The sequence below is a fragment of the Rhodanobacter sp. K2T2 genome (genome assembly GCF_013408815.1).
Lineage (GTDB): Bacteria > Pseudomonadota > Gammaproteobacteria > Xanthomonadales > Rhodanobacteraceae > Rhodanobacter.
In genome coordinates, this window is the sequence record NZ_JACCCA010000014.1 from 57672 (window position 1) to 113209 (window position 55538).

Below are 55538 nucleotides of genomic sequence, written 5' to 3' on the forward strand. Positions count from 1 at the left end.
ATGCGCTGTCCCTCGCATTGCAGGACTGGAGCGCTGGCCGCGATTGGCAGGAAAACGCCAAGCGCCAGGCGAACGAATGGCGCGACATCGTCAGCCAAGTCACCGGGCAACGCGAGTTGCCCAGCGGCACCCTGCCCTACGATGGCGAAATCATCGGCGCGGTGCAGCGCTCCGATCCGCAGTCGATGCAGAACGATATTGTGGTCTGCGCCGCCGGCACACTGCCTGCCGAGCTGGAAAAACTCTGGCGCACGTCTACGCCGGGCGGCTACCACATGGAATACGGCTACTCCTGCATGGGTTACGAGATTGCCGGCGGTTTGGGCGTCAAGATGGCCAAACCCGATCGCGACGTGATCGTGATGCTGGGCGACGGCAGCTATCTGATGCTCAACGCCGAGATTGCCACGTCGGTGATGCTGGGCCTGAAGCTGATCATCGTAGTGCTGGACAATCGCGGCTACGGGTGCATCAACCGATTGCAGCAGGCCTGCGGCGGCGCCCCGTTCAACAATATGTGGGACGACTGCCTGCAAGGTGCCGATGGCGCACCGGCCATCGACTTCGCCGCGCACGCGCGTGCGATGGGTGCCGAAGCGGAGCACGTCGGCAGCATCGCCGAGCTGGAGCAGGCGCTGACGCGCGCACGCGCGGCGAAGCGCACGTACCTGATTTCGATAGATACCGATCATCGCCGCACCACCGAGCAGGGCGGCACCTGGTGGGAAGTCGCGGTGCCCGAAGTCTCGACTCGCGCTAGCGTGCTTGACTCTCGACGCGATTACGAAACAGCCAAACAGCGGCAGCGGTCGACCACCGCGCCCGACCATTCAACGCAGGTGAAATCCGATGTCTAACCGTCTGGAAGTAAAGATCGGCATCAATCCGATCAGCTGGAGCAACGACGACCTGCCCTCGCTGGGCGGCGAAACTCCCTTGTCGACCGCCTTGAACGAAGGCCGCGAAATCGGCTATCAGGGTTTCGAGCTGGGCAACAAGTTTCCCAAGGACCCCGCCGCGCTGCGCGACCTGATGGCCGGCTACCAGCTCGACGTGGTGTCGGGCTGGTATTCCGGCCGACTGGCCACGCGATCGGTGGAAGAGGAAATCGCGTCGGTGGAATCGCACCTCGATCTGCTGGCAAAGAACGGCTGCAAGGTGATGGTCTACGGCGAAGTCGCCAACGCCATCCAGGGCGAACGCAGCGTGCCGCTGTACAAACGTCCACGCTTCGACGACGAGTCGTTCAAGCGCTACGGCGAACGGCTGACCGCTTTCGGCAAACATCTGCTGACGCGCGGCGTGCGGCTGGCCTACCACCACCACATGGGCGCCTATGTGGAATCGCCGGACGATATCGACCGCGTGATGGCCTACACCGGCGAGGATGTGGGGTTGCTGTTCGATTCCGGCCATGCGTATTTCGGCGGCGGCGACCCGCTGACGATTCTCGGCAAGCACATCGGCCGCGTCTGCCACGTGCACTGCAAAGATGTCAGGCCGTCGATCATTCGCCACGCGCGCAATCGCCAGTGGAGTTTTCTGGATTCGGTCTTGAACGGCGTGTTCACGGTGCCCGGCGACGGTGCGATCGATTTTGCTGGCATCGTCGAACTGCTCCGTGAGAACCATTACAAGGGCTGGCTGATCGTCGAAGCCGAGCAGGATCCGGCCGTCGCGCCCAGCTATGCCTACGCCAGCCTCGGCTACCGCACCTTGCGCGGACTGGTCGACAACGTGCGTACGAAGGAGGCCGCATGAGCCTGCTAGTCAAAGCTGCCCCTAAGGGACGCGCCATCGTCAAAGTGACGCCGGAGTCGGCCGGCTGGAAGCACGTCGGTTTTGAAGGCGTGCGGGTCGGCGCCGGCGAGTCGCTGCATCTCGACCTGCCGTCCGATCGCGAAGGCTGTCTGGTGGTGCTGACCGGCAACGTCGACGTCAGCGTCGGTGACGAATCCTGGAAAAGCCTCGGCGGCCGCGCCAGCGTGTTCGAGGATCGCTCGACCGACGCGGTGTACGCACCGCCGGGATCGACGTTCGTCATCCACGCGCATGATGAGGCAGAGCTCGCGCTGGCCAGCGCACCGGCCACCGGAAAATATCCCGCGCGGCTGATACCCGCCGCCAGCATGAAGCGCATGGTCCGCGGCCAGGGCAGCAACACGCGCTACGTCTGCGACGTGTTGCCAGAGACGGAAAACGCCGAGTCGCTGCTCGTGGTCGAAGTGGTCACGCCGGCGGCCAACTCCTCCAGCTATCCGCCGCACAAGCACGACACCAACAACCTGCCGGTCGAGAGCTCGCTGGAAGAAACCTATTACCACCGCATCGATCCGCCGCAGGGCTTTGCCTTCCAGCGCGTGTACACCGACGAGCGCGACCTCGATGAATCGATGGCCGTAGGCGACCACGACGTGGTGATGGTGCCGCGCGGCTATCACCCGGTGGTGATGCCGCACGGCTACCGCGGCTACTACCTCAACGTGATGGCCGGCCCGCATCGCGAATGGCATTTCAAGAACGATCCGGCACACGACTGGCTGATGCCGCGCTGAGCCATTCGCGCGTCGACGCCAGCCCCGATCCAACTTTTCGATTGATACGGAACCACCGACCATGTCTGCACAACTCTCTCGCTCCCCTGCTCCCGTCAATATCGGCCACTACATCGGCGGCCGCCATCAGGCCGGCAAAGGTTCCTCCGCGCCCAGCTACAACCCGGCCACGGGTGACGTGATCGGCGCCGTGGCGCTGGCCGACGCGAAAGAAGTCGACCTCGCCGTGCAGTCGGCACTGGCGGCATTTCCTGCCTGGTCACAGACGCCGCCGCTGAAGCGCGCACGCGTGATGTTCCGTTTCAAGGAGCTGCTCGAGCGCGACATGGACAAGCTCGCCGCCGCCATCACGCGCGAGCACGGCAAGGTCGTATCCGATGCCAAGGGCGAACTGGTGCGCGGCCTGGAAGTGGTGGAATACGCCTGCGGTATTCCCGAACTGCTCAAGGGCGACTACACCGAACAGATTGCCAACGGCATCGACGCCTGGACCATGCGCCAGGCGCTGGGCGTTTGCGCGGGGATCACGCCGTTCAATTTCCCCGCGATGGTGCCGATGTGGATGTTTCCGATGGCGATCGCCTGCGGCAATACCTTCGTACTGAAGCCTTCCGAGCGCGATCCCTCCACCGCGCTGCTGCTCGCCGAGTTGCTGACCGAAGCGGGCCTGCCCGACGGCGTATTCAATGTCGTGCAGGGCGACAAAGGCGCGGTCGACGCATTGCTCGATCATAAGGACGTTCGCGCCATCAGCTTTGTCGGCTCCACGCCGATCGCCGAATACATCTACGCGCGCGGCACCTCGCAGGGCAAGCGCGTGCAAGCGCTGGGCGGCGCGAAGAACCATATGATCGTGATGCCCGATGCGGATATGGACAAAACCGTCGACGCGCTGATGGGCGCGGGCTACGGCGCTGCCGGCGAACGCTGCATGGCGATCTCTGTCGTCGTTGCCGTGGGCGAAGCGACCGCCAACACGCTGGTGGAAAAGCTTGCACCGAAAGTGCGCGCCCTGCGCATCGGTGACGGCATGGACGACACCATCGAGATGGGCCCGGTCGTCACCAGCCAGCATCGCGACAAGATCACCGGCTATATCGACGACGGCGAAGCCGCCGGCGCCGAACTCATCGTCGATGGCCGCGGCCATCAGGTCGCCGGCTGCGAGCAGGGTTTCTTTCTCGGCGGCACACTGTTCGATCGCGTTACGCCTTCGATGCGCATCTACAAGGAAGAAATCTTCGGACCCGTGCTGTGCGTGGTGCGCGTGCCGGATTTCGCCAGTGCGCTCGCGCTGGTCGATTCGCATGAATACGGCAACGGCACGGCGATCTTCACGCGCGACGGCCACGTGGCGCGCGAGTTCGCGCATCGCGTGCAAGTCGGCATGATCGGCATCAACGTGCCCATTCCTGTACCGATGGCGTTCCACAGTTTCGGCGGTTGGAAAAAAAGTCTGATGGGCGATCACCACGCACACGGTCCCGAGGCAGTGCGCTTCTACACGCGTCAGAAGGCCGTAACTCAGCGCTGGTTGGCAGATAAAGAAAGTGCTGGCGCCGAATTCGCCATGCCCACGCACTGAAAGACGTTTGCTTCGCCGCAATAGATTGTTTTTACTTCATAGCAGCACGTTTTTTGCCCCGCAGCGCAACACGAAAAAACACAATAGGCCTCGGGTGTTAGTCAATTGAGCGTGATGAGCATCCGTCCGAAAATGCCGAGTAATAAAAAAAACATAAAAGATACGAAAAGAACTCGTATTCATTTTTCGCTTGAAAAATGCTGAACGTTTAACGAACGCACCAGTCGCTTCACCATTGGGAGAGAGGGAATCATGGCTTCAACATTTCGGAAAAAATCACTCGCTTGCGCGCTGACTATCGCAGGTCTCGGTTTCGGCATGGGCCTGGCGGCACCGCAGGCGCACGCAGCGGATGACCTGACCACCAGCCCTTATCTCTTCGGCGACTGGAACGGTGAGCGCACCCGTCTGGCCGACGAGGGCATCAAATTCGATTTCGGTTACGGTGGTGAAGCGGCGCATAACTTTACCGGCGGCACATCGCACCTGACTCGCTACACCGATCAGTGGAAAGGTGGCGTAGCGCTGGATCTGGACAAACTGTGGGGCTGGCACGGCGCCACCTTCCGCATGATGATCACCGATCGTAACGGTCGCAATCTCGGCGCCGATGCCCACATCGGCAACAACCAGCTGATCCAGGAAGTCTACGGTCGCGGCCAGACCTGGCATCTCACCGAATTCTCGCTCGAACAGAAATTCTTCGACGGCGCGTTGGTGGTCAAAGCCGGTCGTTTGCCCGTCGGTTCAGATTTCGCGGCGTTCTCCTGCGACTTCCAGAACCTGACCTTCTGCGGCTCGCAGCCGGGCAATATCGTCGGCGGTTACTGGGTCAACTGGCCGACCAGCCAGTGGGCGGCCAACATCAAACTCAACACCACGAAGGAAACCTACGTGATGTTGGGCGCCTACCAGGTCAATCCGAACTACGTCAACGACAGCTACGCGGCGCACAAAGGCCTGATTCCGGACTTCCCGGGTGGCACCACCGGTGCGCTGATTCCGTTGGAATTCGGCTGGACTCCTACCGCCAACGGCCTGCCCGGTGCGTATAAGTTCGGTGTTTGGTACAACACCTCCAAGGGCAAGGATCTGTACTACGACATCAACCACGATCCGGCAGGTGAAACCGGCCTGGCAGCGCTGAACCGCGACGGCCAGTACGGTGCGTACATCAATTTCATCCAGCAGGTAACCGGTGACGCCGGCGGCAAAGGATTATCGATTTTCCTGAACGCATCGCAGGCCGATCGCAACACCGCGGCCACCGATGGACAGGTCGCACTGGGTCTGGAATACAACGGTCCGTTCGCCCGTCCGAACGACATGATCGGTTTCGCCGTCGGCGAAACGAACTCCAACAGCCGCTATGCCGATTTCGTCAAGCAGAACAACGCGCGCACCGGTGAAAACGTCATCGTTGGCGACGGCAGCGAGTACGTGACCGAAGTGTTCTACAGCTGGTCGCCGATTCCGTCGATCTACTTGCGCCCGAACCTGCAGTACATCCTGCATCCGGGTGGCACCAGCCAGAACAGCAACGCGTTCGTGGCCGGCCTGAAGATGGGCTTCACGTTCTAATAGCGGTGCCGAGTTGCTGCGCTAACAACAGCAACACATCAAACATCCCGGCCCTTGTGCCGGGATGTTTTTTTATGATGGTCGATTCGTACATGAAGAATTCTTATCCAGCATTTTGGAGCATGGAACGAGTGATTTTCTTCCACGCTCGCACCTAGAGACGTTCGATTCCTCTCGCATCACATCGCATCCCTTATGCTTGCACTTCCCCTCCCCCAAGGCCGCGAATTTTCATGACGCGCATCGTTGTTGTCGGCAGCATCAATATGGATCTGGTTACTCTGGCGCCGCGCTTTCCCGCGCCCGGTGAAACCCTGATGGCCGAAAGTTTTCACACCATTCCCGGTGGCAAAGGCGCCAATCAGGCCGTAGCTGCCGCGCGTCTGGGCGCCGAGGTGTCCCTGATCGGAGCGCTCGGCAACGACATATTCGGCAGGCAGCTGCGCCAGGGGCTGATCGACGAAGGCGTCGATATCACCCACGTGCAGAGCCTCGATGATTGCGCCAGCGGTACCGCGTCCATCACCGTGGCGCAGGGCGACAATCACATCCTCGTCGTGCCCGCCGCGAATGCGCGCGTCACGTCCGAGCAGGTCGAACTCGCCAAAGATCTGATCGAACGCGCCGACGCCGTACTCGTGCAGATGGAGATTCCGCTGGCAACGGTCGAAGCCACGGTGCGACTGGCGCACAGGCTGGGTGTGCCGGTGATTCTGAATCCCGCGCCTGCGCAGCCGCTGCCGACCGATTGGCTCAAGCTCGTGCGTTACGTCACGCCCAACCAGCACGAGCTGGCGATCCTGCTCGATGCCGACGGGAACGACGATTTTCATGCGCTGATGCAGCGCGCACCCTGCCCCGTCGTGCTGACGCGCGGCGAGGAAGGCGCGTGGTATCGCGAAGACGGCAGCCCCATACATCAGTCCGGTTTTCATGTGGATGTCGTCGACACGACCGGTGCCGGCGATACCTTCAATGCCGCGCTTGCCGTGTTTCTGCACGAAGGCCTGCCGATCGCAGTAAAAAAGGCCTGCGCGGCGGCAGCACTTTCCGTCTCGCGCCTCGGGGCACAGGGCGGCATGCCGCGCCTGTCCGAAGTCAAGGCGCTGCTGGAGCGGCAGTCGTGAGGCGCGCCGGACTCCTGCACGCCGAACTCAGCCGCGTGATCGCCGCGATGGGGCATACCGACACGCTGGTGATTGCCGACGTCGGCCTGCCCGTGCCGCGCGGCGTGCCGTGCATCGATCTGGCCCTGCTACCCGGACTGCCCTCGTTCGCGCAGGTATTCGACGCCATCTGCGACGAACTCGCCGTGGAGTCGGCCACCTTTGCCGAAGAAATCCACCAAAAGAATCCCGCTCTGGTGGCGCTGGCCGATCGACTGAAGCATAGCGGTATGCCAGTGGACGAAATCAGCCACGCGAATTTCAAGCAGCAATGCGCTCATGCAGTCGCCATCGTGCGCACCGGCGAAACCTCGCCCTACGCCAACGTGATCCTGCACGCGGGGGTGACGTTTTGAGCGCGCCGCTGCAAGCTGTACCGTATGACCCAGCCACCGCCATGCCACTAGTCAGCATGCACGGTATCCAGAAGGCGTTCGGCCCGGTAAAGGTGCTGGAAGGCGTGGATTTCGAACTGCGGCCGGGCGAAGTCCATGCGCTGATGGGCGAAAACGGCGCGGGCAAATCCACTCTGATGAAAGTGCTGACCGGCGTACACAAGGCCGACGCCGGCGATATCAAGGTGGACGGCCAAACGGTATCGATTCATTCCACGACCGATGCCGAAAAGCACGGCATCGCCATCATCCATCAGGAACTCAACCTGATTCCCCATCTGAGCGTGACGGAGAATCTTTTTCTCGGTCGCGAATTGAGCACGCTCGGTGTACTGCATCGGCGCGCCATGCGCAAACGCGCGCGCGAATGGCTGGCCCAGGTCGGCATGCAGTCGATCGATCCGGATATGCCGGTGGCACGCCTGTCGGTAGGCCAGCAGCAGATGGTCGAGATCGCCAAGGCCTTGGGCCAGAACGCCCGCGTGCTGATCATGGACGAACCCACCGCGGCGCTGAGCGAGCGCGAGACGGACACGCTGTTCGCGCTCATCCGCGAACTGCGTCAGAAAGGCACGGGCATCGTCTACGTGTCTCATCGCATGGAAGAAATCTTCGTACTGTGCGATCGCATTTCCGTACTGCGCGACGGTCATTTCGTCGGCACGCGCCCGATTCCCGGGCTCAGCCTGGACGAGGTCGTGCAGATGATGGTGGGGCGCAGCCTGGAGGCGCGCTTCCCCACCCGCGACGTGACACCGGGCAAGGTGCTGCTCAAGGTCGAACATCTCGGCGACAAGCACGTGCACGACATCAGCTTCGAACTGCGCGCCGGCGAGGTGCTGGGCGTGGCCGGTCTGATGGGTGCCGGTCGCACCGAGCTGGCGCGCCTGCTGTTCGGACTGGACAAGGCCAGCGAAGGCCGTGTGCTGCTCGACGACGAGCCCATCCATACCCGCACGCCAGTGCAGGCGATCAAGGCCGGGCTCGGCTTTGTCACCGAAGACCGCAAGGCGCAGGGCCTGGTGCTGGATCTGAGCCTGCGCGAGAACATCAGTCTGCCGCGCGTGCCCGCGCATGCGGGTGTCATCGATCGCGCCGCGGAAAAGCGCCAGACCAAGGGCTTGATCGAGCAGTTGAAAATCCGTACGCGCGACATGGAACTGCCGGCCCGCGCGCTGTCCGGCGGCAACCAGCAGAAGGTGGTGCTGGCGAAATGGCTGGCGCTGAAGCCGCGCGTGCTGATTCTGGATGAGCCCACTCGCGGGGTGGACGTCGGCGGCAAGGCCGAGATCTATCAGATCATCAACCAGCTGGTGGCCAGCGGCGTGGCGATTCTGATGATTTCCTCCGAACTGCCCGAAGTGCTGGCGATGAGCGATCGCATCCTGGTGATGCACGAAGGGCGCGCCAGCGCCCTGCTGGATGCCGCCACGGCGACCCAGGAAACCGTAATGCTTGCCGCTACCGGCGGCCACTGACCATGACGAGTACGAATGCAATGACGAGCAGATTTTCTTTTGGCAACGGCGCCGCGCTGCTGCAGCGGCTGGGCTCGGTGATCGGACTGCTGCTGCTGATCATCGCCCTGAGCGTGCTGAGCCCCGACTTTCTCAATGCGGGCAACCTGCTCACCGTGCTGCGCCAGGTGTCGATCAACGCGTTGATCGCCTTCGGCATGACCTTCGTGATACTGGCCGGCGGCATCGATCTGTCGGTGGGCGCGATACTCGCCTTCACCGGCGCGATCACCGCAGGCGTGATGGCGGCAGGCCACGGCATGGCGTTGGCGATCGGCGTGGGCCTCGGGCTTGGTCTGCTGCTTGGCGTGATCAACGGCGTGCTGGTGTCGTGGGGTCGCGTCGCCCCGTTCATCGCCACGCTCGGCACCATGACACTGCTACGCGGACTCACCCTGTCGTACACGCAGGGCCAGCCGATCGGCGTCAGCAACAGCAGCTTCGCCCTGCTCGGCGACGGCTACATCGCGCACCTGATTCCCAATCCGGTGGTGTGGATGTTCCTCGTGTTTGTCATCTGCGCATTTCTGCTGCGTGGCACCGTGTTCGGTCGCCACGTGTTCGCGCTGGGCGGCAACGAGGAAGCGGCGCGACTGTCGGGCGTGCGCATCAACGCGATGAAGCTGGGCGTCTACGGTTTATCGGGCCTGCTGTCGGCGTTTGCCGGCATCGTGCTCACCTCACGCCTGTATTCCGCCCAAGCCACCGCCGGCAGCGGCTACGAACTCGACGCCATTGCAGCGGTGGTGCTAGGCGGCACCAGTCTGGCCGGTGGCCGCGGCTGGCTGTTCGGCACCCTGGTCGGCGCGCTGCTGATCGGATTTTTGAACAACGGCCTCAACCTGCTCGGCGTCTCATCGTTTTATCAGCAGGTGGTCAAGGGCGCGGTGATTCTGATCGCCGTGCTGCTGGATCGCCGTAAGTAATCGTACTGGCCCCTCGTTTCGTCAACGGCGCGCCTGTCGCGACCGCTGAAGTTCCATCCCGCTTTTTCTGACCACCCTCGGAGCACCTCCCATGAATAAACTCGGATTTCTTGCTGTATCCACCCTCACTCTGCTCGCCGCCGCCTGCAGCAACCAGGGCCCGACCGATGCAGCGTCGACGCCTGCCGCCGCGTCCACGAGCCCCGCGCCGGCTGCCAGCAACAAAACCATCGGCCTGGCGCTGTCGACGCAGAACAATCCGTTCTTCGTCGCGCTGAAAAACGGTGCGCAGAAAGAGGCGGCGGCAGATGGCTACACCCTGACCGTGGTCGACGCCCAGGACGATCCGGCCAAGCAGATCTCCAGCGTCGAAGACCTGATCCAGAAAAAGGTCTCGGTGATCCTGCTCAACCCCACCGACTCGTCGGCGCTTGCCGGCGCTGTGAAAGAAGCCAATGACGCGCACATTCCGGTGATCACCCTCGATCGCTCGGTCGACGGCGCCCAGGTGGTCGCTCATATCGCGTCCGACAATGTGGTCGGCGGCAGCGAGGCGGCCAAGTTCCTGATCAAGGCGCTCAACAACAAGGGCAACGTGATCGAACTGCAGGGCGTGCCGGGCACCTCCGCCGCGCGCGACCGCGGCCAGGGCTTCGATGACGAGATCAAGACCTCGGGCCTGAAAATCATCGCCCAGCAGCCGGCCAACTTCGACCGCGCCCAGGGCCTCAGCGTCACCGAAAATCTGCTGCAGGCTCACCCCGACGTGCAGGCTATCTTCGCGCAGAACGACGAAATGGCGCTTGGCGCCGTGCGCGCGCTCGACGGCGCCAAGCGCGCCAACGTGCTCGTGGTCGGCTTCGACGGCACGCCCGATGGCATCCAGGCGGTGAAGGACGGCAAGATCGCCGCCATCGTCGCGCAGCAGCCTGACATGATCGGCCAGCTCGGCGTCAAGAATGCCAAGAGCGTGATCGACGGCGAGAAAGTGGAAGCCAAAATCGCCGTGCCGCTGAAGCTGGTGACCAAGGACAACGCGCAGTAAGTTTCAGCTGATGGGCTTGTGAAATAAAAACGGCAGGCCCAAAAGCCTGCCGTTTTTTGTCTCTGGGATAACCACGACTTCTGACCAGGGCAACAGGCTGAACCACCACCGGTTGAGAGCCGCTTTGTCCCCTCGTTCGTGCGCCACGAAAGCTCGGAAACATCGGCATCGGAGCCGAGCGTCGCCTTGGCTCAGGCTCAGCCCCGATTCGAACCCGACAGCACATCGACCCACACGGCCAGCGCAAGAATCACGCCCTTGATGATCATCTGCCACGAGTTGTCGACATCCATCAGCTGCATGCCGCTGTCCAGGCTGGCCATGACCAGCGCGCCGATCAGCGCGCCGTAGACCGTGCCCGAACCGCCGCGCATGGACGTACCGCCGATGAAGCAGGCCGAGATCGCATCGAGCTCACCGCCGGTGCCCGCCGAGGGCGAACCCGAACCGGTACGCGCCACGGTGATGATGCCGGCGAACGCGCACATCAACCCCATCAGCGCAAACACCACCAGCTTGACGCGCGCCACGTTGACGCCCGACAGGCGCGTGGCTTCCATATTGCCGCCGACGGCGTAGATATGGCGGCCGAACACCGTCTGCGTCGATACGTAGGTGAACACCGCGAGCAGGCCGAGCAGAATCATCACCGGAATGGGAATGCCGTTGGCATCGTTGAGAATGCGTACGAAACCGAAGATCAGCAGGCCGATCGCCAGCACGCGCGCGATATCGATCCATAGCGCACCCTGCTGCAGCCCCAACTTCGCCCGACGCACGCGGCGACGGGCCGTCAGCACGGCCATGCCCAGGAAGATCAGCGCACCGATCCATCGCGAAATCGACGGTGGCACGAAGCCCTGTCCCAGCGAGATCAGATCATCCGGCGCCGGCGCGATGGTCGAGCTGCCGGTGATGTAGAGCACCACACCGCGAAATGCCAGCATGCCGCCCAGACCGACGATAAACGACGGCACGCGCATCTTGGTGACCACGAAACCGTTGAACGCACCGATCAGCAAGCCCAGCACCAGCACCGCACCGATGGCCGGCCAGGTGCCCCAGCCGTGGTTCACGGTAAGCAGGGCAACCACGCCGCCGAGCAGGCCGAGCTGCGACCCGACCGATAGATCGATCTCGCCCGCAATGATGACGAACACCATGCCGCAAGCGAGCATGCCGGTGATCGACATTTGCCGGAACAGGTTGGACAGGTTGCCCGGCGTGATGAACGCCGAATCCGTCTTGATGTGGAAAAAGATCCAGATGATCGCCACCGCGATAAGCAGCGCGAGAATCTTGTAGCGCACGAACAGTTGCTGGATTTGCTGCGACTGCATGGAAAACTTCCGTAATAACGTGGACGTGGAGGATAAACGGATCAGGCCGCGTGCGCGGGACTCTCGGCCGCATGCGAGATCGCCGCGGCGAGCACCTGCTCCTGAGTGAGGCCGACATTGGGGAAGTTGCCCTGCAACTTGCCCTCGCCCACGACGAGGACGCGATCGCTGACGCCCAGCACCTCGGGCATTTCCGAGGACACCATGATGATGGCGACGCCCTTGGCGGCCAGCTCGAACATCAGCTTGTAGATGTCGTACTTGGAGCCGACGTCGACGCCTCGGGTCGGCTCGTCGAGAATCAGCACCTTCGGCTGCGGCAGCAGCATCTTGATCAGCACGGCCTTCTGCTGGTTGCCGCCGGACAAACCGGCGATGGCCAATTCCGGGCCGGCCGTTTTCACGCGCAGGCGCTTGATCTCGGCGTCGACGGTCTGCAGTTCGGCCTGACGATCGATCTGCCCCGCATGCGCATACTGCGCGAGCGTGGCGAGCGTGATGTTGTCGCCCACGCCGAGCATCGGCACGATGCCCTGGCGCTTGCGATCTTCCGGCACCAGCGACAGCCCGGCCTTGATCGCCTGCTCGGGCGAGCGGATTTTCATCAGCTTGCCTTCGAGAACGACTTCCGCTTCGTAGCGGCCCGGGTAGGCGCCGAAGATGGCCGAGACCAGTTCGGTACGCCCGGCGCCGACCAGGCCGGCGATGCCGACGATCTCGCCGCGGCGCACCTCGAACGAAATATCGTCCACGCGCTTGCGGTTGGGATTGGACACATCCCAGCAGGTGACGTGCCTGGCTTCGAAGATCACCTCGCCGACGTCGTGCTCCATCTTCGGGAACAGGTTTTCGATTTCGCGGCCGACCATCGCGGTAATGATGCTGTGCGTGGTCATCTCGCTCATCGGCTTGGTGACGATGTGCTTGCCGTCGCGAATGACGGTGACCGTATCGCACACCCGAGCGACTTCTTCGAGCTTGTGCGAGATGTAGACGCAGGCCACGCCGTCCTTTTTCAGATCCTCGATGATCGACAGCAAGGTGTCGGTTTCGGACGAGGTCAGCGACGACGACGGCTCGTCGAGAATCAGCAGACGCGCATTCTTGGCCAGCGCCTTGGCGATCTCGAACAGCTGCTGATAGCCGCCACCGTAATTGGAAACGCGCGCGGCGACATTCACGTCTTTCAACTTCAGGCGGGCCAGCAGCGCCTCGGCCTTGGCGTACATGGCGTCGTAATCCATCACGCCGCCGAACTTGCGGATCTCGTTGCCGAGGAAGATGTTTTCGGCGACCGACAGCTGCGGCACCAGCATCAGCTCCTGATGAATGATGACGATGCCGGCGTCTTCGCTGTCGCGCACCGAGTGCGCGCGCAGCGGCTTGCCGTCGAACAGGATTTCACCTTCCCACGTGCCATACGGGTACACGCCGGAAAGGACTTTCATAAGGGTAGACTTGCCTGCGCCATTCTCGCCGCACAGGCCGACGCATTCGCCGGGCCGCACGGCCAGGTCGATGCCATTGAGCGCGCGCACGCCGGAAAATTCCTTGACGATCTGGCGCATCTCGAACAGGTATTCGCTCACGGTATTCCTTCAATCGCGGAACGGCGCCCCGCGGATGCAGGGCGCCGTTATCTTACGCGTAACGCGGCTTACTGGCCGACCTGGGCCTGGGTGTAGAAACCGTCCTTCACCACGAGATCGACGTTCTGCTTGGTCAGCAGGGTCGGGGTCAGCAGGATGGTGGGGATGTCGGCCTTGCCGTTGTTCATCTTCGAGGTGAAGCTAGGCGTTTTGCCCTGCGCCAGATCGACGGCGAGGTTGGCCGCATCGGTGGCGATCGTCTTGATCGGCTTGTACACCGTCATGGTCTGGGTGCCGGCCTCGATGCGCTTGATGGCGGCCAGATCGGCGTCCTGACCGGACACGGCCACCTTGCCGGCCAGCTTCTGGCCGGTCAGTGCGGCGATGGCGCCACCGGCGGTACCGTCGTTCGACGCCACGATGCCCTGGATATTGTTCTTGTTGGCGGTCAACGCGTTCTCGATGATCGACTGCGCATTGGAGGCCAGCCACTCGTTGGTCCATTGCTGGCCGACGATCTTGATGTCGCCCTTGGCCACCAGCGGCTTCAGCACCTTGTACTGGCCTTCGCGAAGAATCTTCGCGTTGTTGTCGGTCGGAGCGCCGCCGAGCAGGAAGTAGTTGCCCTTCGGTGCCGCGTTGACCACGCCCTGTGCCTGCATCTGGCCGACCTTGTCGTTGTCGAACGAGATATACGCGTCGACATCGGCGTTGAGGATCAAGCGGTCGTACGAGATGACCTTGATGCCGGCCTTCTTCGCTTCGGCCACCACGGTGGTGAGCGTCTTGGCGTTGAACGGCACGATCACGATCACGTCGACCTTGCGCGAGATCAGGTTTTCGATCTGCTGAATCTGCTTCTGTTCGTTCGCGTCAGCCGACTGCACCGAGACCGTCGCGCCCTTGGCTTCGGCAGCAGCCTTGAAATAGTCGCGATCCTTGGTCCAGCGCTCGACGCGCAAATCGTCGATCGAAAAACCGATGACCGGCTTTTCCTTGCTGGCGTGTGCCGGCATGGCGGCGAACGTGCCGGCCAGCGCCATCGCTGCAGAGAGCGTAAGCGTGCGGAGCGTCTTGCTTTTCATTGTTTTGGTTTTCATGAGTCCCCATCCTGTGTGACGTACAACGTTAGTTGACAGAATCAGCGCCGGTTTCAGCGCCAGCGAAAAGCGGGTGCAACTGCGGATACAACTTCTGGAACAACGGATACCTTTGTTCGCGATAAAACGCACGTCGCGACGCAACAGGAATGAAGTTCGCGACCAGCGACGGCGCGGGACAAACCTCGTCGAGCATGGCGCCCTGCTCCACGGCCAGATGAGCAAGCCGTGCCGCGCCCAGCGCGGGTCCCACGTCACCGCCGGAGCGCTGCTGCAGCGGCTTGCCGAGAATGTCGGCGAGCATCTGGATCCAGTACGCGCTGCGCGAGCCGCCGCCGATCACGGTGATCTCGTCGGAAACCAGACCCGCCGCCTCCACCGCCAGCAGACCATCGAGCAGCCCGAAGCCGACGCCCTCCAGCGTGGCATTGGCCAGGTCGGCGCGCTGCGTGCTGCCGCTCAATCCGACAAACGCGCCGCGGGCGTGACTGTCGTTGTGCGGCGTGCGTTCGCCGCTCAGATACGGCAAAAAGAACGGGCTGCTGCCATGGATAGCGTTCGATGCTTGCGCGTCGCCAAGCAGGGCCGGTACGTTCTCGTACGCGGTCAGCCGCGCGGTGAAGTCCAGGCAGCTGGCGGCGTTGAGCATCACGCTCATCAAATGCCAGGTATTCGGCAGCGCATGGCAGAAGCTGTGTACGGCCTGTGCGGGCCGCGACAGAAAACCGTCGGAAACGGCGAAGAACACACCCGACGTACCGAGCGACAACATCGCCTGCCCAGGCTTGACGATGCCGACACCGACCGCGCCGGCCGCATTATCGCCGCCGCCGGCTGCCACCGGCACGCGTGCGATGCCCCAGCGTTCGGCCAGTTCGCCGCGCAATCGGCCCGTGATCTGATTGCCTTCATGCAACGACGGCATCTGCTCGCGGTTCAGCCCGCACGCGTGCAGCATCTCGTCGCTCCACGCCCGCTTGCCGACATCGAGCCACAGCGTGCCGGCGGCATCGGACATGTCGCTGGCATAATCGCCGGTGAGCTTCAGCCGCAGGTAATCCTTCGGCAGCAATACCTTGGCGATACGCTCGAAAATGCGCGGCTCGTGCTTGCGCACCCACAGCAATTTGGGCGCCGTAAAACCCGGCATCGCCAGATTGCCGGTGATGGCGCGGAAGTTCGGCACCTGTTCGAGTTCGGCGCACTCGATATCGCAGCGGCCGTCGTTCCACAGAATCGCCGGCCGCAGCACGTTGTCGTCGGCGTCGAGCAAGGTCGCGCCATGCATCTGACCGGACAGCCCGATGCCGGCAATAGCGCTCGCGGCAAGGCCGAGTTTCTTGGCCTCGCCGAGCAAAGCGTCGACCGAATCCAGCGTGGCCTGCCACCAGGCTGCAGGGTCCTGCTCGGACCAGCGCGGCTGCGGCTGCGAAAGGGTCAGCGCGGCCGAGGCGCTGGCACGCACCTCGCCATTGCGGTCGACCAGCACGGCCTTGACCGACGATGTCCCCAGATCGATTCCGATAAACATGCGTCGGCTTACCCCGGCGACCGTGCGGACATCGACCGACGATCAACCGTAGACATAGCGATTGACCAGGTTCTCCAGCGCTTCCTGCTGGCCGGACACATGCTTCGGCTGCAGATCGCGTTTCGCTGCCTCGGCGGCCAGGGCCTCGAGGGTGAAGTTGCCGGTCAGCACCTGCTGGCCGAACTCGCCATCCCAGCCCGCGTAGCGCGCTGACTTCATCTTGGCCAGCGTGTCGCGTTCGATCATCTTGGCCGCACGCTCCAGCGCCAGCGCCAACACGTCGATCGCGCCGATATGGCCGTGGAAAAGATCGGCCGGATCGCTGCTCTGACGACGCACCTTGGTATCGAAATTGAAGCCGCCGTTGACGAAGCCGCCCGCACGCAGAATCTCGTAGACGACCAAGGTCATCTCTTCGACGCTATTGGGGAACTGGTCGGTATCCCAGCCGTTCTGCATGTCGCCGCGGTTGGCGTCGATGCTGCCGAATAAACCCAGCGCGATCGACGTGGCCACCTCGTGCTGGAACGAATGTCCGGCCAGCGTGGCGTGGTTGGCCTCGAGGTTGACCTTGACCTCGTGCTCCAGGCCGAAGTCTTTCAGGAAGCCGTACACGGTCGCCGTGTCGTAATCGTACTGATGCTTGGTCGGCTCCTGCGGCTTGGGCTCGATCAGGATGGTGCCGTCGAAGCCGATCTTGTGCTTGTGCTCGACCACCATCTGGAAAAACCGGCCCAGCTGCGCGCGCTCGCGTTTCAGATCGGTATTGAGCAGCGTGTCGTAACCTTCGCGGCCACCCCACAGCACGTAGTTGGCGCCGCCCAGGCGCTTGGTCGCGCCCATCGCGTGGAACACCTGCGTGGCGGCGTAAGCGAATACTTCCGGCTGCGGGTTGCTCGCTGCACCGGCGGCATAGCGCGGGTGGCTGAACACGTTGGCCGTGCCCCACAGCAGCTTCATGCCGGTTTGCGCCTGCTTGGCTTCCAGCACGTCGACCATGGCGGAAAAATTGTTGGCGTACTCTTTCAGGCTATTGCCTTCCGGCGCCACGTCGGTGTCGTGGAAGGTGTAGAACGGCACGCCCAGGCGGCTGAAAAAATCGAACGCCGCATCGGCCTTGGCCTTGGCTTGCTGCATCGGCTCACCCGGCGCATGCCACGGCCGTTCGAACGTGCCGGCACCGAAAACGTCGCTACCCGGCCAGACAAACGTATGCCAGTAGCAGGCGGCCAGACGCAGGTGCTCGGCCATGCTTTTGCCCAGAATCTGGCGCTTGGCGTCGTAGTGGTGAAAAGCCAGCGGATTATCACCAGAAGCCCCCTCGTAGCGGATCGGGGCGATGGCGTCGAAATAAGACATGGTGAACTCCACGGATGATGGCATTGAAAAAGATGTCAGCGCCGATCGGCAGCTGCTTGACCTAAAGAAAGGGCCAGCGATGGCCGCACACGCGACCACCGCAATCCTCGAATGCTGCCCATTCCCGACCCAAGGGGGCAATTGCGAAATCTGGTGCGGGACTGATCATTTTCCCTGTGGCGATGCCGCATGCCAGCAGGGCTGGCGCGTGATAGCGTCTGCACTCTGCCGAGTGATCATCGTCCTGCGCGCAAGCCGCCTGCTCATGTAGGGTGGGTTCCGCGCGGTACTCTGGTGATCCCGCCATACCGGATTAACGAAACGCCCATGGGACTCTCCCCGCCGCCGCACCGCATCGCGCTGCTGTTCAACGCCAACAAAGGCTATGACCGTGAGGTGATCGCGGGCATCGGTCAGTATCTCAATTCGACCCGCGTCGAATGGGATCTGTATCTGGAAGAGGATTTCCGCAGCCGCATTCAGGGCATCGAACGCTGGCACGGCGACGGCATCATTGCCGATTTCGACGACCCGGAAGTGGTGGCTGCATTGAGTCAGTCCGCCCTGCCGGTGGTGGCCGTGGGCGGTTCGTATGCCGATGCGTCGCTGTATCCCGAGCGTATTCCGTATATCGCGACCGACAATGCCAAGCTGGTGCAGTTGGGCTACCGGCACCTGATCGATCAGGGTCTGTCGCATTTCGCCTTCTACAGTTTGCCGCCGGCGCCAGGCAACGCGTGGGCGGCCGAACGCGAGGTCGCTTACGCGCAGCTTCTGCAGGCGGACGAACTGCCGGTCACCATTTTCCGCGGCCAGCCCACCAGCGCCGGCGGCTGGGATCACGCCTCGGAACAGCTGGTCGAATGGCTGCAGGAGCTGCCCAAACCGGTCGGCATTCTGTGCGTCACCGACGCGCGCGCGCGGCAGCTGGTGCAGGCGTGTCAGCTGGCCCGCATATCCGTGCCCGAACAGATTGCCGTGGTCGGTATCGACAACGATTCACTGACCCAGATGCTCACGCGCATTCCGCTGACGTCGGTGATTCAGGGCACCGAGGAAATGGGCCGCACCGCAGCGCATCTACTGCATCAAATGCTGCGCGGTGCCGACCATACGCAGACGCGCATCGTGGTGCCGCCGGTCGGTATCAACGTGCAGTCGTCGAGCAAGCATCAGCCGCTGCGCAGTCCGCTGGTGATGCGCGCGCGTCACTATATTCGCCAGTACGGCTGCCTCGGCGTCAAGACCGAACAAGTGGCCGATTACGTCGGCGTGTCGCGCACCGCACTGGAAGAACACTTCCGTCGCGAACTGAAGCAAACCGTGCATCAGGCTTTGCTGCAGCACAAGCTGGAGCACGCCGGCGAACTGCTGACCAGTTCGTCGCTGCCGCTGGCCGATATCGCGGTGCGCTGCGGCTTTACCTCCTTGCAATACATGTACGCCGTGTTCCGCCGCGAATACAACCTCACGCCCAAACAGTTTCAGGCGCAGCAGCGCGGCATCGACATCACCGAATCCACCGACAGCTCCGCATCATGAACTCCCTCACGTATCCCAATGCCGCCCACGTACCTCACGCCGTTCGCTGGGGAACGCTGGCCGATGGCCGCAAAGTGCACCGCTGGACGATGCGCAACGCGCAGGACATGCGCGTGGACATCAGCGATCTGGGTGGAAGCCTGCTGAGTTGGCACACACCCGATCGTCATGGCCGTATCGAAGGCGTGGTGCTCGGTCATGCCGACCCCATCGCCTACGCCAACGCCCTAGGCTATCTGGGCGCGCTCGTCGGGCGCTGGGGCAACCGTATTCGCAACGGACGTTTCGAACTGGACGGCGTGAGCTATCGGCTCGACCGCAACAACAATGGTCACCACCTGCACGGCGGCCACGAAGGTTTCCACCAGGCGGTCTGGAACGTCGACCGCGATGGCAACGGACTGCTGCTGACCCTGCACTCGCCCGACGGCGAAGGCGGGTTTCCGGGCAATCTCGACGTGCAGGTGCGCTACGAATTGCAAGACGACGGCACGCTACGCCTGGACTATCAGGCGCGCACCGACCAAGCTACGCCGATCAATCTCACCGCACATCCTTACTTCAACCTCGGCGGTGCGCGCGGGGATATTCGCGATCACCTGCTGTGGATCGACGCCGAAGATTTCCTCGCCGTCGATGCCGGCATGATTCCCGCCGGCAAGGAAAGCGTCGCCGGCAGCGCCTTCGATTTTCGTCACGCCGCACCGCTGGGCTCGCGTCTTACCTGGCCGCATCCGCAGCTGGCTGTCGCCAAAGGTTTCGATCACTGCTACTGCCTGCGTGAACCGCACGGCCAGCCGCGCAAGGTCGCCCAGGTGATCGATCCAGCCAGCGGGCGTCGACTTACCGTCATCACCGATCAGCCAGGCCTGCAGCTCTACACCGGGCAGTATCTGGGCGAGTCACCCAAACGCAGTGCGGGCTTCTACAAAGCGTTCGACGGCTTATGTCTGGAGGCGCAAGCCTTCCCGGATCAGATCAACAGCGCCACCGCCGAACGCGTCGTGCTTCGACCGGGTACCGTGTATCGCCAAAGCACCGCGTATCAGATCGATACGCTTTAAAAACGGCAAGCGCAGCATTTAGTCGTTGACGGGCTGGCTCGTCGTCTCCGATTCAGTCGAGCGGCGCTGGCGATCGCGCACGCATCGAACCAGCGCCAACAGCAGCGCCAGCGCCGGTACCAGCACGCCGGGGTTGCCGACTTTCGCCGTGGCGAATCCGCCAGCGCAGGCGCCGATGGCGAAGCTGCAGCACACCATCACGAACAGCCGCGCCTTGTGCAGTGCCAAGGCGTCACCGGGCGGGAAAAGCCCGGTGAACAGCAGCTCGGCGGTGCGCCGCAGGTTGCCGGTGGTCATCACCGAGCTGTAGGGCGAGCCCTCGACCTTGGCAAAGCTGGTGCTCTGCAGCGCCGCGAGAAACGCCACGCCCAGCACGATCGGCAGATCCGGAAAATCGCGCGGCAGTACCGCTACGACAAGCAGAAAAGCGATTTCAATCGCGAGGCTGAGCAAGGCCGTGCGCTGCATCGACCGTCGCGACTCGTGCAGGCGAAGTCGAAAGGCCACAAACACGCCGATGAAAAACGCCAGGATCGGCGGCACGTGACGCAGCGACTTTTCCCACTGCCCCGACGCTGCGTAGATGCCCAGCAGTACGACATTGCCGGTTTGCGCGTTGGCAAACACGCCGCCGTGGCCGAGCCAGGTAAACGCGTCCAGAAATCCGCCTGCGCCACTGAGCAGCATCGCCACCCCGACGGTTTCTTCGGGGCGCGCGGCCGCGTCCTTCCCATGACCTTTCAGCGTGCGAACAAGTGCCTGGATCGACGTTTTCAGAATCTGCTCCCGGCCGCGTCACACGAACCTAAAGACCGCGCGCCGAGCCTGACATACCTCGCGCATCCCGCTCAAGCCAAAGGCGGCCGCCCCGAAAATTCCTGCGGCCCTCACCGATGCGTGTTTCTCTGCGATCATGCGCGGGTTGCCGCTTCTGCCAGGCTGCCAGGGCGGTGTGGCACTTAGCATTCCCTCCATCGCCGTTTCGACTCTCCGCCGTGGTCTGCCACATGACTGACACCACCTCTGTTGATCGATTCCCGTTTATTGGCGGTGGCTCCGAGATGGCCGCGACGATTCGCGCCTTCGACTGGAGCCGCACCCCGTTGGGCGATATCGACGGCTGGCCGGACACGCTGAAGACGGCGACGGCGCTGATTCTGCGCTGCGACGCGCCGATGACCATTCTGTGGGGCGAACCGGGTTATCTGATCTACAACGACGGCTATGCCAGGCTTGCCGCGGCCCGTCACCCTGCTCTATTGGGTATGGGGGTGCGCGAAGGCTGGCCCGAAGCCGCCGATTTCAATAGCCACGTGATCGAACAGGTGCTTGCCGGCAACAGCCTGGTCTACCGCGACCGGCATATGGTGCTGCTGCAAACGGGCAAGCCGGAAGATGTATGGCTCGATCTCCTCTACAGCCCGCTGGTCGACCTCGACGGCGTCGCGCGAGGCGTGCTGGCCCTGGTGCGCGATACCACCCAACAGTTCCAGGTCGAGCAGCGCTTGCGCGTAGCCCAGGAAGCGGGTGGCGTAGGCACATTCGAGTGGTATCCGGACGAGGGCCGAATGGAAGTGTCCGACCAGTACCGGCGGGTGTGGGGGCTCGCACCGAACGAACCGATCAACGACGCGCTGCTGGTCGACATGGTGCATCCGGACGATCGGCATCTGGTCGGGCCCAATCGCTTGAGCTCGTCCAATCCAATCAGCTATTCCGAATTTCGCCTGGTCCATCCGAAGACCGGCGAAATCCGCTGGATTGCGCGACGGGGTGAAACGCTGGCACTCGATGGATCGGGCCGTGCGCCCCGCTACATCGGCATCGCGATGGACATTACCGATCGCAAAAAAGCCGAAGAGGCCGTGATCGAGAGTGAAGCCCGCTGGCGCAACCTGTTCGCGGATATGCAGGAGGGCTTTTTCATCGGCCGCGCTGTGCGCGACGACGCCGGACGCATGGTCGATTTTCTCATCACCGAGCTCAATCCGGCGTTCGGCAAGCAGACTGGCCTGAATGTGCGCGCGTCGATGGGTCGCTCCATTCGCACCTTGGTGCCCGATGTACCGCTATCGGTCATCGATGCCTATGCGCTGGTGCTCGATTCGGGCGAAGCCTCGCAGATGGAAGTGCATATTCCCACGCTGGAAAATCGCTGGTTCGAGGCGCGCGCACGAAAGATCGACAAAGAGCGCTTCGCCGTACTGTTCATGGATATCTCCGAACGCAAGGCGATCGAAGATGCCATGCGCGAGAGCGAGGCACATTTCCGCACCCTGGCGCAGTCGTTGCCGAACCACGTCTGGACCACCGACGGCGAGGGCAATATCGAGTGGTTCAACGATCGCCTCTATGCCTATGCTGGCGTCGAGCCCGGCTCGATGGAAGGCGACAAGTGGTTCGCCCTCGTGCACCCGGACGACGTACAGCCGACCGTCAAAGCCATGCGCAAGGCGCAGGAAACGGGCGATAACTACCAGACTGAACTGCGCCTGCGCCGGCATGACGGCGAGTACCGCTGGCACTTGGCGCGCGCCGTTCCCATCGCCGGTCGCGACGGCGAACCCATACGGTGGCTGGGTACCAGCACCGATATCGACGACCAAAAAGCGGCCGAGGCCGCGCTGAGCAATCTGGCCGCCACGCTTGAAGAGCGCGTCAGCGAGCGCACAGCCGAACTGATCAAGACGCAGGACGCGCTGCGCCAGAGCCAGAAAATGGAATCGATCGGCAACCTCACGGGGGGCATCGCGCATGACTTCAATAATCTGCTGCAGGTGGTCAGCGGCAACCTGCAGCTGCTGGGCAATGACGTGGCCGGCAACGAGCGCGCCGAGCGCCGCGTACAGAATGCGATGGCCGGCGTCACGCGGGGATCGAAGCTGGCTTCGCAGCTGCTGGCGTTCGGCCGACGTCAGCCGCTGGCACCGAAAGTGGTCAACGTGGCGCGCCTCATTCGCGATCTCGACGAACTGCTGCGCCGCTCGCTGGGCGAAGGGATCGAGCTGGAAACGGTGATCGCCGGCGGCCTCTGGAACACGCTGATCGATCCGGGCAATGTCGAGAACGCGCTGCTCAATCTGGCGCTTAACGCACGCGACGCTATGGACGGCCAGGGTCGGCTGACGATCGAAGCGGGCAACGCGACACTCGATCAGGATTACGCCTATCGGTATCCGGAAACGACGCCCGGCCAGTATGTGATGATCGCAGTCAGCGACACCGGCTGCGGCATGACGCCGGACATTATCGAGAAAGTCTTCGAGCCATTCTTTACCACCAAACCCGAGGGCCGCGGCACCGGCCTCGGCCTGTCGATGGTGTACGGCTTCGTCAAGCAGTCTGGCGGTCACGTCAAGATCTACAGCGAGCCCGGTCACGGCACGACGATCCGGATGTATCTCCCGCGTTCGACGCAGGCCGAAGATCCCTTGCTCGATACGGAATCCGGCCCGATCGTCGGCGGCGACGAAACGATTCTCGTGGCCGAGGATGACGACGCGGTGCGCGATACCGTCGTCGCCCTGCTCGCCGAGCTCGGCTATCGGGTACTCAAGGCCAAGGACGCGCAAGGCGCACTCACCATCATCGAAAGCGGCATCGCCATCGACCTGCTGTTTACCGATGTGGTGATGCCCGGCGATCTGAAAAGCCCCGAACTGGCCAGCCGGCTGCGCGAGCGCCTGCCGCAGCTGGCGATTCTCTTTACGTCTGGCTATGCGGAAAACTCCATCGTCCACGGTGGCCGCCTCGACGAAGGCGTGGAGCTGCTGAGCAAACCCTATACGCATGAGGCGCTGGCGCGGCGGCTGCGTCAGGTGCTTGATGGACGGCAGCCGCGCAACACAGCGGGCAGCGCTGCGCCCGCCCCGGCGCAGCGCACAAGCAACCGCCGACTGCCCGCGCAAGCCGCGCGGCCGCTGCATATTCTGCTGTGCGAAGACGACGATCTGATTCGCATGAGCGTGGCAGAAATGCTCGAATCTCGCGGCCACCTCGTGCTCGAAGCCGACAGCGCCGCGCGCGCGGTGCAAATCCACGGCAAACAGCACGTCGATCTTCTGCTGACAGACATCGGCCTGCCCGACGCGTCCGGCATCGAACTCGTTCAAGCACTGCGAACCCTCTCCCCCGACCTTCCCGTGCTGTTCGCCACCGGTCAACTCGACACCGGCGACATTCCCAAAGATGCGCGCACCGCATCGATACTCAAGCCTTATGGCGTCGAGGCGTTGCTGCAGGCGATCGACGGACTGCGTCTGGCGACCTGAGTCAGCGCCCGAAGATAATTTCCTTACCCTCGTGATCGCGATCCCAACCGCGCAGCTGGTCGCGGATATGGGCGATGCGCTGGCGACCGAGGGCGTTGCGCTCTTCGTCCAGCACATGACCATCCAGGAGCTCGGCCAGGCGCTGCGCGGTGGGCAGCATCGCGTCCCAGGCGTCGAGTGCGGAGAGCGGGCCCGGCAAGGTCATGAAGAAGCTGACGCCCGGCGTGCGCAGCGCGTCGAGGCGCACCAGATCGAAATTGCCCGGCTTGAGCATATTGGCGACGCTGAAGATCGGGCCGAGTTCGCGCTTGCCCTCCAGCAGGCGGTGATAGATGCCCATGTCGCCGAATTCGAGACCGGCCTTTTCGGCGGCCACCACCAGGTTCGGCCCGTTGAAGTGCTCGCCCTCGCGAGCCACTACGAACAGCGTGACGATCCGCTCGACCGCCAGCTGCGCCGGGCGTCGACCGAGGTCGGAGCGCGGCGGGATTTTGGGCGCGGGGGCCGGAGCCGGTGCGGGCGCAGCCGCGGGCACCGGTGCCACCGAGATCTCCGGCTGCGGTAGAGCACTGCCTTCGTCGGGAACGCTGGGTGCGCGCAACGCATCGACGATGGACGCGGCGTGACCGACCAGCTTCGACGGCATCGGCTTGCTGCTCGGACGCTCGCCGGACAAGGTGGCGCCCAGGCGCTCCAGTTCGGCGCGCATGCCGACGTCCAGCTCGCCCTGCTTCGGCTTGAGCGGCATGTCGAAGGCATCGTCGTAGGAGGCATCGCGCGCGCTGAAAGAGGGCGTGTCGTCGTCGATGTCGTCATCCCCAAGCCGGGGCTCGCGACGTTCGCCTGACGACGCGCTGGGTACGGCGCGGCGCTTGCCCTGCTCTTTCTTCGGCTGTCCGAACAGCCAGATCAACGCCAGGATGATGATGGCGACGATCAGCAGCGGAACACCGACGGCGGGGTTCCAGGCAAAAGCGAGCACGGGTTGCATGGTCATCGTAAATTCCTCAAGCGGCGCCTGCGAGTTTAGCCGCTTCCGCAAGATCCACCTGCACCAGTCGCGACACGCCCGGCTCGCGCATGGTCACGCCGCACAGCTGGGTGGCCGCTTCCATCGTGGCCTTGTTGTGGCTGATGAAGATGAACTGCACTTTTTCGCTCATTTCGCGCACCAGGCTGGAGAAGCGGCCGACGTTGGCTTCATCCAGCGGCGCGTCGACCTCGTCCAGCAGGCAGAACGGCGCCGGGTTGAGGCCGAAGATGGCGAACACCAGCGCGACGGCCGTGAGCGCCTTTTCGCCACCGGACAGCAGGGTGATATTGGACACGCGCTTGCCCGGCGGGCGCGCCATGATCGCCACGCCGGTATTGAGCAGGTCGTCGCCGGTCAGCTCTAGATACGCATGGCCACCGCCGAACAGCCGCGGGAACAGCTCCTGCACGCCGGCATTGACCTTGTCGAAGGTCTCCTTGAAACGCTGGCGGGTTTCGCGATCGATCTTCTTGATCGCCCCTTCCAGAGTTTCCATCGCACTGACCAGATCGGCGAGCTGATTGTCCAGATAGGTCTTGCGCTCGCTCTGCTCGGCGTGTTCCTGGATCGCGGCCAGGTTGACCGGCTCCAGCCGCACGATCTTCTGGCCCAGTTCGCCGAGCTGCTGGCGCCACTGATTGGCGTCGATGTCCTCGGCCAGTTCGGCCAGCAGCGTTTCGAGTTCCAGACCGGATTCGCGGATCGCCTCGGCCAGCTGCTCGGCGCGCATCTGCAGCGCCTGCGCCGCCAGCCGCTTTTGCGAAAGCCCTTCGCGCAGCGCGCTGAGGCCGTGCTCGGCGCGCTGGCGCTCCTGCTCCAGGCGACGGAATTCGCCGTCGCAGTCGTCCAGCGCGCGGCGCGCTTCGACCAGTTGCTTGTCGACCAGCAGGCGCTGGTCGAGATAGGTCTGTCGCTCGGCTTCGAGTTCGGCGATCGGATCGGAACCGGCGGCCAGCTGTTCGACGATGTCGGCGCGACGCGCGGCGATCTGCGCCAGCTGCGCGTCCATGCGGGCGAGCGACTGTTCCAGCGACGACAGCGATGAACGTCGCGACTCCAGGCCTAGCGCCAGCGCATGCGACTGGTCGGCCGCCTCGCGCGCATTCATGCGCGCTTCTTCGCGCGCTTCGAGCAGGGTGCGCCGTTCGTTTTCCAGCGCGCGGCGTTCGTCTTCCAGATCGCCCATCAAGCCGACGGATTCGTCCAGACGGGCGCGAGCTTCCCGGGTCTGGCCCTGAAGCTCGTCGAGCTGGTTGGCCAGATCGTCGAGTTCCTCGCCGACCTTGGCCGCGCGCGCGCGCGCGGTTTCCAGCTTGCCGCGATGGCTTTGCAGCTGACCGGCCAACTCGGACTGCTTGCGATGCGCGTTGTAGAGCTCGCGCTGGGCATCGTCACGCGCCCGCTCGACCTCGAACTTGCCGGTACGCAGGCTTTCCAGGCGCTCACCGTCTTCTTCGAGCTGCGCTTCCAGCGTGGCGATCTGCTCGGCCAGCAGGCGCAGCTCGCGCTCACGCGCCAGCACGCCGACCTGATTGCCCTGCGCGCGGCGCACGCGCGCCCACTGCGGCGCCAACCAGTCGCCGTCGCGGGTGATGATGGATTGCTCGGGGCGCAGCGACGCCACGCGGCGGCTGGCCTCCTCCAGCGTGTCGGCCGTCTGCACGTTCGCCAACAATTGCAACGCGGCAGCCGGCCCGTGCACGCGAGCGGCCAGCGTGTCGGCAGCGCCCTGGCTGCCGTCGGCGGACGCCAGCAAAGCGATATCGGCCTCGCCCAGGCTATCGAATTCCGACACCAGGCCCAGCGGGCTGTCGACCAGCACACCGTCGAGCAGGCCGGCCAGCACGGTTTCCACCGCCGTTTCCCAACCCGCGTCGACCTGCAAGGCTTCGCCCAGCCGGCGCGACTTGTTCAATCCCAGGCGACTGAGCCAGCCGCTGGCGGCGCTCTCTTCCTGGCCCAGGGCCGCGTGCTGCAGTGCCTCCAGCGACGCATGGCGCCCGCGAGCCGACTGCAGCTGCTGGCGCGCCTCGTTGAGGCTGGACTGGACCTGACGCTCTTCGTCGAGCACCTTTTCATGGCTGAGCTTGTGTTGATCGAGCAGGCTGCCGAGCGTTTCGACACGCTCGCGCTGGGTGTCGTGATCGGCATGCAGCTGTTCGCCGGCCGCGTCGAGCGCGGCGACGTCAGTCGCCTTCTGCTCCGCTTCCAGCGCCTCGCGGCGCTTGGACAGATCGACGCTCTGGCGGTCGAGGTAATTGAGCTTGGTGCGCTCGACTTCGGCCGCGCGGCTGGATTCGCCAGCATGCCGGGTGTGGCTGTCCCAGCGCTGCTGCCAGTCGGCCAGCTTGGTTTCGGTCTCGCGCTGGGCTTCGGCGGTGTCGTCCTGCAGTTGCTGCAGCGCTTCGAGTTTCGGCTCGCCCTCGGCCAGCGCGGTGCGCAGCGCTTCCACCTGCTCGCGGTCGGTAGCGATGTGCGCGGCCAGCTCGGCGTGCTCGCGCTCGGCGTCAGCCTGCGCGCGCTGAAGGCGATCGGCGGTCTCGCGGCTGTAGCGCACCTGCTGCTCGACGCGGGCGATCTCGGCGCCGACCTTGTACACCTCGGCCTGCACGCTGTTGAGATGTTCGCTGGCGCCGGTATGGCGCTCGCGCACGGTTTCCAGCTGCGCTTCGATCTGGCGCTGGCCGGCCAGCTGCTTCTCGATTTCGGTTTCCGCTGCCGACAGGTCGGCACCTTCGCCATCGTGCTGGCTTTTCAGGCCGCGGTATTCCAGCGCGCGCAGCTCGGCTTCCTTGCGCGTTTGCTCTTCCTTCAAAGCCTTCCAGCGCTCGGCGGCGCGGGCCTGACGGTTGAGGTGGTCGAGCTGCTTGTCGACCTCGTCGCGCACGTCGCGCACGCGATCGAGGTTCTCGCGGGTGGCCTTGATGCGGCTCTCGGTTTCCTTGCGCCGCTCCTTGTATTTGGAGATGCCGGCGGCCTCTTCCAGATGTGTGCGCAGCTCTTCGGGATGCGCCTCGATGATCTGGCTGATCATGCCCTGCTCGATGATCGAGTAGCTGCGCGGACCCAGACCGGTGCCGAGGAACAAATCGGTGATGTCGCGTCGACGGCAGCGCGTGCCGTTCAAATAATAGGCGGACTGGCCGTCGCGGGTGACCTGGCGCTTGACCGAGATTTCGGCGTACTGGCCGTATTCGCCCTGCACCGAACCGTCGCTGTTGTCGAAGATCAGCTCGACCGTGGCCTGACCCACCGGCTTGCGCGAATTGGAGCCGGAGAAGATCACGTCCGTCAACGAATCGCCGCGCAGGCGGCTGGCCGCGCTCTCGCCCATGACCCAGCGGATCGCGTCGATGATATTGGACTTGCCGCAACCGTTCGGACCCACCACGCCGATCATGTTGCTCGGCAGCTGCAGGGTGGTCGGGTCCACAAAGGACTTGAAACCGGCAAGTTTGATCGTGGTCAGGCGCATGCGGTCATCAATAGATTCATCAGGTAACGCCTTCAGTGGTCGGGCTTGTCACTGTGCCAAACCACGAACGGGGCTGCAATGCGCTCGCAGTGCAGAAACAAGCTTAGATAATAATCTTATCTTATTGTTATAAATAACTATTTATCACCAGCATCGATCGAAAGCGCGTGGATGCCGTTATCCATCAACCCCTCCATCGCCGCATAAACCATACGGTGACGCTGCAGCGGCAGCTTGCCGGCGAAGGCCGCGCTGACGATGCGCACATGGAAATGCCCCTTGCCGGCGTTGCCGTGCGACGCGTGCTTGTAGCCCTCGTCCAGCACTTCGAGCGCGGTCGGCGCAAAGGCGACCTCCAGGCGGCGGCGGATTTCATCCAGCATTGGGGTCATGGCTGGCGCGCCGCTCACGCGCTGGGCAGCGTCTTGCGGAACGGCCGCACTTTGACGTCAGCGTAGACGCCGGCGGCCATATAGGGATCGGCCTTGGCCCAGCTTTCGGCTTCTTCCAGCGAAGCGAATTCCGCGACGATCAGGCTGCCGGTAAAGCCGGCAGGGCCCGGATCTTCCGAGGCGATCGCCGGAAACGGGCCAGCCAGAAGTAAACGGCCTTCGTCGTTCATCTGCTGCAGCCGCGCCAGATGCGGCGGCCGATTGGCGACGCGAGCTTCAAGCGAATGGGGGACGTCATTGGCAACGATGGCAAACCACATCTCAGGCCTCCGGGCGCATATAGGGGAAAAGCAGCACGTCGCGGATCGAGGCCGATCCGGTCAGCAGCATGACCAGTCGGTCGATGCCGATGCCCAGGCCGCCGGTCGGCGGCAGGCCGACTTCCAGCGCGCGGATATAGTCGGCATCGAAGTGCATGGCCTCGTCGTCGCCGGAGTCCTTGGCGTCGACCTGCGCCTGGAAGCGCGCGGCCTGATCTTCCGGATCGTTCAACTCGGAAAACCCGTTCGCCAGCTCTTTGCCGTTGATGAACAGTTCGAAGCGATCGGTGATGCCCTTGTCGGTATCGCTCTCACGCGCCAGCGGCGACACCTCCACCGGATGATCGGTGATGAAGGTCGGCTGGATCAGGGTGTGCTCGACCGTCTTTTCGAAGATTTCCAGCAGCAGCTTGCCCCAGCCGTAGCCGGGCTTGACCTGCACCTTCAGGCGCGCGGCATGTGCTGCCATGGCGTCGCGATCGCGCAGCTCTTCGCGCTTGATCTCAGGGTTGTGCTCCAGCACGGCGTCCTCCATGCGCCAGCGGCGGAACGCCGGGCCGACGTCGATTTCGGCGCCGTCCCAGGTCAGCTGCGTCGTGCCGAGTACGCTTTGCGCCGTATCGCGGATCACCGATTCGGTGATGTCCATGATCTCGTGATAGGTGGCGTACGCCTGATACAGCTCCAGCATGGTGAACTCGGGGTTGTGTCGGGTCGACACACCCTCGTTGCGGAAATTGCGGTTGATCTCGTATACCCGATCGAAGCCGCCGACGACCAGTCGCTTCAGATACAGCTCCGGCGCCACACGCAAGTACAGGTCCATGTCCAGCGCATTGTGATGCGTGATGAACGGCTTGGCCGTGGCGCCGCCGGGAATCACGTGCATCATCGGCGTTTCGACTTCCATGAAACGACGCGGCGGCGCTTCCAGCCACTGGCGCATGAAGCCGATGATCTTCGAGCGCGTGACGAACGTACGCCGCGCCTCTTCGGTTACGATCAGGTCGACATAGCGCTGGCGGTAACGTTGCTCCACGTCGGCCAGGCCGTGAAACTTGTCCGGCAGCGGACGCAGGCTCTTGGTCAGCAGGCGCAGGCTGTCGGCACGCACGGAGAGCTCGCCGGTCTTGGTGCGCATCAGCACGCCTTCGGCGCCAATGATGTCGCCGACGTCCCAACCCTTGAACGCCTCGTAAGCCTCGCCCACCGTGCCCTGATGGATGAACAGCTGGATGCGCCCGGTGTAATCCTGCAGCTGCACAAAGCTGACTTTGCCTTGCACGCGCTTGAGCACGATGCGACCGGCCACCTTCACCCGCCGCGCCGCCGCCTCGATCACTTCGGCCGTCTGAACGTCCTTGTCGGCGAACTCGATTTGCAGGTCGCCGGTAAAGCTGTCGATCTTGAAGTCGTTCGGAAACGCGATGCCCTGCCCGCGCAGCGCGGTCAGTTTCTCGCGACGCTCGGCGATGAGGCGGTTTTCGTCGACGATTGGCTCGGCGGGGTCAGTTATTTGATCGGTCATTTCGGGATTTCAGAAAGGGGCGAGGGACGAGTAGCGAGGGCGCATCACTGATGCGCCGCCTCAAGTTTGTTGTCCAGGGATTTACGCAGTCCCCGAAGAATACGACCTAGCTCATCACAGCAAGAAAGAGTCTGATCCAACTGCCCAGCTTCGGTCATTTTCAGACGCGATATAAGCTCAAGCTGGGTTTCCAGTTCAGCCAGTGAACCTCGAGCGATAGCGATGTAGCGAATGAACTCCTTTGTCGACTCACGCGCATGCCCTTCGGCAATGTTGGAAGGTATCGAGACCGCCGATCGGCGAAGCTGGGATGCCAGTCCAAACCGCTCGTCCGCCGGCAACAACGAAACCAGGGCGTAGACCGATTCCACCAGCCGCATCGCCTGCTGCCAAGCCACCAGATCGCGATATGACCGGATCGTCGCGCCCTCGCTACTCATCCTTCGCCCCTACTCGCCGCGACATTATGCGTCACTGCGCTTGGAGCCCGCTTCCAAGCCGGACTTCAAACTCGCCTCAATGAACTCATCAAGGTCACCGTCGAGCACCTTCTGCGTGTCGGTGCGCTCGATACCGGTGCGCAAATCCTTGATGCGGCTCTGGTCGAGCACGTAATTACGGATCTGGCTGCCCCAGCCGATGTCGGACTTGGTTGCTTCCAAGGCATCACGCTCGACGTTGCGCTTTTGCACTTCCAGCTCGTACAGCTTGGCGGCCAGCATCTTCATCGCGGTGGCGCGGTTGGCGTGCTGGCTGCGGCCGGTCTGGCAGGCCACGACCGTATTGGTCGGAATATGCGTGATGCGCACCGCCGATTCGGTTTTGTTGACGTGCTGACCACCGGCGCCGGAGGAGCGGTAGACGTCCGTCTTCAGGTCGGCCGGATTGATATCGATATCGATGTCGTCATCGACTTCGGGCGAAACGAAGACCGAGGTAAAACTGGTGTGGCGGCGATTGTCCGAATCGAACGGCGACTTGCGCACCAGGCGATGCACGCCGATCTCGGTTTTCAGCCAGCCGTAAGCGTAATCGCCTTCCACGCGGAAGGTGGCGGATTTGATGCCGGCCACGTCGCCGCCGGAGACTTCCATCAGCTCGGTCTGCCAGCCGCGCGATTCGCACCAGCGCAGGTACATGCGCAGCAACATTTCGGCCCAGTCCTGCGCCTCGGTGCCGCCGGCGCCAGCCTGGATATCGACGAAGGCGTTGGTCGCGTCCATCTTGCCGGAAAACATGCGCTGAAATTCCAGCTTGCTGATCTGTCCATCGAGTCGCGCCACGTCGGTCACGACCGACTGTGCGGTTTCCTCGTCGCCGTCGGCAATGGCCATCTCCAGCAGTTCACCGGCATCGGTGAGACCGGCGGTGAGGCTATCAATACCGCTGACGATGGTGTCTAGGCGGGCGCGTTCGCGGCCCAACTCCTGCGCGCGTGCCGGATCGTCCCAGATGGTGGGGCTTTCCAGCTCGCGGGTTACTTCTTCGAGACGCTCACGCTTGGTGGCGTAGTCAAAGATACCCCCGAAGCGACTCGACGCGGCCGCTGAGGTCCGCAATCTGCGCGAGGATGGGATTGGTTTCGATCATGGGTTCGCTCTTACCGGTTTTTCGACCCACCATAATAGCAGACGACAACCGGCGGTCAGCGCTGCCGGCTTGGCCTCAGCGCTCGGCCAGCGCCATGGTTTGGTGCGAAATGACGGGCTAACCGGACGGCGCGCAGCCTAAAGCACTGGCCCGGGATACATCAGTCGTCAAACGCCTCGACGGTTTTGCGATGCCCGAGCAGAAATGCGTCGGCCACCAGGCGCAGCGGAGCCGTATCCACATCGCTACGACCGTTCTGGATCAGCGCCGCAAAGTGCGCATATAACCCGGCGTACTCACGATCCTCAGCGCGCTCGACGCCACTTGGCAGCTCCAGAACCGCGCCGCCGTTGGCGAGTTTCAACGTGCCGGCATCGGTCTCGACCACGATGTCCCAACTTTGCGGGCCGGTCTGGCGCCAGTCCAGATCCATCGCTATCTCGACGCCTGCGGTATCCGTGAACGTCATTTCGGCGGCGATCGGCGCCGCGCGATTGGACGGTGTCGAAAGGACGGCGGAGCGCAGAAAGAACGCGCGCGGCAGGATACGCGTGGCGATAGACAATGCATTGATGCCGGGGTCGAACACGCCCAGACCACCCGGTTCCCAGATCCACGTCTGTCCCGGATGCCACACGCGAACGTCCTCGCGCCAGATGATCGACACGCGCTCGATACGCCGATCGGCCAGCCACGCGCGCGCGCGCTCCACACCGGCGGCGTAACGCGAGTGCCAGCCGGCGAACAGGGTAAAGCCACTGATCTTGGCCTGCTCTTCCAGTGCCGCCACTTCGGCCAGCGTCGCGCCCGGAGGTTTTTCGAGAAAGACGTGCGCGCCCCGCGCCAGCGCTTTCGCGGCCAGCTCGTAGCGAACCTGCGGCGGCGTGCAAAGAACCACGGCATCGACCGCAAGGCCATCGTCGAACAGCGCTTCGAGGGTATCGAAACGAGCAGCCCCCTCGACGTTTGAGGTGCTACTTGGATCCACCAGGGCCGTGAGATGGAAGGCATCATTGCCTGCGATGGCGGGAAGATGCTGATCGCGGGCGATCTTGCCCAGGCCGATCACCGCCACTCGTATCGGACTCATCTCAAAGCGCCTTGATGCTGAATGTCTGTTCCGACGCGATCGCCAGCCGGTTGCATAGAGGTAAGGTGAACGGCGCCGCCTCGATCTCGAACTGATCGCCGACCTGCGTTTTTATGCCGTCGGAGAACGACAGCGTGGCGGTGCCAAAAAAATGCACATGGACATCGCCCGGCTGGCGAAATACGTCGTACTTGAAATGATGCGCCTCAAGATTGGCGAAACTGTGCGACATGTTTTCCTCGCCGGAAAGGAACGGCTTTTCCCACAGCACCGCGTCGCCGCGCCGGATACGGCTGGTGCCTTCAATCTGTGCCGGCATCGGACCGACCAGCAATTCTGGCCCCAGCGCCGCCTGCCGCAGCTTGGAGTGCGCCAGCCAGAGATAGTTGTGGCGCTCGGTGACGTGATCGCTGAATTCGTTGGCCAGGCACACGCCCAAGCGAAACGGTGTGCCGTCTTCACCAATCAGATAAATGCCCGCCAGCTCGGGTTCTTCGCCGCCGTCTTTCGCGAACGACGGCGACGTCAACGGCTGGCCGGGACCGACCAAGCCAAACCCGTTGCCCTTGTAGAACCATTCCGGCTGGCTGCCGACTTGGCCAGCAGCCGGCTTGCCGCCTTCGACACCTTCGAGAAATATCCGCATCGAATCGGTCTGCTTCTCGGCCGCTGCCGCCGCGCGATGCATCTTGTCGCGGCCTTCGGCAGATCCCAGATGAGTGAGGCCCGTGCCAGTCATGAACAGATGCGCCGGATCCGGGTGATCGATCGGCGCGAGCAGCCGGCCAGCGGCCAATTCGGCGGCAACGTCCACCGACTCGCCAAAGCCGCAATCCGCCACCGCGCCCGCGAGATCCGTGCCCATGGTGATCGCCAGCTGCGCGAGCGCGCGCACGCTGTCGACGCCAACCACAAAGGCGTCGCCGTTGCCGGTGGAGGCGATGACGGAGCGATGGCCGCTCTCGTCACGATGCTGCAGAAGGCGCAAGGTCATGTTGTTCCTTTCTTCATGGAGATGCGGCACTCGCCGATTTACGAAGTGCGGTAGGGCGTGGCATATGGGCGGCGATCATCCGTGCGTGGCAATGCCATCGAGCAGTCGCGGCAGGCCGGCGTCATCGCGCAGCACGGCGGGCAACAGCCGCGACGGGAAATTCTGGTAGGAAACCGGCCGCAAAAAACGGTCGATGGCCAGGCTGCCGACGGAAGTGGACCGCCCGTCGGAGGTAGCCGGATACGGTCCGCCGTGCACCATCGCATGCGTCACCTCGACGCCAGTCGGCCAACCGTTGACGACGATGCGCCCGCTGCGGCGTTCCAGCAGTGGCAACAGCCTAGAGGCCGTATCAATATCGGCATCGTCCATCTGCAGCGTGGTGGTCAGCTGGCCTTCCGTCGCTACCAGTACCGACTGCAGCTCGGCCTCATCGGCGCAGCGCACCAGCAAGGACGACGCGCCGAAGACTTCCTTTCCCAGCGCCTTGTCAGACAAAAACGACCGGCCGCTGGTCGAGAACAGGGCCGCGCGTCCGGCGTTGCCACCGTCGCCCGCCGGGCCTTGGGCGATGGTATGCACCTGCCCATGCTGCTGAAGCGCGTCGATCGAGTGTTCATAAGCCGAATGAATTGCGCCGGTCAGCATCGTCTGCGCGGCGGCGCCCGAAATCGCTTCGGCGGCCGCCGACACGAAAGCATCGAGACCCTCGCCCTCGATCGCCAGCAGCAGGCCGGGATTGGTACAAAACTGGCCGGCGCCCATCGTCAGCGATCCGACAAAGGCCTTGCCAAGCTCCGCGCCGCGCGCGCGCAGTGCCTCCGGCAACAGCAGCACCGGATTGATGCTCGACATCTCCGCATAAACGGGAATGGGAACCTCGCGCGCCTGCGCCAGCTTGACCAGCGCCAAACCACCGGCGCGCGATCCGGTAAAGCCCACCGCCGTGATGGCGGGGTGCTTGACCAGCGCCGCACCCAGTTCGGTGCCTGGACCGACCAGGTGCGAAAATACGCCCGATGGCAGGCTGCTGGCCTTCACCGCCGCATGGATGGCACCGGCAACCATGGCGCCCGTCGCCGGATGCGCCGGATGACCCTTGACCACGACCGTGCAGCCCGCGGCGAGCGCCGAAGCGGTGTCGCCGCCGGCCGTGGAGAAGGCGAGCGGAAAATTCGACGCGCCGAATACGGCGACGGGTCCCAGCGGAATCCTTCGCAGGCGCAGATCAGCTCGCGCCGGCGCCGTCGTGCTCTGGGTTGCCGGGTCGATGCGCAGGCCCATCCAGTCGCCGCGCCGAAGTACGCCGGCGAACAGCTTCAGCTGATTGACGGTGCGGCCGCGTTCGCCTTCCAGACGTGCGCGCGGCAGGCCGCTCTCGCGCATCGCGGTGACGATCAGATCGTCGCCCAATGCTAGAATTTCGGCGCCGATACGTTCGAGAAAAACCGCCCTGGCTTCGGCATCGGTCGCACGATAGGCGTCGAATGCGGCCTCGGCTGCCGAACAGGCCGCGTTGACTTCGGCAATGCCGTCTGTTTCAAAACGGGGGCCGAAGGGCTGGCCGGTCGTGGCATCGATCGAACGGAAATCCATTATCGCGTCATCCGTCAGTTGGGTCTTGCCGTCGTTCGACATTATGCTCCACCACCATTAATTACTCAGACAATTAGGTTAAGGCGCGTATGCTGGTTTTGCAATGCCGACGGTTTCTTCTGACCTCGGAGCGTGTATGCCGTTCAACGTTGAAATTCGTTACCGAGGGGTGAGCTCTTGAGCAAGACAATCACGCCAGCAGAACCGATCAAGCGCGCGCGCGAACCCCGCGGTACCGGTCGGCGCCTGTACGGCGCGATTGCCCACAAGCTGGGCGCTGCGATCCTGGCTGGGGAATATCTTCCAGGCGAGGTGCTTTCCGGAGAAATCGTGTTCGCCGAGTTGCTGGACGTATCGCGCAGCGCGTACCGCGAAGCGATTCAGGTGCTTGCGGCCAAGGGTCTGGTCGAAAGCCGGCCCAAGGCAGGCACGCGTGTCCTGCCGAGAAACCGCTGGAATCTGCTCGACCCGGAAGTACTGGGCTGGGCCTTTGCAGGGCAACCGGACGTCGCCTTTGTGCGCAGCCTGTTCGAACTTCGCGCTATCGTCGAGCCTGCTGCCGCTGCACTGGCAGCGGAGCGGCGCGATAAGGCCGCGCTCAAGAGCATGCGCGACGCACTGGCTGGGATGACGCGGCATACGCTGGCCAGCGAAGCCGGCCGCATGGCCGACCGGGATTTTCACAACGCGATTTTGCACGCCACCGGCAACGATGCGCTGATCGTTCTCAGCGCCAGCGTATGCGCAGCGGTGAGCTGGACTACGCAATTCAAACACCGCCAGCGCGACCTGCCGCGCAATCCCATCCCCGACCATCGTCGCGTGCTCGATGCGATTGCGGCCAGCGACCCGGCCGCCGCCAGCGAGGCGATGCGGGTGCTGGTGGAACTGGCGCTGGAAGACACGCGCCAGTCGATGCAGGTCTGAGTCGATACATACCGGACCGCTGTTTCTCAACGACCGCCGGTGCGGCGCTTGTTGTAGACGTCGAATGCCACGGCCGCCAGCAACACGAGTCCCTTGATCAGGGACTGGTATTCCGTGCCGACGCCGAGAATCGACATGCCGTTGTTGAGCAGTCCGATGATCAGTCCGCCGACGATGGCTCCCGTCACGGTACCGATGCCGCCGGTAACCGCGGCACCGCCGATGAATACCGCCGCGATCGAGTCGAGCTCGAAGCCAGATCCCGCGCTAGGGCTCGCCAGATTGAGCTGAGCGGTGAACACCAGACCGGCCAGCGCCGAGATCACGCCCATATTGACGAACAGCAGAAAGGTAACGCGCTGCGTCTTGACGCCAGAGAGCGCCGCCGCGTGCAGGTTCCCGCCGATCGCATAGACATGACGACCGAAGACCGAGCGCGCCATCACCGCGGCATAGATGACGATGAGCAGGCCGAGGATCACCAGAACGATCGGCGTGCCGTTGTAGCTCGCCAGCAAAAAGGCGATATAGATGATCAGGAAGGCACCGAAAGCCAGCTTGAGCACGAACCACCAGAGCGGCTCGGACTCCAGCCCATACTTGTGGCGCGCCCAGCGCTGACGCAGTGAGCCGAAGATCAGCACGATCGAGGCGAGAACACCGAGCGCGAGCGTCAGTGGCTCATAGCCACTAGTGCCGAAGCTGGGCAGAAAACCGGAACCCAACCGGCGGAAGGCCTCCGGAAAGGGCGATATCTGCTGATTCTGCAGCGCGATCTGCGCGGCCCCGCGAAACACCAGCATGCCGGCCAGAGTGACGATGAACGCCGGTATTCGAAAGTACGCGATCCAGAAGCCCTGCCAGGCACCGACCAGCGCACCGAGGATCAGGCACAGCACGATCGCGATCGGCCATGCGATATGCCATTCGGTAATCATGACACCGGCCATGGCGCCGACGAAGGCCACGACCGAACCCACAGAAAGATCGATATGACCGGCGATGATCACCATCACCATGCCGATCGCCAGGATCAGGATGTAGCTGTTCTGAATGACGAGGTTGGAGACGTTGATCGGGCGCAACGTGATGCCGTGCGTGGTGATCTGAAAAAACAGCACGATCACGATCAGGGCAGTAAACAGGCCTACCTGGCGAAGCTGACCGGTGAGATAGCCCAGTATCCTCCTTGCCTCGCCGACGGGTTTCGTCACTTCGTTAGACGTTGTCACTAGTGGATCTCTCCCGCTCTTTGGTCATGTGCTGCATAAGGATTTCGGCGGTCGCCTGCGAACGCTGAACATCGGCGGTGATACGTCCCTCGGCGAGGGTATAGATGCGGTCGCACATGCCGAGCAGCTCAGGCAGCTCCGACGAGATCATGATCACGCCTTTGCCCTCGTCGGCGAGCCGATGAATGATGGTGTAGATCTCGTACTTCGCGCCTACATCGATACCGCGCGTCGGCTCGTCGAGGATGAGCACATCCGGATCGGCGTACATCCACTTCGACAGCACGACTTTCTGCTGATTGCCGCCCGACAGTTTTCCGGTAATCGAGTCGACGCTCGGCGCCTTGATGTTGAGGCTCTTGAGGTACTTCCCGGCGACCGTCGCCTCCTTGTGGTCGTCGACGAAACCGAACAGGCCCGCCAGCTTGCCCAGCGCCGACCCCGAGACGTTGCGGGTGATGTCGTCGATCAAGTTGAGCCCGTAGCGCTTGCGATCCTCCGTCGCATAGGCAATGCCGTGCTGGATCGCCTTCGACACCGTACCGGTGTCGATTTCGACGCCGCGCTTGAAGACCTTGCCGCTGATCTTCACGCCGTAGCTCTTGCCGAACAGGCTCATCGCCAGCTCGGTGCGCCCTGCCCCCATCAACCCGGCGATGCCGACGATTTCGCCGGCGCGAACGGAGATCGAGGCATCCTTGACGATCTGGCGCGTCGTGTCGATCGGATGAAACACGTTCCAGTGTTCGACCCGAAGCAGCTCCTCGCCGATCGTCGGCGTGTGATCCGGATAGCGGCTTTCGAGCTCGCGCCCGACCATGCCCTTGATGATCCGCTCTTCGCTGATCTCATCGGCATGCATATCGAGCGTCTCGATCGCGCGCCCATCGCGAATGATCGTCACAGCGTCGGCGATCGCCTTGATCTCATTCAATTTGTGGCTAATGATGATCGAGGTAATCCCCTGGCTCTGCAGCTGCTTGATCAGCTCGAGCAGATGCGCCGAATCCTCGTCGTTAAGAGCTGCTGTCGGCTCATCGAGAATCAGCAGCTTGACGCGCTTGGAAAGCGCCTTCGCGATCTCCACCAGCTGCTGCTTGCCCACGCCGATGTCGGTGATCTTGGTGATCGGATTGTCTTTCAGGCCGACCCGTGCGAGCAGTTTGGATGCCTCGAGGTTGGTCTTGTTCCAGTCGATCCAGCCCCTCGTCTGCTGCTCATTGCCGAGAAAGATGTTCTCGGCAATCGAGAGATACGGACTGAGCGCAAGCTCCTGGTGAATGATGACGACGCCGGCGGCCTCGGAATCGTTGATGTTCTTGAAATCGACCTTGGCATCTTCAAAGACGATCTGGCCATCGAAGCTGCCCGCGGGATAAACGCCGCTGAGCACCTTCATGAGCGTCGATTTACCTGCGCCGTTCTCGCCGCAAATGGCGTGAACATGACCACGTTTGACGCCGAGCGAGACGTTTTGCAAAGCCTTGACGCCTGGAAACGTCTTCGTGATGCCCTGCATCTCGAGAATGTTTGTCGTCACGTTTTCTGCTTCTTCCTGGATGAGAAGAATGATGAGGAACCGAAGCGCCGGTCACGGGCAAACCGACGACCGGCGCTTCGGCGAGCGACCATTACTGCAGCTGTGCCGGCGTGTAGTAGCCGCTGTCGATGAGCACCTGCTGATAATTCGCCTTGGTGACAACCGTGGGCTGGAACAGATAGGTCGGCACGGTGATGACCTTGTTGTTGTAGCTCTTGTCGTCGTTCGTTTCCGGTTTCTTGCCAGTCAGGATGTCGTTGGCCATGACCGAAGCCTGGTCGGCAAGCTTGCGCGTGTCCTTGTAGATGGTGGAGTACTGCTGGCCGGCGATGATCGACTTGACCGACGCGGCCTCGGCATCCTGGCCGGTAATGACCGGCAGCGGCTTGGCGGACGATCCGTAACCCGCACCCTGCAATGCCGAGATAATGCCGATCGACATACCGTCATAGGGCGAGAGCACGCCGTCGAGGCTTGCACCGTCGGAATACGACTTCGCAATCAGGTTCTGCATGCGGGCCTTGGCGGTTGCCGGATCCCACTGCAGCGTGGCGACCTGGGTGAAACCGGTCTGGCCGCTCTTCACGACGATGGAGCCGTCAGCGATATAAGGCTTGAGGGTATCCATCGCGCCGTTGAAGAAGAACGTGGCGTTGTTGTCGTCCGGGCTACCGGCGAACAGCTCGACGTTCAACGGGCCCTTTTTGTCGGTCTTCTTGCCATCGGCATCGAGCAACCCAAGGCCGGTCAGCAGGCTGTTGGCCTGATCGACGCCAACCTTGTAGTTGTCGAACGAGACGTAATAGTCGACATTCTTGCTGCCGGTAAGCAGGCGATCATAGGAAATGACCTTGATGCCGGCCTTGGCAGCGGCGTCGAGCTGATCGCTCAGCGAGCCACCGTCGATCGACGCGACGATCAGAATCTTCGCGCCCTTGGTGATCATGTTGCTCACCTGGAGAACCTGCTGCGGAATCTTGTTGTCGGCGTACTCGAGGTCGACCTTGTAGCCGAGCTTTTCGAGGTCTTCCTTCACGGCGTTGCCGTCCTTGATCCAGCGCTCGGACACCTTGGTCGGCATGGCGACTCCGACCAGCGCACCTTTGTTATCGGACGACGCGGCTGCGCTATCCGAGCCTCCGCGGCCGCCGGAACAGGCGGCGAGCGAGAACGCCAAACCCATCGTTGCGATGCCGATCAGTAATGTTTGTGCCTTCACGGTGAGTACCTTTCAGTTGATTTCAGGACGTCTTCATCGGTGTAGTGCTGATCGGTCCGCATTGTCCGGTTGCGGAACGGTACGCCGCCCTGGAAACAGGCGGCCAGTTTTTCTTGTCATCATCGAAGCCAGTCTGCCATCCCGCTGCATCAACGGCTGGTTACCGACGGCAGCAGCCACGCTTTTTCATCGTCCCAGCCTGGCGCCGTCGGGAGGACGCAGCGCGCAGCATTTCGATCGCCTTTCGATGGATGGAATGTTCTTTACTGCGACGCGCATCATCGCTTATCTTGTCTGAGTAATAGACTATCCACGCAATCCTCATGCGTCAACGACCACTCGCGAAACCAAACAGGAGTAGATATGAGCATCTCGCTTAAGATCACATCCGCCGGCGTTTTAACCGTGTTGATGGCGTGTAGTGGACACGTTTTCGCAGCAGAAGCAAGTCGCGCTGCAGCAGGACAGCTGAAAGACGGCACGAGCGTCGACGCGATTACACTGAGTAATTCACACGGCGTCAAAGCGAGGATCCTCGCCTATGGCGCCACGCTGCAATCGCTTGTCGCACCGGACCGCAACGGCAAGCCAGTGGACGTCATTCTGGGCTACGACGATCTGAGTTCGTACGTCGATCATCCCAACTTCTTTGGCGTGACCGTGGGACGCTACGCCAACCGCATCGCCGGAGGCCGATTTGCGCTGGACGGCAAAACCTACCAGCTGCCGCTCAACGACAAGACCAACAGCCTGCACGGCGGAGGCAACGGTTTCGATAAAGTCCTTTGGAAGGTTGTTTCAGTGAAGAGCGGCCCCGTTGCCAGCGTCGTTCTCTCGCATCACAGCGCGGACGGTGATTCGGGTTATCCCGGCAATCTCGATGCCACCGTTACCTACACGCTCGACGAGAGCGGCAACCTCGGCATCCGGTTCGAGGCAAAAACGGACAAGCCCACCATCGTCAATATGACGAACCACGGCATCTTCAATCTCGCCGGCGAAGGTTCGCCCGGTGGCGCGATGAATCAGCGCCTCACCATTCCGGCAAGCGCGATCACGCCGGTCAATGCCACGCTGATACCGACCGGCCAGCTGCGCCCGGTTGCCGGCACGGTGTTCGACTTCCGCACGCCGCGCGTCATTGCCGATGGCCTTCGCGACGGTCGCGACGAGCAAATCGTTTTCGGCCGCGGCTACGACCACAATTTCGCACTCGACAAAGGCGTAACCAAGACGCCGCAGCTGGCCGCACGACTGGAAGACCCCGCCTCCGGCCGCGTGCTGGAGGTGTTGAGTACCGAGCCCGGCGTACAGTTCTATACGGGTAACTTCCTCGACGGCACCTTTATCGGCAAGCACAGCCACGTCTACCGGATGGGCGACGGCGTCGCGCTGGAGCCGCAGAAATTCCCCGACGCGCCCAATGAGCCAGGCTTTGTCTCGGCTCGCGTCGATCCGGGCAAGCCTTACATGCACAGCATGATTTATCGCCTCTCCACGCTTCCTGAGTAATCCGCAGCCCACCATGAACAATCCCGCCCCACCCAAGCTTCGCTCGCGCGCCTGGTTCAACAATTCCGACAATATCGACATGACCGCGCTCTATCTGGAGCGCTATCTCAACTTCGGCCTGTCGTTGGAAGAACTGCGTTCGGGCAAGCCGATCATCGGGATCGCCCAGACCGGCAGCGATCTTTCACCGTGCAATCGCCACCACATGGTGCTGGCCGAACGCGTGCGCGACGGTATCCGCGAAGCAGGCGGCATACCGCTGGAATTCCCGGTGCACCCGATCCAGGAAACCGGCAAACGCCCCACCGCCGGCCTCGATCGCAACCTCGCCTATCTGTCCCTTGTCGAGGTGCTTTACGGCTATCCCATCGACGGCGTAGTGCTGACCATCGGCTGCGACAAGACCACGCCCGCCTGCCTGATGGCGGCGACGACGGTGAACATCCCGGCCATCGCGCTTTCGGTCGGCCCCATGCTCAACGGCTGGCACAAGGGCGAGCGCACCGGCTCGGGCACCATCGTATGGAAAGCGCGCGAGCTGCTGGCCACTGGCGCCATCGACGAGGATGGCTTCATCAAACTGGTGGCGTCGTCGGCGCCGTCGACCGGCTACTGCAACACGATGGGCACGGCGACGACGATGAACAGCCTGGCCGAAGCGCTCGGCATGCAGTTGCCGGGCTCGGCAGCGATCCCAGCGCCCTATCGCGACCGGCAGGAAATCGCGTACTACACCGGCAAGCGCATCGTCGAGATGGTGGCCAAGGATCTGAAGCCCTCGGACATCCTGACGCGCGAGGCATTCCTCAACGCGATCGTGGTCAATTCGGCCATCGGCGGATCGACCAACGCGCCGATTCATCTCGCGGCGATCGCCCGCCATATCGGCGTGGAACTGGCGATCGACGACTGGCAGACGTACGGCCACAAGGTACCGTTGATGGTCAACCTGCAGCCGTCGGGCGAATACCTCGGCGAGGATTTCTATCGCGCCGGCGGCGTACCCGCGGTCGTGGCGGAGCTGATGAAGCAGGGTCTGATTCACGAGGATGCGATAACGGCAAACGGCAAAACCATCGGCGACAACTGCCGCGATGCGACGATCGAGGACGATCGGGTCATCCGCCCGTTCGCCGACCCGTTGAAAAAAGATGCCGGCTTCATCGTGCTGCGCGGCAATCTGTTCGACAGTGCCATCATGAAGACCAGCGTGATCAGCCCGCAGTTTCGCGAGCGCTACCTCAGCAACCCGCAAGATCCCGAAGCCTTCGAAGGCCCTGCGGTGGTATTCGACGGACCGGAAGATTACCACCACCGTATCGACGATCCGGCGCTCGGCATCACCACCGACACCCTGCTTTTCATGCGCGGCGCCGGGCCGGTCGGATACCCGGGCTCGGCCGAAGTGGTGAACATGCGTCCGCCCAACTATCTCATCCGCGAAGGTGTGCACGCCCTGCCTTGCATCGGCGACGGCCGCCAGTCGGGCACCTCGGGATCGCCATCGATTCTCAACGCCAGTCCGGAGGCCGCCGTGATGGGCGGACTGGCGCTGATCCGCACCGGCGATCGCGTCCGCATCGACCTCGGCAAGGGCACCGCCAACGTGCTGATCAGCGATGAAGAGCTGGCCGAACGGCGGCGTGCACTGACCGAGGCCGGCGGCTACGCCTATCCCGCCTCACAAACGCCATGGCAGGAAATCCAGCGCAAGATCGTCGGTCAGATGGAAACCGGCGCCATTCTCGAAGGCGCTGAAAACTATCAGCAGATTGCTCAAACACGTGGACTGCCGCGGGATAGCCATTAGCCGATCGCGGTTGTAATGCGACCGGGTGCCGAAGCCTGCGTGCAGGCCTCGGCACTGAAGAACTCTCAGGCCAGCGCGTCGTCGTGTACGCCGCGCACCGCACGACCGGACGGATCCGCCGCGTGGGCAAACGCCGGGTCCCAGGCCAGTGCCGCTGGCGACGAGCAGGCAATCGACTTGCCGCCGGGCACGGTGGCGGCGCACGCCTCACCCGGAAAGTGCTGCTCGAAAATGCGGCGATAGAAATAGGCTTCCTTGGTGGCCGGCGTATTAAACGGATAGCGCGCAGCGGCGGCAGCAAATTCGCGATCGGTCACGGCCTGCTCTGCTTGCACTTTCAGTCCATCGATCCAGCCGTAACCCACGCCGTCGCTGAACTGCTCTTTCTGACGCCACAGGATTTTTTCCGGCAGCGCGCCGTCGAAGGCTTCGCGCAGTACGCCCTTTTCCATCTTGCGGTTGGATGGACCGCTCTTGTCGACCATCTTGTGCTGTGCGTCGATCCGCATCGCCACGTCGATGAACTCCAGATCTAGAAACGGCACGCGCGCCTCGACGCCCCAGGCCATCATCGCCTTGTTGGCGCGCAGGCAGTCGTAGCTGTGCAGTGCATCGATCTTGCGCACGGTTTCCTCGTGGAACGCCTCGGCCGACGGCGCCTTGTGGAAATACAGGTAGCCGCCGAACAGCTCGTCCGATCCCTCGCCCGAAAGCACCATCTTCACGCCCATCGCCTTGATGCGGCGCGCCAGCAGGTACATCGGTGTGGCAGCACGGATGGTAGTGACGTCATACGTTTCGATATGGCGAATCACTTCGGGCAGCGCGTCCAGCCCTTCCCAGAAGGTATAGACGAAACCGTGATGCACGGTGCCCAGCGCATCGGCGGCGACCTGTGCCGCGGCAAGATCGGGCGAGCCTTCGAGGCCAATCGCAAACGAATGCAACCGCGGCCACCAGGCCTCGCTGCGATCCTCGTCCTCGATGCGTTCGCGCGCAAAGCGGGCGGCGCACGCGGCGACCAGCGAGGAATCTAGACCACCGGACAGCAGCACGCCGTAAGGCACGTCGGTCATCAGCTGGCGGTGCACGGCCTGCTCGAACGCAAGTTTCAAAACCGCCGGCTCGACCGACGATCCCTGCGTATGCGCATAGTCGCGCCAAGGCTTCACGTAATACTGGCGCAGCTCGCCGCTGGCGCTGTCGTAGATATGCCCGGGCGGAAACGCCGCGACATCGGCGCAAAGGCCGACCAGCGATTTCATTTCCGAGGCCACGCACAGACGACCGTGCGTATCGTGCCCCCAGTACAGCGGGCATACGCCGATCGGGTCGCGTGCAATCAGGTAACGCTGCGCTTCGCCGTCCCACAGTGCGAAGGCGAAGATGCCGTTGAGCTTGTTGACGAAATCGGTATCGCCATCGCGATACATTGCGCTAATGACTTCGCAATCGGATCCGGTGGTGAAGTCGTAATCGCTGCCGGCACGCAGCTCGCGGTGATTGTAGATTTCGCCGTTGACCGCCAGTGCGAGCGCGCCGTCGCGCGAGCGCAGCGGTTGCGCGCCGCTGGCCGGGTCCACGATGGCGAGGCGTTCGTGCACCAGGATCGCGCCCGCGTCCACAAACACGCCGCTCCAGTCCGGGCCGCGATGACGCTGCCGCTGCGACAGCTCCAAGGCCTGGCGGCGCAACTGTGCCAGGTCATCACCGGATTGCAGGTCGAACATTCCGAAAATCGAACACATCGCACTACCCCTTTTGCTTGTCTGATCAGAAATTTAGCCCTGCCGGGAATGGTTCCTGCATTTCCGGCATACCGGCCATCCCTGGCCATAACGAAGAAGGCCCGCACTGGGCGGGCCTTCTTCGCGTGTCTTTCGTGAAATCCGAACTACGCGAGGGCCCGCCAACGGCTGGCGTTATTATTCGCGTTGTTATTGGTGTTGCCGGCAAGCACGACGAACTGCGCGACAAGCGCGTCGGGGGTCGAGTAGCTGACAATCATTGAAATCATGGCCCGACTAAAACAGATACGGCGTCCCAACGCAAGCGCGTTGATGCGACGGGCTGCGCAAATGTCGGCAACTAGACGCGCGGTGGCTCGCTGATCCAGCCGATCGCCTGTGCCAGTTCGGCATTGCTGAACAGGCGGAATTCCGCGGGAATCGCAAAACCCATCGCCGTGGCCGTCATCCGCAGCCACTGCACATCGGTGACCAGCGCCACCCGATCCCAGCCGCTGAGGTGACGCATGCCGAGCTTGGCGTCATCCCACATGGCACCTGGATCGAAACCCGTGAACTCCGGACCGATGTGATAAATCAGACGCAGCTTGCGGTTCAATGCAAACGCCGCTTCGACATCCGGCACGATGATGCGCGCATAGTCGTCCGCCGTAACCTGGCCAATGGCGCGAAAGCCGAGCGTACCCGCCAGCAGTCCCTGCATCTGTTCGATCATCGCTTGCTCCTTGGAATAGTGAATGAATCAGAATCTAGCAGCAGCTTGCTTCGATCGTCGTGAATAACATACCCGACGTCGGTGGGCAGTCAGGCCACCTATCGTTTTAGATCGCTTCGATATGCCGCAACAGCAGCCGCGGCGTTTCGCGACCCTGCCAGTCGTTGATGGTCAGTTCGTATACCGCGCGCAAACGCGTCGGCGGTGGCATACCGTGGTAAGCGTTGAACATCACCGCATCGTGCATGGCGCCGTCGCGCGGATCGCGCAGCTGCAGACGCAGGTGGCGCTCGCCCATCAGCTTCCAGCTCTGGCACTCGAACGCATTGTCGAACAGCGGTTCCGGAAACGCCTGCCCCCACGGCCCGGCCTGACGCAGCTGCCGGGCCAGATGCAGCGACGCGGCGCCGGCAGGCAATTCGCCGTCGGTGTACAGCACGGCCTGCAGTTGATCCGCATCGATCAGCTCACGGGCCACCGCGTCGAACGCGTCGGCAAAACGCGGGTAGTCGCCGGTCTTCAGACTCAATCCGGCCGCCATCGCGTGGCCGCCAAAACGCTCGATCAAGCCCGGATGCCGTGCGTCGATGACGGCCAGCGCATCGCGGATATGGAAGCCGGAAATCGAGCGCGCCGAGCCGCGCAGCTCGTCGGTGTTGTCTTCACTCGCTGGCGCAAAAGCGATCACCGGACGGTGCAACCGATCTTTCAGTTTGGAAGCCACCAGCCCGACGACGCCAGCGTGCCACGACGGTTCGAACAGGGTCACGCCGACGGCATCGGTGTGCGCGGCAGCGTCTGCCATCTGTTCGGCCTCGGCTACCATCGATGCCTGCAGGTCGCGCCGTTCCAGGTTGATGGCGCTGAGCTGTTCGGCGTAGCGATACGCCTGCCCCACGTCGTCAGTGAGCAGGCACTCGATGCCCAGACGCATGTCCTCCAGTCGACCCGCCGCGTTCAAGCGCGGGCCGACGACGAACCCCAGATCGCTGGCGCACAGCGTCGCCACGCTGCGCTTGCCCGACTCGATCAAGGCCGTAATGCCGGCGCAGGCGCGAACGCTGCGAATGCGCTTGAGGCCCGCCTCGACCAGCACGCGGTTATTGAAATCCAGCGGTACCAGATCGGCGACAGTGCCTAACGCCACGAGATCGAGCAGGACCGAAAGATCAGGCTCCGTTGCGCCGAATGTACCCAGCTCGCGCAACCTGGCACGCAAAGCCAGCAGCAAATAGAACATCACGCCCACGCCGGCCAGCGCCTTGCTGGGAAAGCTCTCGTTCAAGATCGCGTCGTGCGCGCAAACCTCGCACGGCGGGCTGCTGTGCCCGCATTGGTCGACGTAGACCAGATTGGGATTGACCATGGCGTCGGCGGCAGGCAGCTGCTCGCCCGGCAAGTGGTGATCGGTGACGATGACCTTGATACCGCGCGCCCTGGCCGCGGCGACGCCCGCCACGCTGGCCACGCCGTTGTCGACGGTAACGATGAGCTGCGGCGTCGGCTGCATCGACTCAACCAGCGCCGCGCTGAGCCCGTAGCCGTGAATGAAGCGATGCGGCACCGCGTAACTCACCCGCTTCGCGCCCAGCATGCGCAAGCCACGCACCGCAACGGCAGTGCCGGTGGCACCATCGCAATCGTAGTCGCCGGCAATCACGATGCGCCAGTCGTCGCGGATCGCTTCGACCAGTATCTCGATCGCCTGTGGCATGCCGCCCAGCGCCTGCGGCGACAGCATACGCGCCAAGCGGTGTTCGACCTGATCGGGTGTGAACACGCCACGCGCGGCGTAGATCTGCTGCAGCACGACGTGCACTGCCTCGGGCCAGCCGCTGGGCGTGCCGCTGATCGCCCGTCGGCGCAATTCCGGCGTGATCAACGTGCTGCCCTGCGCCACAGGCGCCAGCGATGCCACGGCTTGCTCTGCCAGCGTTCGCCGTTGGCAAAGTGCAGACGCAGCGAGTGGCGATGCATCAAGGTTTCGATAACCGGTAACCACGCGGATTCGATCTCGCGTATCGGCAAGTCCTGCAGATCGATCAGCCATCCATTCGTGGCGGCGGCAACGGCGTCTTCCGTTCGCGCAAGACGCTGGATGCCAGCGCGCGCGGCTAACGCATTGAGCAGCAAATCGTCGCTGATCACACCGGTCAATGTACTGGGCAGCGGCGGCGACAGCGCACCGCCGCCCCACAGCCACAGGCTATTCACCGGCGCCAGGCCACGCGCCCGCCGCGCGCTATTGAGCGGATGCTGATGCAGCAGGACCTGGATATCGTTGATCAGCACGCGCCAGCGCTTGCCTTCGGCGCCCTGCGGCAGGTGCTGCGAAAGATCCTCACCCAACGCCTGCTCGGGCGCCGAGAACGTCGGCAGCGGCGTATTCGGCGGCAGGCGCAGATGCCAGCGATCGGGCGTGGTGATTTCCAGCGCGATGCCCGCGTCGTCGAACGCCGGTTGCAACGCATCGGCAAAGGCGAGCGCTTCGTCCATCGTCAGCTGCAATTGCCCGCAGGCCAGCAGCCGCACGCCGTTCATTTCCGGTTGGACCCAGGCGGGGTCCGCTGACAGCCAGGTATCTGTACCGGCGTCGTGAGCCACATGTTCGCGAGTGATCGCGGCGGCGGCCAAAGCGTTATCGGCGCCAGCGAAGTAATCGCCCAGGCCGGTCAGATAACCGGCGCGTCCATCGCCAAGCCGATCGGCGCGGACCAACAGCGCTCGCAGCGCGCTCGCGGCGCCGGTCGCCGGCAAGGCCGGCAACCACACGTACACGGTCGGCTCCGGCTTACCCGTCATGCGAACTCATGCTTCCAGCTGCTCCTGCAGTTCCAGCCACTCGGTTTCCAGCGCATCTTTTTCCTTGCGCAGTTCCGTCTGCCGCTGGCCCAGCCGCATCATCTCGCCGGTGGGGCCGTTATACGTGGCCGGATCAGCCAGCGTGGCCTCCAGCTTGGTCAGCTCGGCGTCGATCGTTGCGGTGCGAGTTTCAATTTTCTTCACCCGCTGGCGCGAGACTTTTTCATTCTCGCGCGCGGCGGCGTGGTTACGCTTGCGCTCTTCCGGCGACTCGACCTTGACGACAGCTGCGACCGGCTTGGCCGCAGCGCCGGCCTTCGCCGCCTTTTTATTGGCCGCGCCGCGCGAGCGCAGCCACTTGGCGTAGTCGTCCAGATCGCCGTCGAAACCTTCCACCACGCCGTCGGCCACGCGCCAGAAGCTGTCGCAGACCAGGCCGAGCAGGTGGCGATCGTGCGATACCAGCACCAGCGCGCCGTCGAAGTCGGACAGCGCGTCGGCCAGGGCCTCGCGCATGTCCAGATCGAGATGGTTGGTCGGCTCGTCGAGCAGCAGCAGGTTGGGTTTGTCCCAGGCGATCAGCGCCAGCGCCAGACGCGCGCGCTCGCCGCCGGAGAATCCGTCGACCGACTCGAATGCGCGATCGCCCGCGAAATTCCAGGTACCGAGAAAATCGCGCATCACCTGGGTCGCCACGCCCGGCGCCTTGTCCATCAGATGCTCCAGTGGGCTGGCACCCTCGCGCAGGCTCTCGACCGTGTGCTGAGCGAAGTAGCCGATCTTCAGATCCTTGTGCGCCTTGCGCTCGCCGCTGAACGGATCGAGTTCGCCGACCAGAGTTTTCACCAGAGTCGATTTACCGGCGCCATTGGGGCCGAGCAGGCCGATGCGGTCGCCGGCTTCCAGGCTAAAACGCACGTTGTCCAGGATGATGTTGTCCGGGCCGCCCTTGTCGTCGGGGTAACCGGTGACGATGTCCTCTAGCTGCAGCATCGAGTCCGGCAGGCGGTCGGGTTTGGCAAACTGAAAGTGGAACGAGCGCTCCGCGCGCACCGCCTCGGTGCCGGCCAGCTTTTCCAGCCGCTTCATGCGCGACTGCGCCTGCTTGGCCTTGCTGGCCTTGGCCTTGAAGCGATCGACGAAGGACTGCAGATGCGCGCGCTCGGCTTGTTCGCGCTCGTGCGTGATCTGCTGCTGGCGCAGCTGCTCGGCCCGCAGACGCTCGAAGGCGCTGTAGTTGCCGGTGTACATCTTCGCCTTGCCATCGTTCAGATGCATGGTGTGCGTGATCACGCCATCGAGAAACTCGCGATCGTGCGAAATGATCAGCAGCGTGCCCTGGTAGCGGCGCAGCCATTCCTCCAGCCACAGCACGGCATCGAGATCGAGATGGTTGGTCGGCTCGTCGAGCAGCAGCAGCTCGGACGGTGCCATCAGCGCACGCGCCAGGTTGAGCCGTACGCGCCAGCCGCCGGAGAACTCCTGCACCGCACGTTCGTGAGTTTCCGGCGGAAAGCCCAGGCCGTGCAGCAGCTTGCCGGCGCGCGCGCGGCCGTCGTAGCCGTGCAGTTCCTCGATGCGCTGATGCGCGCGGGCCATCGCCTCGGTGTCGCCGCTTTCGGCAGCGTCGCTTTCGTCCTGCAGCACGGCGGCAAGCTCTTCGTCACCACCCAGCACGTAGTCGATGGCGGCATCGGGCAGCGCCGGGGTTTCCTGCGCCACCGAGGCCAGCCGCAGCTTGGCCGGGATATCCAGCTGGCCCGCATCGCCGTCCAGCTTGCCCTGCAGCGCGGCGAACAGGCTGGACTTGCCGCAGCCGTTGCGACCGATCACGCCCAGCCGCCAGCCGCTCTGGATCACCAGGTCGATATCGGAGAGCAGCAGGCGGGTGCCGCGGCGCAAGGCAAAGTGTCGAAAAGCAATCATGGTGTCGCCGGTGTCCGAATCGGGCAGGCCGTGGCCCGCAGCCGCCCATGATAGCGGGGATCAAGGTATTCTTGCCCTGGCGGGAGCATAGCGCGGGTGTCAGCGGAGTGCCGATCGGGTGACCGTTCGTTAGAATCGGCACGGCCTTATGCTAGGGAATACGCGCCGCCGTGTGGCGTTATCGGCATTAAGCGTGTCATGGCATGGCGCACACGCGCTGGTTTTGCTACAACATGGCGGCATACAGCCTTGCGTACAAACGTCTTGCACGCACACAGTCTTGTTAGGGATAGGGGGAACCATGGTCAAGTCCATTTGCCGTTTGCCGGTCGTCATCGCGCTGGCAGCCATCGGCAGTTTCTCCGTTTCGTCGAGCGTAAGCGCCGCGCCGCAGACACAGACCCACGGCGACAACCTGCTGATCCATCGCGTGCAGCAGGAAAACGGGATGCACCTGCCCACCCGCGGCATGAGCATGGCCCAGGTAGAAAGGACTTACGGCACGCCGCAGAGCAAGCTGTCACCTCGCGGCGGCGACAGCAGCAAGCATCCGGTGATCAACCGCTGGGACTACGCGAACTTCATCGTGTATTTCGAGCGCAGCCACGTCATCCACTCGGTGCTGAATACGCCGGCGGGAAACAATACCAACCCCGCGGCGGTTAACTGAACACGGTCGCCTGAGCACTGCCAAATGATGGGGTCTTCAAGAACGCAGCCTGTGGTGACGCATGCCGCGTTTTTATGTGCCTGCAAAAACCTTGTCGTACAATCCGCTACTTCGGCGTTCAGCCAGACTCCGAATGATCCAATCTTCCGTCATTCCGGCGCAAGCCGGAATTTAGTGACTGGATAAGTGTTGGAAGGCACTGGATTGACCAGCTGCGCTGTTTTGAAGCCGTTCTGCTTGCGCCGGAATGACGGCTCAATTTTGGTTATTTTCAACCTGATGCTTTCCCTAACCGCCCGAGAATTTTTCGCATGACCAACCACAGCTTGCGCCTGCCGGCGGAATGGGAGCCACAGTCCGCGGTGCTGATCGCCTGGCCGCACGCCGGCACCGACTGGGCCGATCGCCTGGCCAGTGTTGAAGCCACCTATATTGCGCTGGCCGCCGCCGTCGTGCGCTTCCAGTCGCTGATCATCGTGGTGCCGGATGCAGAGTTGCATGCGCACGTCGAAGCGCAGCTGCGCGAGCATGGCGTTGACCTGTCGCGCGTGCGCTTTGTCGAGCTGTCCTACGACGACACCTGGCTGCGCGATTCCGGCCCGATCACGCTGAGCGCCGGCGACAAAAAATATCAGCTCACCGATTTTCGTTTTACCGGCTGGGGCGGCAAGTTCGGTTCGGCGCAGGACGACGCCCTGGTCGCCGGTCTCGTCAATGCCGGCGTATTCGGAACGGCCGGCCATCGCCGCATCGACTGGGCGCTTGAAGGCGGCGCCATCGAAAGCGATGGCCACGGCACCGTGCTTACCACCTGGCGCTGTCTGGTGCAGCGTCATCCCGACCAAACGCGTGAGGAAATGAGCGCGATATTGCGCGACGGCCTGCATGCCGATCGCGTGCTGTGGCTCGACTACGGCTACCTCGAAGGCGACGACACCGACGCCCACATCGACACCCTCGCCCGCTTCGCACCGGGTGAACGCATCGTGTTCCAGGCCTGCGATGACGCCAGCGATCCGCACCATAAAGAACTGCAGCGCATGGCCAGCGAACTGGCTGCGCTGCGCACCAGCGATGGCCGTCCGTATCAGCTGTATCCGCTGCCGTGGGCGCAGCCTATTCTCGATGAAGGTCGTCGCCTGGCCGCGTCCTATGCGAACTACCTGATCGTCAACGATGCGGTGCTGGTCCCGGCCTACGGCGACAAAGCCGACGACGAAGCCGCCTACATCATCGGCACCGCGCACCCCGGCCGCGAAGTCGTGCAGGTGCCCTGTCGTGCGCTGATCTGGCAGAACGGCAGCCTGCACTGCATCACCATGCAGCTGCCCGCTGGCCTGGTTGGGAGCCAATAACCAGTAAGTATTTCCCAGCCGAGCCCGGGGCTTTAGATATGTGAGCTGCTCAAAGCGGCTAGCTGGAGCGCTGCGCGCTTCCCTTGAATTAGCCATCAAAGGTGGCTCGGCTATCTCAGCAACTGAAGCTGATCCAGCCGCTTGTCCTCCACCTCTTGGTTCTGAATGTATGTCCGAATCCTTTCTTCGTTCCGCCCCACTGTCGATATGAAATACCCTTGGGCTCACAAACTTTGCCCAACGAAACTCCGCTTCCACTCTCCGGCAAATTCAATTCTAAAGTGCGCCACCTATTGATATGAAGTGGCACAGGCACGTTAGCCACATGTGCACATGGTCCGGCATCAGGTGCCTCCCATCCACTCAACTCTTCTTCTGCTCCGCCAAACGGCGAAACATTGCTCCCAAGTACTTCCTTAAACCCAAGCCTTCCGTTGATTGTCACAGGTTGTTGCGACAATCGCTCGAATGTGCGTATCAGCAATCACAGAAGAATCGCGAGGCCGTGAACTGGCCAAACTTGACGGTGTTTACGGGTTCAAGCATCAATGGCTGCTGGGGTCGACTGGTAGCATCCCGACAGCGCAAGTGGAAGCGGTTTTGAATCGCCCCGTCTTTCCCGGAGGCTCCCACTCTTGAGAGGATGGAGCGATGAAGACAGCAACGAAGTATTCCCCGGAAGTACGCGAGCGAGCGGTTCGGATGGTGCGCGATCATCAAGGCGAGTACGCCTCGCGGTGGGCGGCGATCGCATCGATATCGACCAAGATAGGCTGTACGGCCGAGACCTTGCGCCGCTGGCTGCAGCAGGCCGAGCGTGACGTGGGTCAGCGCGAGGGGCTGAGCACGTCGGAGCATGAGCGACTGAAGGCGCTCGAACGAGAGAACCGCGAGCTTCGCCAAGCCAACGAGATACTGCGCAAGGCGTCGGCGTATTTTGCCCAGGCGGAGCTCGACCGCCGGTTCAAGCCATGAAGGCATTCATCGACGAACACCGCGAGGCTTACGGGGTCGAGCCGATCTGCAAGGTACTGCCGATCGCCCCGTCGACAGACTACCTCCACGCCGCCCGGCAGGCCGATCCGTCCACGGCGCCGGCGCGTATCCAGCGAGACGAGCAGCTGTGCGGCGACATTCGGCGGGTGTGGGACGAGAACCGTCAGGTCTATGGCGCACGAAAGGTCTGGCATCAGCTGCGACGCGAGCAGAGGCGGGTGGCCCGTTGCACGGTGGAACGGTTGATGCGCCGCCTGCAGCTCAAGGGGGGTAAGGCGCGGCAAGGTGGTCAAGACCACGGTTAGCGACAAAGCGATCACATGCCCGCAGGACAAGGTGAACCGGCAGTTTCGAGCGGATCGACCCAATGCGTTATGGGTTTCGGACTTCACGTATGTCTCGACGTGGGCGTAATGCTGTTCACTTAAGCGGAGCGGCTTTTCGATTCACGGGGTAGCGAGTCTTGGATATTTTGACGGACCTCGGCCTGGAAGGCCGAGGT

At 63.0% G+C, this 55538-nt stretch carries 44 protein-coding genes, 1 pseudogene and 1 other annotated feature (1 of these 46 only partly in view); of the genes and pseudogenes, 21 read left to right on the top strand and 24 right to left on the bottom strand.

The annotated features are described in order from the left end of the window. The 10 genes from iolD to rbsB form a co-directional block, all read left to right on the top strand. Positions 1-857 carry the 3' portion of a 3D-(3,5/4)-trihydroxycyclohexane-1,2-dione acylhydrolase (decyclizing) gene (gene iolD / locus HDE78_RS18495; protein WP_179482236.1) on the top strand. Its footprint begins 1051 nt before the window's first position, so only the last 857 of its 1908 coding nucleotides appear in the window; its start codon lies off the left edge, out of view; it ends in the stop codon at positions 855-857. Continuing rightward, on the top strand, positions 850-1761 hold the full coding sequence (iolE, locus tag HDE78_RS18500) for a myo-inosose-2 dehydratase (RefSeq protein ID WP_179482238.1): 912 nt from the start codon (positions 850-852) through the stop codon (positions 1759-1761). The genes iolD and iolE overlap by 8 nt, the downstream gene beginning before the upstream one ends. Next, on the top strand, positions 1758-2555 hold the full coding sequence (iolB, locus tag HDE78_RS18505; protein ID WP_179482240.1) for a 5-deoxy-glucuronate isomerase: 798 nt from the start codon (positions 1758-1760) through the stop codon (positions 2553-2555). Before iolE ends, iolB begins: the two co-directional genes overlap by 4 nt. A 61-nt stretch (positions 2556-2616) precedes the next feature. Continuing rightward, positions 2617-4140, top strand: a complete 1524-nt coding sequence (locus HDE78_RS18510) for a CoA-acylating methylmalonate-semialdehyde dehydrogenase (RefSeq protein ID WP_179482242.1) — start codon at positions 2617-2619, stop codon at positions 4138-4140. A 252-nt stretch (positions 4141-4392) separates the two neighbouring features. Then, positions 4393-5721 carry a carbohydrate porin gene (locus HDE78_RS18515; protein ID WP_179482244.1) on the top strand — a complete coding sequence of 443 codons (1329 nt, stop codon included), beginning with the start codon at positions 4393-4395 and terminating at the stop codon, positions 5719-5721. A 233-nt stretch (positions 5722-5954) separates the two neighbouring features. Continuing rightward, positions 5955-6848 carry a ribokinase gene (rbsK, locus tag HDE78_RS18520; protein WP_179482246.1) on the top strand — a complete coding sequence of 298 codons (894 nt, stop codon included), beginning with the start codon at positions 5955-5957 and terminating at the stop codon, positions 6846-6848. Then, complete coding sequence (gene rbsD, locus HDE78_RS18525) at positions 6845-7243, top strand: D-ribose pyranase (RefSeq protein WP_179482248.1); 399 nt, start codon at positions 6845-6847, stop codon at positions 7241-7243. Before rbsK ends, rbsD begins: the two co-directional genes overlap by 4 nt. Positions 7244-7284: 41 nt before the next feature. Continuing rightward, positions 7285-8760, top strand: a complete 1476-nt coding sequence (locus tag HDE78_RS18530) for a sugar ABC transporter ATP-binding protein (RefSeq protein ID WP_179482250.1) — start codon at positions 7285-7287, stop codon at positions 8758-8760. A gap of 20 nt (positions 8761-8780) precedes the next feature. Then, entirely contained in the window at positions 8781-9725 is a 945-nt protein-coding gene (locus HDE78_RS18535) for a ribose ABC transporter permease (protein WP_179482252.1), read from the top strand. A gap of 91 nt (positions 9726-9816) precedes the next feature. Beyond that, positions 9817-10770: a ribose ABC transporter substrate-binding protein RbsB gene (gene rbsB, locus HDE78_RS18540; RefSeq protein ID WP_179482254.1), complete on the top strand. Its 954-nt coding sequence runs from the start codon at positions 9817-9819 to the stop codon at positions 10768-10770. Between the two features lie 197 nt (positions 10771-10967). Here the strand turns inward: rbsB and HDE78_RS18545 are convergent, their stop codons facing one another. The 5 genes from HDE78_RS18545 to xylA form a co-directional block, all read right to left on the bottom strand. Beyond that, positions 10968-12110, bottom strand: a complete 1143-nt coding sequence (locus tag HDE78_RS18545) for a sugar ABC transporter permease (RefSeq protein WP_179482256.1) — start codon at positions 12108-12110, stop codon at positions 10968-10970. 41 nt (positions 12111-12151) lie between these two features. Next, a complete protein-coding gene (locus HDE78_RS18550) occupies positions 12152-13699 on the bottom strand; it encodes a xylose ABC transporter ATP-binding protein (protein ID WP_179482258.1) in 1548 nt (515 codons plus the stop codon). A gap of 68 nt (positions 13700-13767) precedes the next feature. Beyond that, positions 13768-14799: a D-xylose ABC transporter substrate-binding protein gene (xylF, locus tag HDE78_RS18555; protein ID WP_255457898.1), complete on the bottom strand. Its 1032-nt coding sequence runs from the start codon at positions 14797-14799 to the stop codon at positions 13768-13770. Between the two features lie 28 nt (positions 14800-14827). Then, positions 14828-16330, bottom strand: coding sequence for a xylulokinase (gene xylB, locus HDE78_RS18560; protein ID WP_179482260.1), 1503 nt, complete (start codon positions 16328-16330; stop codon positions 14828-14830). A gap of 42 nt (positions 16331-16372) precedes the next feature. Then, entirely contained in the window at positions 16373-17689 is a 1317-nt protein-coding gene (gene xylA, locus HDE78_RS18565) for a xylose isomerase (protein WP_179482262.1), read from the bottom strand. On the opposite strand from xylA, the gene HDE78_RS18570 reads away from it, so the two are divergent. The 3 genes from HDE78_RS18570 to HDE78_RS18580 are packed head-to-tail and all read left to right on the top strand — an operon-like array spanning position 17688 to position 20295. Then, positions 17688-17960, top strand: coding sequence for a hypothetical protein (locus HDE78_RS18570; protein ID WP_179482264.1), 273 nt, complete (start codon positions 17688-17690; stop codon positions 17958-17960). The two genes, xylA and HDE78_RS18570, sit on opposite strands and share 2 nt — an antisense overlap. A gap of 56 nt (positions 17961-18016) precedes the next feature. Beyond that, positions 18017-19231 (top strand): DNA-binding transcriptional regulator, encoded by a 1215-nt coding sequence (locus HDE78_RS18575; RefSeq protein WP_179482266.1) that lies wholly within the window; start codon positions 18017-18019, stop codon positions 19229-19231. Beyond that, entirely contained in the window at positions 19228-20295 is a 1068-nt protein-coding gene (locus HDE78_RS18580; protein WP_179482268.1) for an aldose epimerase family protein, read from the top strand. Before HDE78_RS18575 ends, HDE78_RS18580 begins: the two co-directional genes overlap by 4 nt. An 18-nt stretch (positions 20296-20313) precedes the next feature. On the opposite strand, the gene HDE78_RS18585 is transcribed toward HDE78_RS18580, so the two are convergent. Further along, the gene (locus HDE78_RS18585; protein WP_179482320.1) at positions 20314-20982 is read right to left on the bottom strand and encodes a YoaK family protein; all 669 of its coding nucleotides are present in this window, start codon (positions 20980-20982) and stop codon (positions 20314-20316) included. Positions 20983-21302: 320 nt separating this feature from the next. On the opposite strand from HDE78_RS18585, the gene HDE78_RS18590 reads away from it, so the two are divergent. Then, positions 21303-24566, top strand: coding sequence for a PAS domain S-box protein (locus tag HDE78_RS18590; protein ID WP_179482270.1), 3264 nt, complete (start codon positions 21303-21305; stop codon positions 24564-24566). Position 24567: 1 nt separating this feature from the next. Here HDE78_RS18590 and zipA read toward each other — a convergent pair whose 3' ends face one another. The 10 genes from zipA to HDE78_RS18640 all read right to left on the bottom strand — a co-directional run bounded on the left by zipA (position 24568) and on the right by HDE78_RS18640 (position 36626). Beyond that, complete coding sequence (gene zipA, locus HDE78_RS18595; protein ID WP_179482272.1) at positions 24568-25563, bottom strand: cell division protein ZipA; 996 nt, start codon at positions 25561-25563, stop codon at positions 24568-24570. 10 nt (positions 25564-25573) lie between these two features. Then, entirely contained in the window at positions 25574-29074 is a 3501-nt protein-coding gene (smc, locus tag HDE78_RS18600; RefSeq protein WP_179482274.1) for a chromosome segregation protein SMC, read from the bottom strand. Between the two features lie 137 nt (positions 29075-29211). Next, on the bottom strand, positions 29212-29457 hold the full coding sequence (locus tag HDE78_RS18605; RefSeq protein WP_179482276.1) for a BolA family protein: 246 nt from the start codon (positions 29455-29457) through the stop codon (positions 29212-29214). A gap of 23 nt (positions 29458-29480) precedes the next feature. Continuing rightward, entirely contained in the window at positions 29481-29786 is a 306-nt protein-coding gene (locus HDE78_RS18610) for a YciI family protein (RefSeq protein ID WP_179482278.1), read from the bottom strand. Position 29787: 1 nt separating this feature from the next. Beyond that, positions 29788-31314, bottom strand: coding sequence for a lysine--tRNA ligase (gene lysS / locus HDE78_RS18615; RefSeq protein WP_179482280.1), 1527 nt, complete (start codon positions 31312-31314; stop codon positions 29788-29790). A 44-nt stretch (positions 31315-31358) separates the two neighbouring features. Then, the gene (locus HDE78_RS18620) at positions 31359-31754 is read right to left on the bottom strand and encodes a four helix bundle protein (RefSeq protein ID WP_179482282.1); all 396 of its coding nucleotides are present in this window, start codon (positions 31752-31754) and stop codon (positions 31359-31361) included. Positions 31755-31778: 24 nt separating this feature from the next. Further along, a protein-coding gene (prfB, locus tag HDE78_RS18625; RefSeq protein ID WP_179482284.1) for a peptide chain release factor 2 occupies positions 31779-32904 on the bottom strand; the annotation gives its coding sequence in 2 pieces (ribosomal slippage) (positions 31779-32828 and positions 32830-32904; 1125 coding nt in all). Positions 32905-33064: 160 nt separating this feature from the next. After that, on the bottom strand, positions 33065-33994 hold the full coding sequence (locus HDE78_RS18630) for a Gfo/Idh/MocA family oxidoreductase (RefSeq protein ID WP_179482286.1): 930 nt from the start codon (positions 33992-33994) through the stop codon (positions 33065-33067). A gap of 1 nt (position 33995) precedes the next feature. Beyond that, complete coding sequence (araD1, locus tag HDE78_RS18635; protein WP_304624718.1) at positions 33996-34988, bottom strand: AraD1 family protein; 993 nt, start codon at positions 34986-34988, stop codon at positions 33996-33998. A 75-nt stretch (positions 34989-35063) separates the two neighbouring features. After that, a complete protein-coding gene (locus HDE78_RS18640) occupies positions 35064-36626 on the bottom strand; it encodes an aldehyde dehydrogenase (NADP(+)) (protein WP_179482288.1) in 1563 nt (520 codons plus the stop codon). Between the two features lie 135 nt (positions 36627-36761). Between HDE78_RS18640 and HDE78_RS18645 the strand changes: the two genes are divergently transcribed. Continuing rightward, positions 36762-37511 carry an FCD domain-containing protein gene (locus tag HDE78_RS18645; RefSeq protein WP_179482290.1) on the top strand — a complete coding sequence of 250 codons (750 nt, stop codon included), beginning with the start codon at positions 36762-36764 and terminating at the stop codon, positions 37509-37511. Between the two features lie 26 nt (positions 37512-37537). Here the strand turns inward: HDE78_RS18645 and mmsB are convergent, their stop codons facing one another. The 3 genes from mmsB to chvE all read right to left on the bottom strand — a co-directional run bounded on the left by mmsB (position 37538) and on the right by chvE (position 41364). After that, positions 37538-38743 carry a multiple monosaccharide ABC transporter permease gene (gene mmsB / locus HDE78_RS18650; protein WP_218862544.1) on the bottom strand — a complete coding sequence of 402 codons (1206 nt, stop codon included), beginning with the start codon at positions 38741-38743 and terminating at the stop codon, positions 37538-37540. Further along, positions 38730-40283: a multiple monosaccharide ABC transporter ATP-binding protein gene (gene mmsA, locus HDE78_RS18655; protein ID WP_179482292.1), complete on the bottom strand. Its 1554-nt coding sequence runs from the start codon at positions 40281-40283 to the stop codon at positions 38730-38732. The genes mmsB and mmsA overlap by 14 nt, the downstream gene beginning before the upstream one ends. Before the next feature lie 91 nt (positions 40284-40374). Continuing rightward, positions 40375-41364: a multiple monosaccharide ABC transporter substrate-binding protein gene (chvE, locus tag HDE78_RS18660; protein ID WP_304624719.1), complete on the bottom strand. Its 990-nt coding sequence runs from the start codon at positions 41362-41364 to the stop codon at positions 40375-40377. Here chvE and HDE78_RS18665 point away from each other — a divergent pair. From HDE78_RS18665 to HDE78_RS18675, 3 genes are all read left to right on the top strand, one after another. Continuing rightward, on the top strand, positions 41363-41800 hold the full coding sequence (locus tag HDE78_RS18665) for a hypothetical protein (RefSeq protein WP_179482160.1): 438 nt from the start codon (positions 41363-41365) through the stop codon (positions 41798-41800). The genes chvE and HDE78_RS18665 overlap by 2 nt on opposite strands. 65 nt (positions 41801-41865) lie before the next feature. Continuing rightward, positions 41866-43014 carry an aldose epimerase family protein gene (locus HDE78_RS18670; RefSeq protein WP_179482294.1) on the top strand — a complete coding sequence of 383 codons (1149 nt, stop codon included), beginning with the start codon at positions 41866-41868 and terminating at the stop codon, positions 43012-43014. 13 nt (positions 43015-43027) lie between these two features. Beyond that, on the top strand, positions 43028-44824 hold the full coding sequence (locus tag HDE78_RS18675) for an IlvD/Edd family dehydratase (RefSeq protein ID WP_179482296.1): 1797 nt from the start codon (positions 43028-43030) through the stop codon (positions 44822-44824). A 65-nt stretch (positions 44825-44889) separates the two neighbouring features. Here HDE78_RS18675 and asnB read toward each other — a convergent pair whose 3' ends face one another. From asnB to HDE78_RS18695, 5 genes are all read right to left on the bottom strand, one after another. Beyond that, on the bottom strand, positions 44890-46572 hold the full coding sequence (asnB, locus tag HDE78_RS18680) for an asparagine synthase B (RefSeq protein ID WP_179482298.1): 1683 nt from the start codon (positions 46570-46572) through the stop codon (positions 44890-44892). A gap of 340 nt (positions 46573-46912) precedes the next feature. After that, positions 46913-47287, bottom strand: a complete 375-nt coding sequence (locus tag HDE78_RS18685) for an STAS/SEC14 domain-containing protein (RefSeq protein ID WP_179482300.1) — start codon at positions 47285-47287, stop codon at positions 46913-46915. 106 nt (positions 47288-47393) lie between these two features. Continuing rightward, entirely contained in the window at positions 47394-49205 is a 1812-nt protein-coding gene (gene recJ / locus HDE78_RS18690) for a single-stranded-DNA-specific exonuclease RecJ (RefSeq protein WP_345776084.1), read from the bottom strand. After that, positions 49166-50089 (bottom strand): phosphoglycerate mutase, encoded by a 924-nt coding sequence (locus tag HDE78_RS21150; protein ID WP_255457900.1) that lies wholly within the window; start codon positions 50087-50089, stop codon positions 49166-49168. Before HDE78_RS21150 ends, recJ begins: the two co-directional genes overlap by 40 nt. Positions 50090-50095: 6 nt before the next feature. Continuing rightward, entirely contained in the window at positions 50096-52015 is a 1920-nt protein-coding gene (locus tag HDE78_RS18695; RefSeq protein ID WP_179482304.1) for an ATP-binding cassette domain-containing protein, read from the bottom strand. A gap of 301 nt (positions 52016-52316) precedes the next feature. Between HDE78_RS18695 and HDE78_RS18700 the strand changes: the two genes are divergently transcribed. The 3 genes and pseudogenes from HDE78_RS18700 to HDE78_RS18710 all read left to right on the top strand — a co-directional run. After that, on the top strand, positions 52317-52685 hold the full coding sequence (locus HDE78_RS18700; protein ID WP_179482306.1) for a hypothetical protein: 369 nt from the start codon (positions 52317-52319) through the stop codon (positions 52683-52685). A 311-nt stretch (positions 52686-52996) separates the two neighbouring features. After that, positions 52997-54040: an agmatine deiminase family protein gene (locus HDE78_RS18705; protein ID WP_179482308.1), complete on the top strand. Its 1044-nt coding sequence runs from the start codon at positions 52997-52999 to the stop codon at positions 54038-54040. A gap of 651 nt (positions 54041-54691) precedes the next feature. After that, positions 54692-55444, top strand: a pseudogene (locus HDE78_RS18710) (IS3 family transposase); the annotation flags it as partial. Then, positions 54970-55086, top strand: a sequence feature (AL1L pseudoknot). Its footprint overlaps the pseudogene before it by 117 nt. Positions 55445-55538: the final 94 nt, after the last annotated feature.

Coding starts and splice junctions, on each gene's coding strand:
- iolE (WP_179482238.1), top strand. CDS start 850: ATGTCTAACCGTCTGGAAGTAAAGATCGGCATCAATCCGATCAGCTGG.
- iolB (WP_179482240.1), top strand. CDS start 1,758: ATGAGCCTGCTAGTCAAAGCTGCCCCTAAGGGACGCGCCATCGTCAAA.
- HDE78_RS18510 (WP_179482242.1), top strand. CDS start 2,617: ATGTCTGCACAACTCTCTCGCTCCCCTGCTCCCGTCAATATCGGCCAC.
- HDE78_RS18515 (WP_179482244.1), top strand. CDS start 4,393: ATGGCTTCAACATTTCGGAAAAAATCACTCGCTTGCGCGCTGACTATC.
- rbsK (WP_179482246.1), top strand. CDS start 5,955: ATGACGCGCATCGTTGTTGTCGGCAGCATCAATATGGATCTGGTTACT.
- HDE78_RS18530 (WP_179482250.1), top strand. CDS start 7,285: ATGCCACTAGTCAGCATGCACGGTATCCAGAAGGCGTTCGGCCCGGTA.
- HDE78_RS18535 (WP_179482252.1), top strand. CDS start 8,781: ATGACGAGCAGATTTTCTTTTGGCAACGGCGCCGCGCTGCTGCAGCGG.
- rbsB (WP_179482254.1), top strand. CDS start 9,817: ATGAATAAACTCGGATTTCTTGCTGTATCCACCCTCACTCTGCTCGCC.
- HDE78_RS18545 (WP_179482256.1), bottom strand. CDS start 12,110: ATGCAGTCGCAGCAAATCCAGCAACTGTTCGTGCGCTACAAGATTCTC.
- xylF (WP_255457898.1), bottom strand. CDS start 14,799: ATGAAAACCAAAACAATGAAAAGCAAGACGCTCCGCACGCTTACGCTC.
- xylB (WP_179482260.1), bottom strand. CDS start 16,330: ATGTTTATCGGAATCGATCTGGGGACATCGTCGGTCAAGGCCGTGCTG.
- HDE78_RS18570 (WP_179482264.1), top strand. CDS start 17,688: ATGGTGAACTCCACGGATGATGGCATTGAAAAAGATGTCAGCGCCGAT.
- xylA (WP_179482262.1), bottom strand. CDS start 17,689: ATGTCTTATTTCGACGCCATCGCCCCGATCCGCTACGAGGGGGCTTCT.
- HDE78_RS18575 (WP_179482266.1), top strand. CDS start 18,017: ATGGGACTCTCCCCGCCGCCGCACCGCATCGCGCTGCTGTTCAACGCC.
- HDE78_RS18580 (WP_179482268.1), top strand. CDS start 19,228: ATGAACTCCCTCACGTATCCCAATGCCGCCCACGTACCTCACGCCGTT.
- HDE78_RS18585 (WP_179482320.1), bottom strand. CDS start 20,982: ATGCTGCTCAGTGGCGCAGGCGGATTTCTGGACGCGTTTACCTGGCTC.
- HDE78_RS18590 (WP_179482270.1), top strand. CDS start 21,303: ATGACTGACACCACCTCTGTTGATCGATTCCCGTTTATTGGCGGTGGC.
- zipA (WP_179482272.1), bottom strand. CDS start 25,563: ATGACCATGCAACCCGTGCTCGCTTTTGCCTGGAACCCCGCCGTCGGT.
- smc (WP_179482274.1), bottom strand. CDS start 29,074: ATGCGCCTGACCACGATCAAACTTGCCGGTTTCAAGTCCTTTGTGGAC.
- HDE78_RS18605 (WP_179482276.1), bottom strand. CDS start 29,457: ATGCTGGATGAAATCCGCCGCCGCCTGGAGGTCGCCTTTGCGCCGACC.
- HDE78_RS18610 (WP_179482278.1), bottom strand. CDS start 29,786: ATGTGGTTTGCCATCGTTGCCAATGACGTCCCCCATTCGCTTGAAGCT.
- lysS (WP_179482280.1), bottom strand. CDS start 31,314: ATGACCGATCAAATAACTGACCCCGCCGAGCCAATCGTCGACGAAAAC.
- HDE78_RS18620 (WP_179482282.1), bottom strand. CDS start 31,754: ATGAGTAGCGAGGGCGCGACGATCCGGTCATATCGCGATCTGGTGGCT.
- HDE78_RS18630 (WP_179482286.1), bottom strand. CDS start 33,994: ATGAGTCCGATACGAGTGGCGGTGATCGGCCTGGGCAAGATCGCCCGC.
- araD1 (WP_304624718.1), bottom strand. CDS start 34,988: ATGACCTTGCGCCTTCTGCAGCATCGTGACGAGAGCGGCCATCGCTCC.
- HDE78_RS18640 (WP_179482288.1), bottom strand. CDS start 36,626: ATGTCGAACGACGGCAAGACCCAACTGACGGATGACGCGATAATGGAT.
- HDE78_RS18665 (WP_179482160.1), top strand. CDS start 41,363: ATGGCGACTCCGACCAGCGCACCTTTGTTATCGGACGACGCGGCTGCG.
- chvE (WP_304624719.1), bottom strand. CDS start 41,364: ATGCCGACCAAGGTGTCCGAGCGCTGGATCAAGGACGGCAACGCCGTG.
- HDE78_RS18670 (WP_179482294.1), top strand. CDS start 41,866: ATGAGCATCTCGCTTAAGATCACATCCGCCGGCGTTTTAACCGTGTTG.
- HDE78_RS18675 (WP_179482296.1), top strand. CDS start 43,028: ATGAACAATCCCGCCCCACCCAAGCTTCGCTCGCGCGCCTGGTTCAAC.
- asnB (WP_179482298.1), bottom strand. CDS start 46,572: ATGTGTTCGATTTTCGGAATGTTCGACCTGCAATCCGGTGATGACCTG.
- HDE78_RS18685 (WP_179482300.1), bottom strand. CDS start 47,287: ATGATCGAACAGATGCAGGGACTGCTGGCGGGTACGCTCGGCTTTCGC.
- HDE78_RS21150 (WP_255457900.1), bottom strand. CDS start 50,089: ATGACGGGTAAGCCGGAGCCGACCGTGTACGTGTGGTTGCCGGCCTTG.
- HDE78_RS18695 (WP_179482304.1), bottom strand. CDS start 52,015: ATGATTGCTTTTCGACACTTTGCCTTGCGCCGCGGCACCCGCCTGCTG.
- HDE78_RS18700 (WP_179482306.1), top strand. CDS start 52,317: ATGGTCAAGTCCATTTGCCGTTTGCCGGTCGTCATCGCGCTGGCAGCC.
- HDE78_RS18705 (WP_179482308.1), top strand. CDS start 52,997: ATGACCAACCACAGCTTGCGCCTGCCGGCGGAATGGGAGCCACAGTCC.